Raw genomic sequence first — 57,538 nt, 5'->3', positions numbered from 1 at the left:
CGTCGGCGGCCGGCCCTTCGAGGGCGACGAGGCGGTGGTCGACGTCGTCGGCCGCTTCGACGGCCACACGGTGACCGTCGAACGCTCGGGTCCCGTCAGGATCCAGGTCGACCAGGTGTTCCTGCGGACCGGGAAGGACGCCGACCGGGCCCTGGCGGCCTTGCCGGACTGGACGATGGGCCACGCGAGGACGGTCGTCCAGCGCACCTGGGCGGACCGCCGGTCCTGAACGGGTCCGGTGCCGCTGTGGCGCCGACGGAGGTGGTCACGATCACCGCCGTCGGCGCCGAAGGCCTTCTCAGGCTTCGTCAATCCAGGCAGCCGGCAGCCGGTAGTCCAGGTCGGACTCGACGGTCGTCACGTCCATCTGGGCCTTCTGCAGGGTGCCGGAGAAGTCCCAGTTCACCGACTGCCACCGGGTGAACTGGTCGAGCACCCAGACACCGGACTGGCGACTGCCGTTCCCGGACTTGCCGTTGCCTCCGAACGGAAGGTGGGCCTCGGCACCGGAGGTGGAGTTGTTCACGCTGACCATCCCGGCGCCGATTCCCTGCCGGAAGCGGAACGCGGTGGCCGGGTCACGGGTCCAGACCGCGGCGGAGAGTCCGTAGCCCGGAGCGTTGGCGAGCTCGATCGCCTCGTCGAGCGTCCGGTAGGTCGTGACCCCGACGAGGGGACCGAACGTCTCCTCCAGGAAGATCTTGTCCGTGGGGCGGACACCGTCCACCAGTACCGGGTGGTAGTACAGGCCGTCCGACGGGTCACCGACGAACCCGGCCCTGGGCGACTCGGCCGTGATCCTGCCGACGGCGCTCGATCCGAGCACCGTGTGGTGGGCGTCGATCCAGCTCAGCGCGGTCTCGTAGGAGTGCGCGAACTTCTCGTCCAGCAGCGGGCCGTAGACGACGGCGGAGGATGCCGGGTCACCCACCGGTGCGTCCCGCACCGCCTCGGTGAACCGGCGCAGGAACTCGTCGTGCACCTCTTCGTGCGCGATGACGGTGCCCAGCGAGGTGCAGCGCTGTCCCGCCGTGCCGTACCCGGAGAACAGCGCGGCCTCCACGGCCAGGTCCAGATCCGCGTCGGGCGCGATGACCATCGGGTTCTTGCCGCCCAGTTCGAGGCACGGCGTCTGCAGGTGCCGGCCGCACAGCTCGCCGATCCGCCGGCCGACCAGGGTCGAGCCCGTGAACCCGACCTTGTCCACCAGGCCGTCCTCCAGCGCGGTGCCCAGCCCCTCGAACGTCGTCTCGCCGTCGGCGTAGACCAGGTTGAGGACTCCGGCCGGCACACCCGCCCGCCAGGCGAGTTCGGCCAGGGCGCGCGCGGTCGCCGCGGCGTACTCGGCGGGCTTCCACACCACCGCATTGCCGCACAGCAGGGCCGGGGCCAGGTACCACGCCGGAACCGCCACCGGGAAGTTCCCCGCGGTCACGATGACCGCGACCCCGACGGGCATCCGGTAGGTGAACAGCTGCTTGTCGGCCATCTCGGACGGAACCGTCTGCCCGTACAGGCGCCGGCCCTCGCCGAGGAAGAAGTCACAGGTGTCGATGATCTCCTGGACCTCGCCCAGGGCCTCGGCGTACGGCTTGCCCACCTCGCGGGTGACCAGTCGGGCGAGGCTCTCCTTGTTCGCCTCCACGAGTCGGCCGAACGCCCCCACCACCTGTCCGCGCACCGGGGCCGGTACCCGCGCCCACTCGCGCTGTGCCCGCCGCGCCGCCGCACAGGCGTCCCGCAGCTGTCCCGCGTCGGCCAGCCCGACCTCGGCGACCACGTCGCTCAGGCGCGCCGGGTTGCGGGAGGCGTAGGTGACACCGCTTCCGGGGACCTCCTTGCCGTCGATCACCGAGTTCAGCGCAGTCGGACCCGTCACCTGGACTTCCTCTCACCATGTCGAATGCGGCCGTGAGTATAGCCGTGGAGGTGCGGGCGGCCGGTGTGCCGTGGGGCCGGGCGCGGGCCGGGCGAAGGAGGGCCGACCGCGGTCGCGTGGCCGGCCGGAGGGGGCGGTGGGCTGCCGCCGTGTGATCACTCCGGGGGCGGTCCCCGTTCAGTGCGGGCCGGGGAACCGCAGATACGCCGGGGGTACGGCCTCGGTGAGCCACACACCGTTCGCGCTGACCCGGAAGACATGGCCGTCGCGGTGCATGGCGCCGGCGTCCACGCCGAGCACGACCGGCCGCCCGCGGCGGGCGCCGACCCGGGTGGCGGTCTCCCGGTCCGGCGACAGGTGGACGTCGTGCCGGTTCATGGGCCGCAGGCCCTCGGCGCGGATCGCGTCCAGGTTGCGCGCCACGGTCCCGTGGTAGAGGTGCGACGGCGGGGTCGCGGCGGGCAGCCCCAGGTCGACCTCGACGGAGTGGCCCTGGCTGGCGCGGATGCGGGTGCCCTCCACGGCGAAGCGCCGTTTGTCGTTCGTGGCCACCACGTGGTCGAGCTCCGCGCGGCTGAACCGGAATCCGTGCGACGCGGCCGCCGTGATCAGCGTGTCGATCTCGACCCAGCCTCCCTCGCCGAGCGTGAGCCCGATCCGCTCGGGCTGATGCCGCAGATGCTTCGAGAGGTATTTCGACACCTTCACGGTGCGTCTTTCATCCATTCCTACCTTCATCTCTTCGTTCATCCGACCAGGGTGCCTGGCGAGACACTGATCACGCATTTGATTTTGGTTCGGAGGTTTGATCCACAGCCAAGTGTGGTTATCCACAGGGGAATTGACGAATCTGTGGACAACTGGACGCCACTTTAGGGGGTTTCGTCAATCATGGTACTTGCGGCATGGTTTGTGGCGAGTCGATCCAACGTCCTTGCCTGAAGCTCCCGTTCGGCCGCCGCCGCGACGAAGGCCGCGACCTGTTCCGTACCAACCAGGCGCTCCACGGCCCGCGTTGTGGTGACCGGCAACTCCACGGGACACGTCTCCTCCCGCTGCTCCGGGGGCTGCTCCGGGCCGAAGTGCTCACGCAGCTGTCGGGTGGCGAACAAGCGCATGGCCCGCGCCAGTTCGGCGTCCACGGTCTGCTGCGCGAGCGGCCGCAGCCGACGTACGAGCGAGGCCGCCTCGGCCGCCTCGGCATCGGTCGGCGGATGCTCGCCGAGATAGCGCGCGAAGACGTGCTCGGTCGTGAACTCCAGGAAACGTGAAGCGATGTGCTCGACCTTGACCCTCAACTCCCGCAGATGACCGGAGATCGCGGACAGCGGAACTCCCGCCGCATACAACTCGACCGCCACGGACAGCTCTTGGGGACTCGGGACGAGGAACGAGTCCTCGCTGCCGGGCATCCGCTCCAGTACACCCAGCTCCACGGCGTCCGCCACCGCCGCGTCGTCCGGCCGCCCCCCGAAGCGCTCGTCCAGCTCGGCCCGGGAGATCCGCACCGCCCGCTCGTCGGTCCACGGTCCGTCGACCTCCGCGACCAGCCCGAGGATCCCGCCCAGACCCCGGCCGGTGTCCCACGCCTCCAGGAGCTCCTTGATGGACGCCAGGGTGTAGCCGCGGTCCAGGAGGTCGGCGATCTGCCGCAGCCGGGCCAGATGCGCGTCCGCGTACACGTTGGCGCGGCCCCGCCGCTCGGGGCGGGGGAGCAGCCCGCGGTCCTGGTAGGCACGGATCGTCCGGACCGTGGCGCCGCTGTGGTGCGCCAGGTCCTCGATGCGGTACACGGCACCGGCCGGCTCGTCGCTCACCGCTCCCTGCCTTCCCGGCCCCCGGGCCGTCACGAGACGGCCGCGCGCCCGATCGCCCCCGCCGCCGCCCGCGCCGCGGGCGATTGCGCCAGATACTCGACGGCCCTGCGCAGCGAGCCCTCCTGCGAGGGATGGTACGACCGCCGCAGATAGCGCGGTACGGCCGCGCCGAGCTCCTTCCAGGTGGGCAACAGACCCTTGCGCACCGCCCTGTTGTGGGCCGCGAGCGAATACCGCGCCCGCCCCGCGAGCTGCGGGTCGTGACGTACGAGATAGGCGGCGCCCCATGCCCAGAGGTAGAGCATCATCGGCGCCGTGACCGCCATGCCCGCGATCCGGCGGGCATACCGGGGCAGGCCCTCGCCGCCGCAGTGCTGGTACATGTCGAAGGCGACCGCGCGGTGCTCCACCTCCTCCGCGCCGTGCCACCGCAGCAGGTCGAGCATGACCTCGTCGGACCCGGCACGGTCCAGGCCCTCGGCGGCCAGCACCCAGTCGCCGAGCACCGCCGTGAACTGTTCGATCGCGGCGACCACCGACAGCCGGAAGCGCAGCCACTCCCGGTCGGGCAGCGGCACGGCCAGGGGCGGGCGCTCACCGAGCACCTTCTCGAAGAGGAAGTCGACGTGCCGGGTGAAGTCCCCCGTGTCGAGATGCTGGGCCGCCAGGTGGTCGAGGACGTACGCGTGCTGCACGCTGTGCGTCGCCTCCTGCCCCATGAACCCCTTGACGTCCCGCAGGAGTTCGGGGTCCCCGATCAGCGGCAGCCCCTCCTTGAGGACCTTCACGAACCACCGCTCCCCGGCCGGCAGCAGCAGGTGCAGCACATTGACGACGTGGGTGGCGGTCGGCTCGTCCGGTATCCAGTGCAGCGGGGTCCGCTCCCAGTCGAAGGAGACCCGGCGCGGGGTGATCGTGTGCCGCTCGCTCACAGCGGCGGCTCCATTCGCGCGACCGCGCGCAGCGCCCTCGGAGTGAAGCGCGCCATCAGGCGGGCGCCGCGCGCCTCCGGGGTGACGGGAACGACCGCCTGGTTGCGGACCACCGCGCGCAGGATCGCGTCGGCCACCTTCTCCGGCGGGTAGTTGCGCAGTCCGTAGAGCCGCGCCGCCCTCTTCTGCCGGCGCTTCTCCTCGGTGGCGTCGACCCCCGCGAAGTGCGCCGTCGAGGTGATGTTCGTGTTGACGAAGCCGGGGCAGATCGCGGAGACCCCGATGCCCTGGCCGGCCAGCTCCGCGCGCAGGCACTCGCTGAGCATCAGGACGGCCGCCTTGGAGGTGCTGTAGGCGGGCAGCGCCTTCGAGGGCTGGTACGCCGCCGCCGACGCGGTGTTGACGATGTGACCGCCCTGGCCGCGGTCGGCCATCTGCTTCCCGAAGAGCCGGCAGCCGTGGATGACGCCCCACAGGTTGGCGTCGAGGACCTTCTTCCAGTCCTCCGGGGTCGTGTCGAAGAAGGACCCCGACAGTCCGATCCCCGCGTTGTTCACCAGCACGTCCACCACGCCGTACTCGCCGGCGACCTTCTCGGCGAGCTTCTCCATGGCCTGCTCGTCCGAGACGTCGACCGTCTCGGCCCAGGCGTCCGGGGAGCCGATCAGCCGGGACATCTCGGCCGTGCGCGCGGCGCCCTCGGCGTCCCGGTCGACGGCCACCACGCGCGCGCCGGCCTCGGCGAACGCGAACGCGGTGGCCCGGCCGATGCCGCTGCCCGCACCGGTGACCAGCACCAGCTGCCCGCCGAAGCGCTCCGCGTACCTGCCGGTGGCCACGGTGTCCCGCACGGGCACCCCGTCCTCGTTGGTGTGCACGAACTCGGTGATCCAGGCGGCCACCTGATCGGGCCGGGTGCGCGGAATCCAGTGCTTGGCCGGGAGCGTGCGGCGCACCAGCTCCGGGGCCCACCGCTCCAGCTCGTCGTAGAGCCGCTCGGAGAGGAACGCGTCCCCCAGCGGCGTGATGAGCTGGACCGGCACATGCGCGTAGGCGTCCGGGCGTGGCCGGCTCAGCCGGGCCCGGACGTTGTCGCGGTACAGCCAGGCGCCGTGCGCCGCGTCCGCGGGCAGCGACGGGGTCGGGTAGTCGCCCGGGGGAACCCGCTCGATCCGCCGCAGGATCCCCGGCCACCGCCTGCCGAGGGGACCGCGCCAGGCGAGCTCGGGCAGCACAGGGGTGTGCAACAGGTACACGTACCAGGACTTCGCGCCCTGGCCGAGGAGCTGGCCCACCCTGCGCGGAGTGGGGCGCCTGACCCGCTGCTTGATCCAGTGCCCGAAGTGGTCCAGGGACGGCCCCGACATCGAGGTGAAGGAGGCGATCCGGCCCTCCGTGCGCGCGACCGTGACGAACTCCCAGGACTGCACCGAACCCCAGTCGTGCCCCACCAGGTGCACCGGCCGGTCCGGGCTGACCGCGTCCACGACGGCCAGGAAGTCGTCCGTCAGCTTCTCCAGCGTGAACCCGCCCCGCAGCGGCCGCGGGGCCGTCGAAGCGCCGTGTCCGCGGACGTCGTACAGCACGACGTGAAAGCGCTCGGCGAGGCGCGACGCGACCTCGGACCACACCTCCTTGGAGTCCGGATAGCCGTGCACGAGCACCACCGTCGGCTGTGCCGGGTCGCCCAGCTCGGCGACGCACAGCTCGATTCCGCCCGTCCGCACCCGGCGCTCGCGCGCTCCGTCGAGACTCACTTCTCCTCCGCCCAGCGCCGCACGTGCGGCAGATCGTCGTCCAGCCAGAAGGCGCTCTGTTCCGGATCCCTGGAGTCGGTGACGACCAGGATCTCCTCGAACTTCGCACCCGTGCCCCGGAATCCGAGGTGCGGTTCGACCGCCCACAGCCCCAGTCGGGGCGGGTGGTCGGAGAACCGGTACGGCGACCACAGCGGCGACCAGCCGTCGCGGTGTCCGTGGAGCGCGTCGGCCGCGAGCCCCTTCAGGGACTGCGTGCCGAATCCGAACAGCCGGGGCGACCAGGAGCGCTCCTTCACCCGGTCGACCTTGTGCGCGATCACCCCGAACGGGTACGCGCGGTGCCGGTTCGCGTATCCCTGGCGGACCATGAGCCGGTCCACGTCCTGGTAGATCTCGCGCAGCGGTCTGCGCTCGCGGACCTCGCGCAGGATCAGCTCGCGGTGCGCCTCCAGGTCGGCGAGCAGCCTGTCCTGCAGGGGGTTGAGACCCAACGAGCCCGAGTATCCGACGTCCGCCGTGAAACCCCCGTGGACCGGGGCCAGATCGAGGATGAACGGCATCCCCGGCTCCAGACGCCGGCCGGTGGGGAAGAACTGCGGCGGGACGCGGAAGCCCACGAACGCCGTGCGGTCCCCGAACCAGGCGAAGGGCAGGTGGAACCAGTCACGCACCCCGCGCTCGCGCAGCCAGTCGCGCTGCATGCGCGCCGCCTCGCGCTCGGTCACGCCCGGCCTCAGCTGCGCGGCGACCGCTTCCGCGCAGTCGTAAGCGAGACGCTGGACCTCCCGGAACCCCCGCAGCTCCGCCGAGAGTCCGCCCGCCACTGCCGTCGTCATGCCACCGTCCCACCTTGTCCCCATCGACTGCGGTACGTGCCCGTAACTTGACACTGGTGAATGTGACAGTTGTTAGAGGCTGGGTCAATAGGACCGTCTGACGCCTGTGGACGACCGGCCCGATGGGGATGACACCCCCACCGGTTGTTCGACCTCAGGGGGACCCCTACGGGCTCGTACGACCCCAGAGGGACGCCGATACAGCTCCACGGGTTGACGACCCCTGTGGTGTGCGCCACTACCTTCGACAACGTGACTGTGATCGCGACCGAAAGCCTGAGCAAGCGGTACCCACGGGTGACCGCTCTTGACCGGCTCTCCGTGGACGTCGGACCCGGTGTGACCGGACTCGTCGGAGCCAACGGAGCCGGCAAGTCCACACTGATCAAGATCCTCCTGGGTCTCTCCCCCGCCACCGAGGGCCGCGCCCGGGTGCTCGGCCTCGACGTCGCCACCGAGGGCGGCGCCATCCGTGAGCGGGTCGGGTACATGCCGGAGCACGACTGCCTGCCCCCCGACGTCTCGGCCACCGAGTTCGTCGTGCACATGGCGCGCATGTCCGGGCTCCCGCCCGCTGCCGCCCGCGAACGCACCGCGGACACCCTGCGCCATGTCGGCCTCTACGAGGAGCGCTACCGCCCCATCGGTGGCTACTCGACGGGCATGAAGCAGCGCGTCAAGCTCGCGCAGGCCCTCGTCCACGACCCCCAGCTGGTCTTCCTCGACGAGCCGACCAACGGCCTCGACCCGGTCGGCCGCGACGAGATGCTCGGTCTGATCCGCCGTATCCACACCGACTTCGGGATCTCGGTCCTGGTCACCTCCCACCTGCTGGGCGAACTGGAGCGGACCTGCGACCACGTCGTGGTCGTCGACGGCGGCAAGCTGCTGCGGTCCAGCTCCACCACGGACTTCACCCAGAACACGACGACCCTCGCCATCGAGGTCACCGACACCGACGAGCACCCGGACGGCACCCGCGCGGTGCGCGACGTGCTCCGGGCGCGCGGGGTGGAGACGCACGACGGCAGCGGGCTGCCCGGCGCGGGACACGTCCTGCTGCTGACCGCCGAGGGGGAGGACACCTACGACCTCGTCCGCGACGTCGTCGCCGACCTCGGCCTCGGCCTGGTCCGCATGGAGCAGCGCAGGCACCACATCGCCGAGGTCTTCAAGGACAACGGCGCGGAAAGCGACGAGCAGCGGAAGGAGGCGGTCGGCCATGGCGGTTGAGCAGCCCCTCGCCCAGAACGGCGAGCAGACCCGGATCCACAACATCGGCTACCGCCACTACGACGGCCCCCGCCTGGGCCGCGCGTACGCCCGCCGCTCCCTGTACTCGCAGTCGCTGCGCGGCTCCTACGGACTCGGTCGCTCGGTCAAGTCCAAGGTGCTGCCGATGCTGCTCTTCGTGGTGATGTGCGTGCCCGCGCTCATCATGGTGGCGGTCGCGGTCGCCACCAAGGCGAAGGACCTGCCCGTCGACTACACCCGCTACGCGATCATCATGCAGGCCGTCATCGGCCTGTACGTCGCCTCCCAGGGACCGCAGTCCGTCTCGCGCGACCTGCGCTTCAAGACCGTACCGCTGTACTTCTCGCGTCCCATCGAGACCGTCGACTACGTACGCGCCAAGTACGCGGCGCTCGCCTCGGCGCTGTTCGTGCTCACCGCCGCGCCGCTGATCGTGCTCTACGTAGGGGCGCTGCTGGCGAAGCTCGACTTCGCCGACCAGTCCAAGGGCTTCGGACAGGGACTCGTCTCGGTCGCACTGCTCTCGGTGCTCTTCGCCGGCATCGGCCTGGTCATCTCGGCGATCACCCCGCGCCGCGGCTTCGGCATCGCGGCCGTCATCGCCGCCCTGACCATCTCCTACGGGGCGGTCTCCACCGTCCAGGCGATCGCCTTCAACCAGTCCAGCACGGGAGCGGTCCCGTGGCTCGGTCTCTTCTCGCCGATCACCCTCATCGACGGTGTGCAGACGGCCTTCCTAGGCGCCACCTCCGCCTTCCCCGGCGGGGAGGGCCCCTCGGCCGGCCAGGGTGTCGTCTACCTCGTCGTCGTCCTGGGCCTCATCGCCGGCTGCTACGGCCTCCTGATGCGCCGCTACCGAAAGGTCGGGCTGTGACCACGCTCAACATCGACCACGTCTCCCGCTGGTTCGGCAACGTGGTGGCGGTCAACGACATCACGATGACGATCGGCCCCGGCGTCACCGGCCTGCTCGGCCCGAACGGCGCCGGGAAGTCCACCCTCATCAACATGATGGGCGGCTTCCTCGCCCCCTCCACGGGCACCGTCACCCTCGACGGCCGACAGGTCTGGCGCAACGAGGAGATCTACAAGCACATCGGCATCGTCCCCGAGCGCGAGGCGATGTACGACTTCCTCACCGGCCGCGAGTTCGTCGTCGCCAACGCCGAACTCCACGGACTCGGCGCGAAGGCCGCCCAACGGGCCCTCGCGACCGTCGAGATGGAGTACGCGCAGGACCGCAAGATCTCGACGTACTCCAAGGGCATGCGGCAGCGCGTGAAGATGGCCTCCGCCCTCGTCCACGAACCGTCCCTGCTGCTGCTCGACGAGCCCTTCAACGGCATGGACCCGCGCCAGCGCATGCAGCTCATGGACCTGCTGCGCCGCATGGGAGACGAGGGCCGCACGGTGCTGTTCTCGTCCCACATCCTCGAAGAGGTCGAGCAGCTCGCCGCCCACATCGAGGTGATCGTCGCCGGCCGGCACGCGGCGAGCGGCGACTTCCGGCGCATCCGCCGGCTGATGACCGACCGCCCGCACCGCTACCTCGTCCGCTCCAGCGACGACCGGACGCTGGCCGCCGCGCTGATCGCCGACCCGTCGACATCGGGCATCGAGGTGGACCTCGCCGAGGGCGCGCTGCGCGTCCAGGCGGTCGACTTCGGCCGGTTCACCACCCTGCTGCCGCGCGTCGCACGCGAACACGGCATCCGACTGCTCACGGTCTCGCCGTCCGACGAGTCCCTCGAGTCCGTCTTCTCGTATCTCGTCGCGGCGTAGGAGGCCCCACATGTACGACCCCACAGTCGCCCGACTCACCTACCGGGGCCTGCTCGGCCGCCGTCGGGCCCTCATCCTCTGCGTGCTGCCCGCCCTGCTCATCGTGATCTCGGCGGCCGTACGCAGCTTCTCCGGAGCCGACGACCAGGTGGCCTCGGACCTGCTGGGCGGGTTCGGGCTGGCCACCATGGTCCCGATCATCGGGGTCATCGCGGGAACGGGCGCGATCGGGCCCGAGATCGACGACGGCTCGGTGGTGTACCTGCTGGCCAAGCCCCTCAAGCGGTCGACGATCATCTTCACCAAGCTGATCGTCGCGGTCGCCGTCACCATGGCGTTCTCGGCGGTGCCCACCTTCATCGCCGGCATGATCCTGAACGGCAACGGCCAGCAGATCGCCGTCGCCTACACCGTGGCCGCGCTGGTCGCCTCGATCGCGTACGCGGCGCTGTTCCTGCTGCTGGGAACGGTGACGCGGCACGCGGTCGTCTTCGGCCTCGTCTACGCGCTGGTCTGGGAGGCCCTCTTCGGGTCGCTGGTGTCCGGCGCGCGCACGCTCAGCGTCCAGCAGTGGGCGCTCGCTGTGGCCCACAAGGTCACCGGCGGGGACCTCGTCACCTCGGACGTCGGACTGACCACGGCGACGGTGCTGCTGGCCGCCGTCACCGTCCTCGCCACCTGGTACGCCGGACAGCGGCTGCGGTCGCTGACGCTGGCCGGCGAGGAGTGAGCCGGGGCTCCACGCGCGCGTGGAGCCCCGTTTTCTTGACATCCGCTTCACATCTGTCCGGGCACACTGGGCACAAGGGAACGCGCGGCCAGGAGGAACGGGGATGGCGGAACCGCAGGGTGAGGGAGAGCGGGGCGAAGGACAGCGGGGTGAGGGACCGCGGGGGTCCGGGGACCTCTGGGACGACGTCGTACTCGACGAGGACTTCATACGGTCCGCGGAGACGGCCGAGCCGTCGGCCCGCTCCCGTATGCTCGCCGCCCGCTGGCGCGAGGGGGGACCGGATCCACAGCCCTGGCGCTCGGACGAGCCGCCCGCGGGGTGGTTCTTCAGCAAGGCCCGCCGTCGCAGGTGGCGCCGCAAGTAGCCACGGCTTCCGGCCGAGGCCTTCGACCGTTGCCACCCTCGGCCGCCGCACGGTCTTAATCAGTGGCGCCCAAAGCGGCGTACGGGCACAGTAGTTGTGTCCACGCCGCCGCACCCGGCCGGCGCCGCATTCTGGGAGAGGAGCGCGACGATGTTCATCAGGAGCAGTTCGTCGAGCTCCCGACAGGGCAGCCCGCGGCGGGTTCCGGAGTAGCCACCTCTCCGTCGAACCCGCTCCGCACGGGGGGCTGCCCGGGGCGGCCGCTTCGAGCGCGCATCTCGCGCGGGCCGCCCACCCGGAGGATTGGCCGAGTGGAAAGGCACCGGCTTGCTAAGCCGTGGTCGGGGCTGGAAACCCCGCGCGCGTTCGATCCGCGCATCCTCCGCGAGACACCGTGACCGGGCTTGTGAACTGCGGGCCCTGCGGGCCGGGTCCGACGATCCCGGCCCGGACGACCTAGGGCGTGTTGCGAAAGTCCCGCCTGCCTCGCGACACGCCCTAACCCAGCAACCGTTCCAGCACCACCGCGATGCCGTCCTCGTCGTTCGAGGACGTCACCTCGTCGGCGACCGCCTTGAGTTCCTCGTGGGCGCCCGCCATCGCCACCCCGCGCGCCGCCCAGGCGAACATCGGGATGTCGTTGGGCATGTCACCGAAGGCGATGGTGTCCGCGGCCCGCACGCCCAGGCGCCGGGCGGCGAGGGACAGCCCCGTGGCCTTGGAGAGGCCGAGGGGGAGAAGTTCCACGATGCCCGCGCCCGCCATCGTGACGCCGACCAGGCCACCGGCGACCTGCGTGGCCACCGCGGCGAGCGCGTCGTCGGAGAGCGTCGGGTGCTGGACGTACACCTTGTTCAGCGGAGCCGACCAGAGGTCCGCCGCGTCCTTGATCGGCACGACCGGGAGCGGGCCGTCCTGCGTCCGGTAGCCGGGGCCGACCAGCACCTCGCCGTCGAGCCCGTCACGACTCGCCGCGAGCAGCAGGGGGCCGACCTCCGCCTCGATCTTGGCGAGCGCCAGACCGGCCAGCTGCCGGTCCAGCGTCACCGAGGTCAGCAGCCGGTGCTCCCCCGCGTGGTAGACCTGCGCCCCCTGACCGCACACCGCGAGCCCCTCGTAGCCGAGGTCGTCGAGGATGTGCCGGGTCCAGGGCACCGCGCGCCCGGTGACGACGATGTGGGCCGCGCCCGCCGCGGTGGCCGCGGCGAGCGCCTCACGCGTCCGCGCCGAGACCGTCCCGTCGGAGCGCAGCAGCGTCCCGTCGAGGTCGGTCGCGACGAGCTGGTAGGGGAACGCCCCGGCGGACCCGGTCGCTCCAGTGGTGCCGGTCACTTGGAGATCGGCTCCAGGACCTCACGGCCGCCCAGGTAGGGGCGCAGCACCTCGGGCACCCGCACGGAGCCGTCGGACAGCTGGTGGTTCTCCAGGATCGCCACGATCGTGCGCGGTACGGCGCACAGGGTGCCGTTCAGCGTGGAGAGCGGCTGCACCTTCTTGCCGTCGCGCATGCGGACGGACAGCCGGCGGGCCTGGAAGCCGTCGCAGTTCGAGGCCGAGGTCAGCTCGCGGTACTTGCCCTGGGTCGGGATCCACGCCTCGCAGTCGAACTTGCGGGAGGCGGAGGAGCCGAGGTCGCCCGAGGCGACGTCGATCACCTGGAAGGGCAGTTCGAGGCCGGTCAGCCACTGCTTCTCCCACTCCAGGAGCCGCTGGTGCTCGTTCTCCGCGTCCTCGGGGGCCACGTAGGAGAACATCTCTACCTTGTCGAACTGGTGCACGCGGAAGATGCCGCGGGTGTCCTTGCCGTAGGTGCCGGCCTCGCGGCGGAAGCACGGCGAGAAGCCGGCGTAGCGCATGGGCAGTTGGTCGGCGTCGAGGATCTCGTCCATGTGGTACGCCGCGAGCGGGACCTCGGAGGTGCCGACCAGGTAGTAGTCGTCCTTCTCCAGGTGGTACACGTTCTCCGCGGCCTGGCCGAGGAAGCCGGTGCCCTCCATGGCGCGCGGGCGGACCAGCGCCGGGGTCAGCATCGGGACGAAGCCGGCCTCGGTGGCCTGCGCGATCGCCGCGTTGACGAGAGCGAGCTCCAGGAGGGCGCCGACGCCCGTCAGGTAGTAGAAGCGGGAGCCGGACACCTTGGCGCCCCGCTCCACGTCGATGGCGCCGAGCGCCTCGCCGAGCTCCAGGTGGTCCTTGGGCTCGAAGCCCTCGGCGCCGAAGTCGCGGATCGTGCCGTGCGTCTCGAGGACGACGAAGTCCTCCTCGCCGCCGACCGGGACGTCCGGGTGGACCAGGTTGCCGAGCTGGAGGAGGAGCCGTTTGGTCTCCTCGTCCGTCTCGTGCTGCTCGGCGTCGGCGGCCTTGACCGCGGCGGCGAGTTCGCCGGCCTTCTTCAGCAGCTCGGCCTTCTCGTCGCCGGAGGCCTTGGGGATCAGCTTGCCGAGCGCCTTCTGCTCGGAACGGAGTTCGTCGAAGCGGACGCCGGACGACCTGCGCCGCTCGTCGGCGGAGAGGAGGGAGTCGACGAGTGCGACGTCCTCTCCACGGGCGCGCTGCGACGCACGCACACGGTCGGGGTCCTCACGGAGCAGGCGAAGGTCAATCACCCCACAAGGCTACCGGTGCGCGCTTCCGGCCATCGACTCGATATTCCACTCCGTTACGTGTGTCACGTTATGAGTGAAATGCCGGACCGAATCCCTTGATCATCCATTGTCGTCAATAAAAGGGACCCTACTCCCTGAAACGGGGCAGACGGCAGCGCGCCGGTTGACCGGACTCCCCTGCGGGGGCTGGGATTTGAGAAGGGGTTGTCCACAGGCGACCCTCCTTCGCAAAGTTATCCACAGGCTGTGTGGAAGATCTGTGGACTGCGGAGTTGATCGTTCCGAAAGCCGCATGCCGGGCAGAGAATTCCCGGGTCAAACCACCTCTACACCCACGTTCGAGTGGAAATGCTTCGCTCCAAAGGATTGATCAAGGGAAAAGAGTGGACGAGGGGTGACGTGAGGGTCTGTGGACGAAGTGGGGGCCTGTAGGCCGATTTGTCGACGATGTAGTGCTTCGTTGTCGACTTGTCCCCAGGTCGAGAAGCACGCCTGTGGATAACATCTGTGGATGACGAAAATCTGCAGGTAGGACTGGCCGGGAAGGGTGGTGCCGATGGCCCGGCGAGCGGCTTAGAACCGGCCGTCCTGGCAACGCGCCAGCCAGTCCGACGCGGCGGAGAACTCGCCGTCCGACGTGCCCGCCCGGGGCGCGCGCACATCCTTGGGGTCGACTTCCGCACGCGGGTACGAACCGAGGAAACGGACCTCCGGGCAGACCCGCTTGAGCCCCATGAGCGCCTCGCCCACCCGGCGGTCCGAGATGTGCCCCTCGGCGTCGATGGCGAAGCAGTAATTGCCGATGCCCTCCCCGGTCGGCCGGGACTGCAGCAGCATCAGGTTGACCCCGCGCACCGCGAACTCCTGGAGCAGTTCGAGGAGCGCACCCGGATGGTCGTCGCGCTGCCAGATGACCACCGACGTCTTGTCCGCTCCGGTCGGCGCCGCGGGCCGGGCCGGCCGGCCCACCAGCACGAAGCGCGTCTGCGCGTTCTCCGCGTCGTGGATCTCGGTCTCCAGCGCCTCGAGGCCGTATTTGGCCGCCGCGAACTCACCCGCGAAGGCGGCGTCGTAACGGCCCTCCTGCACGAGACGCGCGCCGTCCGCGTTCGAGGCCGCGGACTCCCAGAGGACCTCCGGCAGGTTGTTCCTCAGCCAGTTGCGCACCTGCGGCTGCGCGGCGGGGTGCGCGGTCACCGTCTTGATCTCCGACAGCTTGGTGCCGGGCCTGACCAGCAGGGCGAAGGTGATCGACAGCAGCACCTCGCGGTAGATCATCAGCGGCCTGCCCGCGACCAGTTCGTCGAGGGTCGTGGTGATGCCGCCCTCCACCGAGTTCTCGATCGGGACGAAGGCGGCCTCCGCCTCGCCGTTGCGCACCGCGTCCAGCGCGGCGGGGACCGACACCATCGGGACGAGCTCGCGGGTGGCGGTCTCCGGGAGAGTGCGCAGGGCGACTTCGGTGAAGGTGCCTTCAGGACCGAGATACGCATAGCTGGCTGGCATGACCTCACCCTAATGGGCCTGGTGCGACCCGGCTCGCGGCTGCGGAAACAGCACCCGAAGGAGGCCCCTCAGTCCTCCAGCAGCCGCTGCCCCACGTACTCCCCGGGTGCCGCCCCGCCCGGCACCGCGAACAGTCCGCTCGCCTCGTGGCGGATGAACGCGGACAGGGCGTCGCCCCGGTCGAGCTTGCGCTGCACCGGGACGAAGCCACGCAGCGGATCGGCCTGCCAGCAGACGAACAGCAGGCCCGCGTCGGGCACACCGTCCGGGTCGAAGCCGTCGTGGAAGGAGAACGGGCGGCGCAGCAGCGCGGCGCCACCGTTCTGGTCGGGCCGGGTGATGCGGGCGTGCGCGTTGATCGGGACGACCAGGTCACCGGCGGCGTCGGTCTTGTCGAGGTCCATCGCGGTGGTCTCGGAGCCCCCGGACAGCGGCGCGCCGGTCGCCTTCTTCCGTCCGATGACGTTCTCCTGGGCCACGACGGAGAGCTTCTCCCAGTCGTCGAGGAGCATGCGGATCCGGCGTACGACGGCGTACGAGCCGTCGGCCATCCATGCCGGGTCGCCGGAGGCGGGCACGAAGACGCGCCGGCCGAAGTCGGGCTCGGACGGTTTCGGATTGCGCGTGCCGTCGATCTGGCCCATCAGATTGCGGGCCGTCATGGGCCGGGAAGTGGCTCCGGGTGAGCGGTTGAAGCCGTTCATCTGCCAGCGCACCCGGGCCGCGCCGCCCGCGTCCTTCTGGACCGCGCGCAGGGCGTGGAAGGCGACCAGGGCGTCGTCCGAACCGATCTGCACCCACAGGTCGCCGTTGCTGCGGGTCCTGTCGAGATGGTCGGAGGAGAAGTCGGGCAGCGGGTCGAGGGCGACCGGACGCTGCTTCTCCAGACCCGTGCGCGCGAAGAAGCTGTGGCCGAAGCCGAAGGTGACCGTCAGCGACGACGGCCCGGCGTCACGGGCGACATCCGTGTCGTCGTGCGCCGCCGCCTCGCCCGCCATCAGCCGCCGGGCCGTCGTCGACCAGCGGCGCAACAGCGCGGCGGCCTCCTTGCGGCCCGCGCCGGGGGCCAGGTCGAAGGCGACGAGATGGCCACGGGCCTGTAGCGGCGTGGTGATGCCGGGCTGATGTTTCCCGTGAAACATCACCGTGTCCGCGCCCAGCGAGGTCAGGGGCGCGGACCGGTCGGCCGCGGGCGCCACCGCGTATCCGGCGGCACCGCCGGCCGCGCCCAGCGCGAGACCGCCGGCACCGGCGGTGCCGAGCAGCCGGCGCCGGGAGAAGGCCCCCTTTCCCCCTTGGAGAGAGGACTGAGGGGATGGGGATTCCTCAGCGATGTCCCGCCGAGCGGGGGTGCCCTCCTTGGCAGAGGCCTTGGACTGGTCAGCCATGGTGTGGTTCAGCCGATCTTCGCGTTCTTGTTCACGGTCGCCTGGTCGATGTCCGAGGTGCGCACGGTCACCGCGATCTTCCAGTCGCCCGCCATGGGAATCTGCACACCGATCGCCGACCAGTGGCCGGTGGCGATGCGATCGGGGGTCACGGGCAGCGGGCCGATCTTCTTCGCCTCCAGGGTGAAGGCGACCTTGACCTCGGGGACGTCGAAGGCCTTGCCGTTAGGCCGGACGACGAAGACGTGCATCTCGTTGCCGCCGACACGGGCCGGGTCGAGGGTGACCTCCACGGTGCCCTTGCCGTCCTCGCCGCCGGTGTCGAACGGGAGCTTCAGGGAAAGTGACCCGGACCGCTGGGAGGCGGCCGCGGTGGCCCCCTTGGCCTCCTCCTCCGTACGCCCCGGCTCGGTGGACGTCAGCACGGTCGTCACCGCCAGCAGGACGATCGCGACGCCCGCCTCGGCGAGCACCGAGCGGCGCAGACCCGTACGGACCGGGTCGGCGTCGCGGACGCGCTTCTCCCGCGTGGTGGCCACTGCGGCCCGCTGCCGGGCCAGTTGCGCGGCGCGGCGCGCGTCCCCGGAGCCGGCGGCCACCGTGGCGGGCTCCTTCTCCGCGGTGCGCTGCTCCACCAGCCGGGCCACCACGGTCGGCGCCTCGGACAGCTGGGCCGTCCAGCGGCGTGAGATCCAGGCGATGCCGACGAGTACCGCCACCAGGGCGACCTTGACGAGCAGCAGCTGTCCGTACGAGGTGCCGGTGAGCGCCGACCAGGATCCGACCTGGCGCCACGACTGGTAGATGCCGGTCGCGGCCAGCACGGTCACGCCGCCGAACGCGACGCGGGAGAAGCGGCGTACGGCCGCCGCCTCGATCTGTTCCCCGGCGGGCGCCCGGAACAGGGCCACGAGCAGCGTCGACAGCCCGCCCAGCCAGACGGCGACCGCCAGCAGGTGCAGGACGTCGACGGGCATCGCGAGTCCCGCCTGGATGCCGGTCGAGGCGTGCTCGGCCATCGCCCAGCTCGCGGCCAGGCCCGCCGCGACGACGGTGCCGCCGATCGCGAGCCCGAAGGTGAGGTCCCTCTTTTCGGCCCCCGCGGCACCCTCGGTGCGGCCGGCACCCACGGAACGGCCGGCTCCGTCGGCACGATCGCCGGTGTCGGCGCCGCTGTCGGTGCCTGCGCCGTCGTCCGCGCTGCCGCCGCCCGATACTCCGGCCCCGTCGACCGTGGCGTCCTGGGCCGTGTCTTCGTCGATGCCTGCGTCGATGCCTTCGGCCTCGTCGTCCCGCCCCGCGTACGCGCCGAAGAGCACCGCGATGAACAGCGCCGCCGCGGCGAGCAGCAGCAGTCGCGAGACCAGTGCCGCGCCCGACTTCGTCTGCAGCACTTCGGCGAGCAGCGACAGGTCGAAGATGTCGCCGATCCTGCCGGAGCCGACGTAGGAGCCGCGCAGGAGCAGCAGCGCGAGCGTGGCACCGGTCAGCGCGAGCCACCCGGAGACCACGAGCCGCTGGACCGCGCGGACGCCGGCGCCCCGCTGCCAGCAGGCGAGCACGAAGGCCGCGCCGCCGACCAGAAGGATGAAACCGGCGTACGAGACATAGCGTCCGATGCCGTAGAGCGTCCCGACGACTCCGCCGCCGACCGCCGTGTCGGACAGGGCCACGGAGGTCCGCGAAGGCGCGCCGATGGAGAAGGTGAACGCGCCCGACACGGGGTGGCTGTCGGCCGAGACCACCTGGTAGGTGACGGTGAACGTCCCGTCGGGCAGTCCCGCGTGCAGCTTCACGCCGTACGTGGTGCCGCCCGTCTCGAACGCCTTGCCGGTGTCGACGCGCTTGCCCTTGGGGTCGAGCACGCGCACGGCGCCGTCGGACATCGCCACCTTCTCGGAGAAGGTGAGCGAGACCTGGTCGGGTGCCTGCGTGACCACCGCTCCCTGCTGCGGGTTGCTCCCGGTCAGCGCGGCGTGCGCGGAGACGGGGGCGGCGCCGGCGAGGACCGCGCCGGTGACGGCGAGGAACAGCAGCAGCAGTGTCCGTATGCGGAAAGCGGCGGTGATGGCGCCGCGGGCCGAGCCACGGACGGCGGTGCGGCGGGGAACGGTGGTCTGCGTCACGGTGATCCCTCCCTCAGTGCCCGGTCGTCGGGTTGTATGTCGCGGACTTCACCGGCATGGAGACCTGCACCGTGCCGGTCCTGGCGAAGTGGAGCGTCAGCGACACCTTCTCGCCCTCCCGGGGTCTGTGGGTGAGCTTTTCGAACATGATGTGGTTGCCGCCGCTCGCGAAGGCGAGTGTGCCGTCCGCGGGTATGGCGAACGACGTCTCCTCCTCCATCGCGCCGCCCTTGGTGGAGTGCAGCGTGACGTCGTCGGAGAGGTCACTGGTGACCGAGGTGAGCGTGTCGGTGCCGCCGGAGTTGGTGACGGTGAAGAACCCGGCCGCCATGGTGTCCGTCACGGGGGCGGGCATGTAGACCCCGCTGACCTTCAGTTCGGGCTTGGAGGACGCGGAGGACGCGGAGTCGTCCGAGCCGCAGCCCGCCAGTGTCAGCGCCAGTGCCGCGGCCGTGACCGCCGCGGCTCCGACGGAGCGCCTCACGGGTTCTCCCCCTTGATCAGCTTGGGAAGGTCCTTGGTGTAGTCGTCGACGGTGGCGGCCTCGCTGTACAGCACATAGCCCGCGTCGGTCTTCGGTGAGAACGCGATGACCTGGGTGCCGTGCACGGAGACGAGCTTGCCGTTCTTGTCCTTCGTGGTCGGCTCGATGGTGATGTGGAGGATCCGGGCACCGGCCTGGACGGTGGCGAAGTCGCCGGTCAGGCCGATGAAGGCGGGGTCGATTCCCTTGAGCCACTTGCCGAGCGCGGCGGGGGTGTCGCGTCCCGGGTCGGTGGTGACGAACACGACGCGGAGCTTGTCCCGCTCGGCCTCCGGCAGCTGCTTCTTGGCGACGGCGAGGTTGCTCATCGTCGTGGGGCAGACGTCGGGGCAGTGGGTGTAGCCGAAGTAGACCAGCGTCGGGCGACCCTTGGTCTCCGCGAGGAAGTCGTACTTCTTGCCGTGGGTGTCGGTGAGGACGAGATCCGGCTTCTCGAACGGCTGGTCGAGGACCGTCGCGGCCCGTTCCGATCCGGCCTCGGCGGACACGTCGGCGATCGGCTTGTTGCCGTCGTCACCGCTGCCGCAGGCGGAAAGGGTCAGTGCGGCGGCGGCGAACAGGGCGGCAGTGGCATACGTCTTCTTGCGCATAGAAAAATGTCCCAGATGTGAGGGCTCCGGTGTGCACCGGGGTCGTACGACGCCGTTGACGGGGGCGTACGACCTGCCGGTGCACGACGGAGGGGTGCTGTGGGCCTCAGGCGTCGACGCGCCGGCGGCCGGCCATGACGCCGTACGCCACGCCCGCCGCACCGACGACGATGCCCACGATGCCCAGGACGCGGGCCGTGGTGTCCGTGTCGGAGGGTGAGGCGGCGGAGGTGGTGTCCTTGGCGGCCGGGGTGGAGGTGTCGGAGGCGTCCTGGGCGGCGGAACCGTGGTGGCCGTCCGCGGACGCGGCGGAGAGCGCGAGGACCGGAGCCGGGTTCTCGGGCTCCTCCGCACCCTCCTTCTGCGGTTCGATCCAGCGCACGACCTCCTTGTTGTCGTACGTCTGGATCGCCTTGAAGACCAACTCGTCGGCGTCCTCGGGCAGCTGGCCGATGGAGAGCGGGAACTTCTGGAAGAAGCCCGGCTCGATGCCCTTGCCGGTGGCGGTCCAGGTCACCTTGGAGACGGCCTCGGAGATCTGCTCGCCGTGCAGGGTGAGCGGCTTGGCCAGCTTGCTCTTGGTGACCTTCACGGACCAGCCGTCGAGCGGCTGCGGCATGACGGACGCGAGCGGGTGGTCGGTGGGGAGGTTCACCTCGACCTTGGTGGTCGCCGAGTCGTCACGTTCGTTGGGGACCTTGAAGTCGACGACGGCGTACTCGCCCTTGGCGGCCGCGCCTTCCGGCTGGACGCTGACGTGCGCGAAGGCGGGGACGGACAGGGCGAGAACGGCCGAGGCGGCGACGCCACCGGCGGCGGCGATACGGGAAGCCTTCATAGAAGAGGACACTCCACTTTCAGTCCGATGAGGAAGGGGGTGTGCGTGCCGACAGCCGCGGAGCGGCACCCCGTGCGAGGCGTCGTCGGGCACGCGCGCGTGCCGCACGGCGCGGCCCCTTCGTGATCGTGAAGCGGTGCGCCGTGTCAGGCAGCGAGGACGAGAGCGGGGGAGCGTGGCGGTCCGCGCCGGACGACGGAGTGCTGAAGGGCGATGGTGCGTGGCTTGCGCGCGGCGCGCGGCGCGCGGCGCGGAGTGCGCGGTGCCGCGCCGGAAGTCCCCGGGAGTCCCGCCCGCAGGGCGCGTACGAGCGCGAGCGCGGCGCGCAACGACCGTACGAGCGCGCCTTCCGCGACCCCGTGCGCGGACAGCCGCATGAGCCGGAGCAGCGCCATGTCACCGTGGCGCAGCACCCATCCGGCGGCGACGGCCGCGAGGACATGGCCGAGCAGCATGGGCAGGGAGGGCAGCAACCCCATCGAGGAGCCCGCGGCGGACGACACGGCGTCCGCGGGGTGATGCCCGGACATCGACGGCATCGACGGCATCGACGGCATCGACGACATGGGCATGGACTGCGTCGTGCCCGTGTCGAGCCCCGCGTCGGCCAGGATCTTCTGGGCCTGTGCGGGGCTGATCGCCGCCGCGGCCGTGCCGCACACGATGTGGGCGGCACGCTGGACGAGCGACGCGTCGGTCATCGTCATGGAGCCGGAGCCCGTTGCCATGGATCCGGACACGCCGAGCCCGAAGAGCGTGTGCAGCGCTGTCTGTCCCACGGCGAGCACCGCCGCGATGCCCGGCAGCGCCCGCTCGCGTCCCGCCAGGGGGGCGGCGACGGCGAAGACGCCGAGGAAGCCCGCGCCCAGAGTCCACAGCGGGACGGTCGTACAGGAGGCGATTCCATGACCGGCCGCGGCCAGCACGACGCAGACCGCGGCGAACACCGCGGCCCGCAGAATCCGGAGCTCTTGTCCGGAGCGCGCCCTGCGTGAGTGGGGGGCAGTCATGGCGGCCCCATCATCGCACTGGCCACCCCCGCGCCCCACGGCAGGTCCGCAAGGTGACGTGGCGCGAGGTGTCGCATGGAATGTGGCCATATGGCCGAAAGCGTCCGCACATACACCCTCCCTGACGCGCACGCATCCGCCGTATGGGCGGCATCACGTCATCCGGGCGATTGCACACGGGTACTCGCGGTAATACGTAACGGTATGTCGAGCCGCGGCCTGGAGGCTGGAGCATGAGCATTTGGTGGTCACTCCATCTGCGGCGCGAGGCTGCGAGCGTTCCGCTCGCCAGACGGCTGTTGCTCGGCACGATGGAGACGGCGGGCGTCGACCCCGACATCTCGTACGACCTCTCCGTCGCGCTCACGGAGGCCTGCGCCAACGCCGTCGAGCACGGCGGCGACACCGCGCACGGCGCGGCCACCGAGGCCTACCGGGTCACCGCCTACCTCGACGGCGAGAAGTGCCGCATCGAAGTCGCCGACTCCGGCCCGGGGTTCCCCGCCGGACGCGCCCGCCCGCCGCTCCGCCCGGCCCGCGCCGACGCCGAGCACGGGCGGGGGCTGTGCCTGATCCAGGAGCTCGCCGACCACGTCCGGTTCGACAACGAGCCGGGGCGGGGCGGCGCGGTGGTCAGCTTCGACAAGGTTCTCAAGTGGCGGGAAGACGCGCCTTTGATGGCTGTCTGACCGGGCGGTTCTCCGCGACGACGGCTGTCCCGGAATCCCCGCCCCGCGCACAGCCGCGTCCCGTGTTCCCGTCCGCCGTACGCGCGGCGGCCCACCGCGCCGCCGGCCCCGTCCCGTACGACGCGCCCAGCATCAGGACCCCGAGCAGCAGCCATCCCGGCGTTCCCCAGCCCACCAGCAGGGCCGTCAGGACCAGCGGGCCCATGGTGCGGGCCACCGTGACGCCGGTGCCGAAGAATCCCTGGTACTCGCCCACGCGGTCGGCCGGGGCGAGGCCGAGCCCCAGTTGCCAGGAGCCCGCCGACTGCTGCATCTCGGCGACGACCTGGAGCACCGCGCCCGCCACGAGGATCCCGGCCGCGACCCACGGCGGGGTGCCGGACGACAGGGCGAACACCGCGCAGGACGCGAGCATGACGAACCCCGAGCGGCGGATCGCGCGCGTGGCCGAGGCGAGACCCGTGACACCGCGGGCCATCCGCACCTGGAAGACCATCACCACGGCGGTGTTGAGGACGAACAGCGCGGAGACCAGCCAGGCGGGCGCCGAGGTCCGCTCCGTGATCCACAGCGGGACGCCCAGACTGAGCAGCGGCATCCGCAGCAGCAGCACGGTGTTCAACAGGGTGACGAGGACGTAGGGGCGGTCGCGCAGGACACCGGTCCCGTGCCGTCGGGTCACACCGGCCGCCGGCGGGGACGGCAGCCGCAGCAGCAGCGCCGCACAGAGCAGGAAGCTCACCGCGTCCAGCGCGAACACCCCCAGATACGCGGCCCGTGTCCCGGCGTGCAGGGCGAGTCCGCCGAGGCCCGCGCCCACGGCCAGACCGGCGTTGAGCGTCGACTGGAGGTGCGCGAGCAGCCCGGTCCGCTCCCCGGCGGGGACCAGGCCGGCGAGCAGCGCCTGCCGCGCCGCCGCCAGCCCCGACTGCGCGGCGGCGTACGCGCAGGCCGCCGCGACGAAGGGGACGAAACCGCGTACGACGAGGAACGAGGCCACCGCGAGCCCGGTGGCGAGCGCCAGCAGCACGGCCGTGCCGCGCGGCCCGCGCCGGTCCGCGAGGCGTCCCAGCGGCACTCCCACCAAGGAGCCGACCGCCCAGGCGAGGGTCAGCCCGAGCCCCACGCGCGCGGGGGCGAGGCCGACGACGTGCGTGAAGTAGAGCGCCGAGGTCACGTAATAGGCGCCGTCACCTACGGAGTTGGCCAACTGCGCCAGGGCGAGGACGCGCCGGGGACCCGCGGGCGGGACGAGGGGGTTCGTCATGACAACGACCCTAGAAGCGCGGTGGACCCCTGGGCAGGCCCAATCACAGCGCCGATCCATGACCCAATCGGTCACCCGCGAGGCCCTCGCGGGACGGGGGTCGACCTCTGTGCCGCGAAGCCGGGTGCTCCGAGGGACGGAGCCGCGGCCTCTCCGGGAGGGCGCCGCGTCCTCTCCGGGGCGGAGCCCCGCCTGCGCGGGGACAGCCTCGTCCGCCGCCCCCGCCCGCCGCTCACGTCCCGTCCAGCACCCGCCCCAACACCTCCAGCGCTTCCGGGAACACCTGCTCCCGTGGCGTCCCGTACCCCACGACCAGCCCCTGCGGCCGACCCGCCCCGGGCGTGTGCCAGTGGTCACCGAGCCGCCCCACCGCGAGCCCCAGCGCCCGCGCCCGCGCCACCGTCTCCGCCTCGTCGGTGACCTCCACCAGCGCGTGCAGCCCGGCCGCGATCCCGCGCACGCTCCGGGATGCTCCGAGCCGGTCCACGAGCTGGTCCCTGCGCCGCCGATAGCGGAGTCGACAGGCGCGCACATGGCGGTCGTACGCGTGGCCGGTGATCATCTCGGCCAGCGCCAACTGGCCGATGACCTCGGTGTGATGGTCACTGTGCAGCTTCGCGTCCGTCACCACGTCGACCAGGTGCGGCGGCAGGACCATCCAGCCGAGCCGCAGCGCGGGCCCGAGCGTCTTGGAGGCCGTGCCGAGATACGCGACCTGGCCCGGTGCCATCCCCTGGAGGGCGCCGACGGGCTGCCGGTCGTAGCGGAACTCCCCGTCGTAGTCGTCCTCGACGATCAGCGCGCCGTGTGCGCGGGCCCAGTCGGTGAGCGCCCGTCGGCGCCGCGGATGCAACGTGACCCCGGTCGGGTACTGGTGCGCGGGCGTGACGACGGCCGCACCGGCTCCGCCGGCCCCCAACTCCTCCGGGCGGGCGCCCCGTTCGTCGACCGGCAACGGAACCACCGTTCCGCCGCCCCGCCGCACCACGTCCCGGTGGAAGGGCAGCCCCGGGTCCTCCATCGCGACCACTCCGCCGCCCAGCGCGCTGGTGAGGAGCGCGAGTCCCTGCACGTACCCCGAAGTGATCACGATCCGCTCGGGCGGCGCGATCACCCCCCGGGCCCGTCCCAGATAGCCGGACAGCGCCGTGCGCAGTTCGATCCGGCCGCGCGGATCCCCGTAGCCGTACGCGGAGGAGGGCGCCGTCGCGATCGCGCGGCGCAGCGCCCGCAGCCAGGCGGCGGCCGGGAACGAGCCGACGTCCGGGCTGCCCGGCCGCAGATCGAGACGAGGGGCACGCGCGCGTGCCGCTCCCTCGGACGCCTCCGGAGTGGTGGCCGGCAACAGCGCCACCTCGGTGCCCGATCCCTGCCGCGCCGTCAGATATCCCTCGGCGACCAGCTGGTCGTACGCACCCTTCGCGGTGCCGCGTGAGATGCCCAGCTCGGCCGCCAGCCGCCGCGTCGCGGGCAACCGGGTGCCCGGCGCGAGCCGTCCCTCGCGCACCGCGTCCCGCAGCGCGCGTTCGAGCCCCGCCCGCCGGCCCGCCGCCACGTCCGGCTCCAGATGCAGATCCACACCGACGCCGGACCAGAAGTCGTCCATGCAACCGGGCCCTCCCTCCGAGTACCGCGCCCCCTGCCAGGCAGGACAGGCCCGGGTCACCCCCGCGAACCGAAAACGGCCGGGCACCCGTGGGGGTACCCGGCCGTACTGTCGCGGATCAGCCCTTCAGCGCGGCCATCCACGCCTCGACCTCGTCGGAGCGCCGCGGCAGTCCTTCCGACAGGTTCCGGTTGCCGTCCCGCGTGACCAGGATGTCGTCCTCGATGCGGACGCCGATGCCGCGGTACTCCTCGGGGACGGTCTGGTCGTCGGCCTGGAAGTACAGACCCGGCTCGACGGTCAGGCACATGCCCGGCTCCAGCGTGCCCTCCACGTACGTCTCGGTCCGCGCGGCCGCGCAGTCGTGGACGTCCATGCCGAGCATGTGGCCGGTGCCGTGCAGGGTCCAGCGACGCTGCAGACCGAGTTCGAGGACGCGCTCGACCGGGCCCTCGACCAGACCCCACTCGACGACCTTCTCGGCCAGCACCCGCTGCGCCGCGTCGTGGAAGTCGCGGTACTTGGCGCCCGGCTGCACGGCCGCGATACCGGCCTCCTGGGCCTCGTACACGGCGTCGTAGATCTTCTTCTGGATCTCGGTGTACGTGCCGTCGATGGGCAGCGTGCGCGTGACGTCGGCGGTGTAGAGGGTGTGCGTCTCGACGCCCGCGTCCAGCAGGAGCAGGTCGCCGGAGCGGACCGGTCCGTCGTTGCGCACCCAGTGCAGCGTGCAGGCGTGCGGTCCGGCGGCGCAGATGGAGCCGTAGCCGATGTCGTTGCCCTCGACGCGGGCGCGCAGGAAGAAGGTGCCCTCGATGTAGCGCTCGCTGGTCGCCTCGGCCTTGTCCAGGATCTTCACGACGTCCTCGAAGCCGCGGACCGTCGAGTCGACGGCCTTCTGCAGCTCGCCGGCCTCGAACTCGTCCTTGACCAGCCGCGCCTCGGAGAGGAAGACCCGCAGCTCCTCGTCGCGCTCGGCGGTGACCTTGTCGGTCAGGGCCGCCTCGACGCCGGCGTCAAAGCCGCGCACGACACGGACGGGACCGGTGGCCTCCTTCAGCGCCGCGGCCAGTTCACGGACGTCCGACGCCGGGATGCCGTACAGCTGCTCGGCCTCGGTGAGGGAGTGGCGGCGGCCGACCCACAGTTCGCCCTGGCCGGACAGCCAGAACTCGCCGTTCTCCCGGTCGGAGCGCGGCAGCAGGTAGATCGTCGCCTTGTGCCCGTCCGACGTCGGCTCCATGACCAGGACGCCGTCCTCGGTCAGGTTGCCCGTCAGGTACGCGTACTCGACCGAGGCACGGAAGGGGTACTCCGTGTCGTTCGACCGGGTCTTCAGGTTGCCCGCGGGGACCACCAGCCGGTCGCCCGGGAAACGCGCGGAGAGTGCGGCGCGGCGGGCTGCGGTGTACTCGGCCTGCGCGATCGGCTCCAGGCCGCGCAGCTCGGTGTCGGCCCAGCCGGACTTCATGCTCTCGGCGAGTTCATCGGACACGCCCGGGTACAGGCCGTTCTTGCGCTGCTTGATCGGCTCTTCTTCGACCGCTTCGTCAGCGGCATCGTCGAGCACGGCTTCCGGGGTCTCCGGGTTGAGCGCCTCCGACACGGTCTGCCTCCTTGATACGACTCTGGACCGCTTCCATCGTACGGTCGTACGGGAGCGGGCCCGGGGCCGGAACGGCTTTACGCCGAGAGCTCACCGCGTGTGCGAGGGGGCTCACCGCGCGTGCGGGACGACGCACCGCGCGCACGCCGGAGCGCACCGTGCGTGCGCCGCGGTTCACGGGGAGTGCTCGGAGGGGGGGCTCGCCGTGAGCAGCGGGGGAGGATTCAGCGGGGGCGGCGAGGAGGGCTCACCGCGGAGCGGACGGGGAAGGCTCACCGCGGAGGAGTCGGAGTGCGCGCCCCGGGAACACCCGAGCCCGTCGCCGTCACGAGGGGGCCCGGTGCCCCTCGTGAGGAGTCCGCCGCGGTCACCCGCAGTGGTCGCTCGTGACGTTTCCGCGCGGCAGTCCCGCACAGCAGTCCCCCAGTAGTCCCGCCCAGCAGTCCCGCGCCACGGTCACTCGAAGCGTGCCGCCAGCAGCACCACGTCCTCGTCGCTGTCGCCCCCCGGCCCGGGTCTCTTCGGGCCGACAGGCATGCCGGACCCGGCGGTCCCGGACCCGCACTCGTCCGGGAGGACGGTCCGCAGGACGTGGTCGGCGATGGCGCCGGGGTCCTCGCGCAGCGACCTCGGCACGCTCGCCGCCGCCGCGTGCAGCCGGGCGAAGGCACGGTCCATGGGGTCGCCGGTGCGGTGCAGCAGGCCGTCGGTGTAGAGCAGCACGGTCTCACCGGCCTCGGCGGTCAGCTCGACACTCGGCGCCTCCCAGCAGGCGAGCATCCCCAGCGGCGCGGACAGCGAGGTCTCCACGAACTCCGTGCGCCGTGCGCCGATGAGCAGCGGCGGGCTGTGACCGGCTCCGGCGAGGGTGATCCTGCGCAGCGCGGGCTCGCAATAGGCGAAGAGGGCGGTCGCCGAGCGGGCGGGCTCGGTCAGCCGCAGCAGCAGTTCGAGGTCGGACAGGACGGCGACCGGGTCCTCGCCCTCCATCACGGCGTACGCCCGCAGGGACGCCCGCAGCCGGCCCATCGCGGCGATCGCGCTGGGTCCGGACCCCGTGACGGATCCGACGGAGAGGCCGAGCGCGGCGTCGGGCAGGGGCAGCGCGTCGTACCAGTCGCCGCCACCGCGCGGACCCGTGCGATGACGGGCGGCCAGCTGGATACCGGGGACCCGGGGAAGCCGTGGGGGAAGCAGCTCCTCGGAGACGGTCGCCACGCACGCGCGTGTGCGCTCCAGTTCCACCAGCCGTGCCAGGTGCTCGCTCGCGTACCGGGCGTAGAGGCCGACGAGGTGGCGCTGGCGCTCCACCGGTTCGGCGGGTTCGTCGTAGAGCCATACGGCGGCGCCCAGCCGGCCCGTCGCCCTGGTGGACAGCGGCAGCGTGTAGCTCGCGGCGTAGCCGAGCCGGGCGGCCACCTCGCGGTGGCGGGGGTCGAGGCCGTCCTCGGAGAGCAGATCGGGCTGCGCGATCTCGGCGTCGCCGCCGGGCAGGCCGTCCAGGATCCGTCCGTACGACATGGAGCTGCGCGGAACGGTCTCGATGTGGCCGAGATCGGCGCGCCCCAGACCCAGGCCGACGGTGGTGTCCGGGCCGAGTCCGTCGCCCGGCTCCAGGACGACGAGACCGCGCCGCGCGCCCACGAGGAAGGCTCCGGCGCGCAGGAGTTCCTGCAGTGCCTCGCTCAGCGCCGCGGTGCGCGCCAGGCGTTCGGTGAGTTCGTGGAGCGTCGTGAGATCGGAGACCCAGCCGGCGAGCCGGTCCTGGAGGACGAGTCCGGGGCCGGTGGCCGGAGCGGCCGGAGTGGCCGAAGCGGCGCCCGGGGCGGAGGATGTAGGCGCGACAGTGTGTGCGGGTGCGGGAACCGTTGAATCGATTCCGGCCACTTTCGGAAGGTGAGGGGCGTTCATGGCGTCCGGCTTTCCGACCTGTGCGTATTGCTCAATAGCATCGCAAACCCCCATGTCGTTCTGCGCCGCTGGCAGTGTCTCCACATGTACACGCACTCGTGAGGGGATGTCCAGCATTGTCCTGCCGGGATTCCTGGTGTCCACGAGACCCTCGGTAACCCTTGCGGGAAAGCAAAGTTGGCTTAAAACTGACTCGGGTAACACGTTATTGAGGTCGACTGGCCTCGTTCGACGGAGCGTCACAGCGGTCGTGGTGGGTACGTACTCGGTGAAGGCCAGGGGCGGTTGGGAACCGCCCGGAACCTGGAATCGGACCCGGGCGTCTTAACTACCGATGACCGTGCCCCATCCTCCCGTGGCGGAGGCGGCAAGCAATACGCGGGACAGCAAAACGCCAGGCGCCGCCACCCCACGCCATGCCCGTGCTTCAGACAGACGCAGTATGGACGCGGACGCAGCCAATGCTCGGCCCAGATGGGTTCCCCCTGCCGTGCGCGGGGGTGTGATGCGCCAGCAGGTACGCACAGTGAAGTGATCGACACATGACGTGATGTGATCCACGGTGTTGCCAGGCGTGCAACGGAAAGGAACGAGCGCTCATGCGCGAGATCCTCGGAAGGCGACGCAGGCTCCTGTCCAGGCGGAACAACGGGAGCCCTGAGATGCTCAGCGCGGCCCTGACCTTCGCGGCCGATTGGCGCTGGCCCGTACTCCCGGGTGTGGCACCGGATCCGCAGGGGCGTGCCCGCTGCGGCTGCCCGGACCCGGAGTGCACGGTGCCCGGCGCCCACCCCTTCGACCCCGGCCTCCTCGCGGCCACCGCCGACCAGCGCATGGTGCGCTGGTGGTGGACCAACCGGCCGTCGGCACCCATCGTGCTGGCCACCGGAGGCAGGGCGCCCTGCGCGGTGAGCCTGCCCGCCCCCGCGGCGGCCCGCGCGCTCGACGCGCTCGACCGCAAGGGCATGCGCCTCGGCCCGGTCGTCGCGGCCCCCACACGGTGGGCGATCCTCGTCGCGCCGTACTCCATGGAGCAACTCGGCGAGCTGCTCTACGCCAAGGACTTCGTACCGGGTTCCCTGCGCTTCCACGGCGAGGGCGGTTACATCGCGCTGCCCCCGTCCGAGACCGGCCAGGGACGGATCCGCTGGGAGCGGGCCCCGCTGCCCGGTTCGGCCGCGCCCTGGGTGCCCGGGGTGGAGGCCGTGGTGGACGCCGTGGTGGAGGCGCTCACTCGTACGGGTGTGAGCGCGCCCGAGTTGTAGGGCGCTCCGGCGCGCGGCGAGCCGCGCGCCCACCCCGGCTCGTTATCTTCCGTGGTATGCAGCGTCATCTTGGCCGACACAGAGACTCCTTGCCGCTGCGCGGCGGGCCGGGCCCCCGAAGCGTTCGTCTGGGGGCGTTGACCGCCGCCGTGGCGTTCATCGTCGCTCTGCCGCTGACCGTGGCGTCCGCGGGGCCCGTCGGGGACGAGGGTCCCGCGGTCGTCCGTACCTCCGGGCGCGTCGACGAGAAGGGGCGTGCGCCCGGCTCCGGGGGCCTCTCCGCGTCCGCGTCCCGGCTGCTGGGGCTGGGCCTGGCCACCGTCGCCCGGTGCGGCCCCGAACTCTCCTCACCGGACGGCATCGAGGCGCAGACCTGTGTCCTGACCCGGGGGGCGGACACCTGGGCGCGCACGTACTACCGCAACGCGACCGGCGACGAGCTGAGTTCCGTACTGAGCCTCATGGGGCCCGCCGGCCACACCGTGCAGATGAGGTGCGTGGTGGACGCGGAGGACGATCCGGGAGCGTGCGAGACGCCCAGGGAGCGCACGGCGGGCGGGGCGGGGGCCTACACGGCGGTCGCGGAGTTCGCGCAGGGCGCCGGTGACGGGCCGCTGCTGCTGCGCTCCGGCAGCAGTACGGGTTCGTAGCAACTTGCCTCTGTGGCAAGGGCGTTGACGCCGTACGAGGTTCCGGACATGAAAAAGACCCGGTTGCTGGCGACGGGGGATGCACCAGCAACCGGGCTACTCGAACGGTAACAAGAGATCGGCGGTTCGCAAATTCGATCTCGGCTATTCGGACACGGATTCCGCTGTCACAACCGGGAGTTGTGACAGGAGTCACCTGTCCTCAAGGGCCTGGACCAGCTGACCGGTCGGTCAGTGCCGCGACCGGGGATCAGCTCAGCGTGACCTGTCGGTTGGTGAGTCCGCCGCGCGCCCGGCGTTCGTCCGCGGTGAGCGGCGCGTCCGAGGCCAGGGCGGTCGCCAGGCGTTCGGCGAATTCGGCCGCCGGCTTCTCGATGTCGTCGGCCGTGACAGCGCTCGGCAGGTCCCAGACCGGCACCGTGAGCCCGTGCGCGCGGAAGGAGCCGACCAGCCGGGTGCCCTCGCCGAGACTCGACCGGCCGGCCGCGTGCAGCCGCGCGAGCGCGTCCAGAAGCTGTTCCTCGGGGTGCGGCATGACCCAGCGCAGGTGGTTCTTGTCGGGGGTCTCGCACCAGTACGCGGCGTCGACGCCGGAGAGCTTCACGGTGGGGACGGCGGCGGCGTTGGCCCGCTCCAGGGAGGCGGCCACGTCCGGCGTCGAGTTCTCCGCGTCAGGGACCCAGAACTCGAAGCCCGTGTGCACAACTGGCTCGAAGGCGCCTTCGGGGTCGAGCAGTTCCTGCAGCCGCGGGCCGTCGGCCGGGGCGCGGCGGCCCGGGACCGGTGTGCCGGGCTCCGCCGTGAGGGCGCGCCGCAGGGTGTCGGCGAGGTCGCGGCTGATGTCGCCGGACGCCGTGTCGTTCTGCAGGCCGAGCAGGACCGAGCCGTCGTCGCGGCGCAGCGCGGGCCAGGCCATCGGCAGGACGGTGGCGAGCGTCACCGAGGGGACGTCCTCGGGGAGGCTCTCCTTGAGCTTCAGTTCGGCGGTCGCGGCGGGCACCAGCTCGCGCAGCGCGACCCAGTCGCCCTCGTTCGGCAGGCCCTCGAAGGGGCGCTGCACCAGTTCGGTCACCGCGTGCGCGGCCGCCCGGCCATGGCAGGCCTTGTAGCGGCGGCCGCTGCCGCAGGGGCAGGGTTCGCGAGCGCCGACAACCGGGATTTCCCCGTCTTGCAGCTGAGGCCGCTGGGCCTTCGTCTGGGGTCGCTTCTTGGCCATCGTGGGTGTCTCCCGATCACGGCTCGACTCGTACGGGCGCGAGCCTAGCCGTTCGTGCGACGGCCGAAGGGACCCTGTGGACAACGTCGACCACGCACCGGGTCCTTCCGGAGGAACGGGGGGTCTCAGTCCAGGTCGTCGAAGGCGTCCGCGAAGTCCAGCTCGGGTATCGCGGACACAGCCGGTGACGCGACGCGCGTAGCGAAATCGTCGCGCCGGTGCCCGGTGGTCGCGTCGGCGACGTCCTCCTGGACGACGACCCACACCGTGACCTCCCCGCGGGCGTCGTCGCGGACGCCCCAGTCCTTCGCCAGCGCCGTGATGATGTTCAGCCCGCGGCCGCCGTGTGCCGTGACCGAGGGGGTGGCCGGTACCGGGCGGGTGGGACCGCCGCCGTCCGTCACCTCGACGGTGAGCCTTCCGGACGCGTCGACGCGCCACGCGGCCCGCACGTCGCCGTCACCCGACAGGGCCTCGCCGAGCGGCCTGCCGTGCCGGCACGCGTTGCTCAGCAGTTCCGAAAGGATCAGTACGGCGTCGTCGACGATCGATTCCGCCATTCCGCCCGTGCGCAGCTGATCCCGCATCCGACGTCTTGCCTTCCCGACGCCCGCAGGGCCATGCGGAACGGCCATGCTCGACGACGTGGGCACTTCCCGTGCCACCACCAACGCCACCCCCGAGACCTCCTTTGCCCCACGCCACGGTGTGGATGCCCCACTGGACTGAACCGGAAACCGGCCAATCCACGTCTGCTGACGCACTCGTAACGATCGAATACGGAACGAACGCGCCGGTGCACTCCCTGTCACTGTGTGGCTGGATCTCGATGGCCGTTCCGGGGGTTCGATCAGTGCCTTCCGGAGTGGTGCGCGCGAGGTCAGCGGCCGAGCTGGCGCAGGACCGCGCGCGGTCGGTTGGTGATGATGGCGTCAATGCCCAGCTCAACGCAGAGGTCGACGTCCTCGGGCTCGTTCACCGTCCAGACGTGCACCTGGTGCCCGGCTCGTTTCAGCCGTTCGATGTAGCCGGGGTGGCTGCGTACGATCCGCATCGAAGGGCCTGCGATCCGGACACCCGCGGGCAGCCGTCCGTCCCGCAGCCGGGGCGAGACGAACTGCAGCAGATAGACCGTCGGCATGGTCGGGGACGCGGTCCGGACGCGGTGCAGGGAGCGGGCCGAGAAGCTCATGACGCGGACGGGTGAGGTCGTGGCGCTCGCCGGGGAGTCCAGCCCGAAACGCTTCAGGAGCAGCAGCAGCCGGTCCTCGACCTGTCCGGCCCAGCGTGTGGGGTGCTTGGTCTCGATGGCCAGCTCCACGCGGCGGCCCGCGTCCGCGACGAGTTCGAGCAGTCGCTCCAGGGTGAGGACGGACGTGTCCTCCGGGTCCCCGGGGCCGTACTCCCAGTCGGGGGACTCGTCGCGGTTCCTCCAGGCGCCGAAGTCCAGCGCGGCCAGTTCGGCGAGCTCCAGGGCGGAGACCGCCCCGCGGCCGTTGGACGTACGGTTGACGCGACGGTCGTGGACGCAGACGAGGTGTCCGTCCGCGGTCAGCCGTACATCGCACTCGAGGGCGTCGGCACCGTCCTCGATCGCCTTCTTGTAAGCGGCCAGGGTGTGCTCGGGGGCTTCTTCGGAAGCCCCGCGATGGGCGACGACCTGGATCGGGTGCTGTCGTGCGTGGGTCACCGCGTCATGGTGCCATCGCTGCGGGGTGGCCGCCGGGTCGGATACGCCACAAATGAAACCATTGCGCCAGAAAAGACCTATGTAAAGAATGGACCTGGACCCACAGCCACCGCTTATGGTGCTCTGACGTCCTGTGGGAAAAGCTGACGGCGTACAAAAAAGCACATGCACACCAGCACAGCTGAATCGCGCCGGACGCGTCGACAAGCATGAGCGAGCGTGACCGAGTGCGACCGAGAACAACAGCCGTGGATCGAGGAGAAGAGCTGTGAGCACCGAGAACGAGGGCACCGCAGTACCCCCGGCCCCGTCCGCACCTCCCGTGCCGGTGGAAACTCCCGCTGCTTCCGCGCAGAACGCTGCGCCCGAAGGGGGCGCGCCGACCGCTCAGATCCCGTCGGTGCCTCCGGGCGCCCCCGGCGCACCGGAGCAGTCACCGGCGTACGCGTCGATGGGTGCCGGGACGCCTGACCCGTACGGGCACGGCGCGGGGACTCCCGGTGCGCCGGGCTACGGTCCCGGGACCCCCGGGGCCGTCCCCGCGGCCGAGGCGGGCTGGCCGCCCCCGCCGCCCGCCACCCCCGCGTACGCGGACGGTGGCGGCTCCGGCGCCGGCGGGTGGGGTTCCACCTACGGGCAGCCCGCGCCGAAGCCGAAGAACGGACGTGGCGGCCTGGTCGCCGCCATCCTGGTGGCCGCGCTCGTCGCGGGCGGGGTCGGCGGCGGCATCGGCTACTCGCTGGCCAGGGGCAACGACAGCTCCACCGGCTCGACGACGGTCTCCGCCCCGAGCAACAGCGGCGACGTCAAGCGCGCCTCGGGCACGGTCGCGGGCGTGGCGGCCAAGGCGCTGCCGAGCACCGTCACCATCGAGGCCGAGAGCACCAACGGCGAGGGCGGCACCGGCACGGGCTTCGTCTTCGACAAGCAGGGCCACATCCTCACCAACAACCACGTCGTGGCGGATGCGGTCGACGGCGGCAAGCTCACCGCGACCTTCCCCGACGGCAAGAAGTACAACGCCGAGGTGGTCGGCCACGCCCAGGGTTACGACGTCGCGGTCATCAAGCTCAAGAACGCGCCGTCCGACCTACAGCCGCTCGCCCTCGGCAACTCCGACAAGGTGGCCGTCGGTGACTCGACGATCGCGATCGGCGCCCCCTTCGGCCTGTCCAACACGGTGACCACGGGCATCATCAGCGCCAAGAACCGCCCGGTGGCCTCCAGCGACGGCAGCTCCAGCAGCAAGGCCTCCTACATGAGCGCCCTGCAGACGGACGCCTCGATCAACCCGGGCAACTCCGGTGGCCCGCTCCTGGACGCCCAGGGTTCCGTCATCGGCATCAACTCCGCGATCCAGTCGACGAGCGGCGGCGGCCTGGGCGGCACCAGCCAGTCCGGTTCCATCGGTCTCGGCTTCGCGATCCCGATCAACCAGGCGAAGCACGTCGCCCAGCAGCTCATCAAGACCGGCAAGCCGGTCTACCCGGTGATCGGCGCGTCCGTCTCCCTCGAAGAGGGCACCAGCGGCGCGAAGATCACCGAGCAGGGCGCGAGCGGCTCCGCGGCGGTGACCTCCGGCGGCCCCGCCGCCAAGGCCGGCCTCAAGCCCGGCGACGTCATCACCAAGCTCGACGACCAGGTGATCGACAGCGGTCCGACCCTCATCGGCGAGATCTGGACCCACCAGCCCGGCGACACCGTCAAGCTCACGTACACGCGTGACGGCAAGGTCCGCACCACCGACGTCACCCTGGGCCAGCGCGACGGCGACAGCTGACCGATCGGTCCTGTCCCCGCGCCACCGACGATCGTGGGTGACGCGGGGCGGGTTGCCCGAGCGGCCCCCCGGGCCCGTCGTCACACCGGCTCGAGCGCGGTCAGACCGCGGCGTCCTGCGGGTACCAGCGGAGTTCCACGGTGTTGCCGTCCGGGTCCTGGACGTAGACCGACGTGGCGGTGCCGCGGGCGCCGAAGCGGTCGACGGGACCTTCCAGGACGGTGAAGGTTCCCGACGTGATGAACTCGTCCCAGTCCAGCGGTTCCACGGTGAGACAGATGTGGTCGACGTTGGATCCTGCCCGAGGGCGACCGACCAGGTCGATGATGGACTCAGGGGTAATTCTCACCGAGGGGAACGAGACCTTGCCGGCTCGCCACTCGGCAACGCGTACCGGTTCCAGGCCGAGGAGTCCGGTGTAGAAGTCCAGGGACCGCTCGACATCCCCGACGTTGAGAACCAGATGGTCGAACGCCCTCACGCGCAGAGAGGGCACCCCGGGTCGGTCGCCGAGGCCCGGTGAGGGATGGCTGCGCTCCCGCAGGGGCTCGCCGGTCCCGGCCGTGCGGGTGGTGATGTCCGAGGCGTTCATGGGGCTTCCTTAGATGGTGGAGTCCAAGTGGGCGCCATTGACGATCCGCCGACTCGGCTCCGTCATCAAGGCATGATGGGAACACGGCCGTTGAGCGTGATTCAACGAACGGGGGGACCATGCTGGAACGGGCGGAGATCGAGACCTTCCTGACGCTTGCCGAGGAACTGCACTTCGGTCGTACCGCCGAGCGCCTGTGCGTCACGACCGGGCGGGTCAGTCAGGTGATCAGGAAACTTGAACGACGGATCGGCGGCATGCTGTTCGAGCGGACGAGCAGAAGCGTTCGCGTCACAGCGATCGGGCGGCAGTTGGCCGATGACCTGGTGCCCCTGGTCGTCGGGATGGAGGAGGCGCTCCGAAGGGCCGCCGATGCCAGTCGCGGTGTCACGGGAGAACTGCGGGTCGCTTTTCTCGGGGAGTGGACGGCACCCGCGCTCCTGAGGGCGGTCCAGCTCTTCAGCGAGCGCCACTCCGACTGCAGGGTCGATGTGCGGGAGGTGCAGCTGTCCAACTCCCGGGCGAGCCTGCTGGACGGCTCGGTGGACGTCCTCATCGCCTCGTTCCCGTTCGACGGAATGGCCTGTGGGCCGGCGCTGCTGACGGAGAAACGGGTGCTCGCCGTCGCGGCCGGCCATCCGCTCGCGGGCGCGGAGTCGGTGTCGCTCGAAGTGCTCGCGGAGCACCCGGTGGTGCAGTACCCGGAGGTGACCTCGGCCGGGTTCAAACGGGATCGCACACCGGAGCACACCCCGCTGGGCAGGCCGGTTCCGAAAGGACCGGCCGGAGGATCGTTCTCCGAGATGCTCACGCTGGTCGCGATGGGCAGGGGCGTCCTGCCCGTCGGAGAACATTCCCGACGTTACTACCCTCGACCGGACGTCGCCTATGTGCCTCTCCATGACGCACGACCGATCGAGCGGGGACCGGTCTGGCTGGAAGGGAACACCACGGAGCGCGTACGCGAGTTCGTACGGGCCGCGGCGGACGTCGCCCAGCAGCTGCCGATTGCATGAGCGTGCCGCTTGCGGCGAGCGGGAGCAGCACCCGTGGATTTCGTGGACCATGCCGCCGGGGAACGCTCGGGGCCGGGTAGGCTGTAGCCGCCTCGCCCCAGGTGGGCCGGGGCGCGGGTGGGTTGCCCGAGCGGCCTAAGGGAACGGTCTTGAAAACCGTCGTGGCAGCGATGTCACCGTGGGTTCAAATCCCACACCCACCGCAGCTGAACGGCCCCTGACCAGGTGAGGTCGGGGGCCGTTCTCATGTGCGCCGGGCGTCAGTCACCGTGGTCCGCCGTCAGGTACCGGCCGATCGGGCACGGCGGGGGCACAGGCGCGTTCTGGTCCGCGGCGTCAGACGGTGCAGCCGGGACCGTTGAGGGGGCGGACGCAGACGTTCAGGCCGGGTCCGCCGTTGTTGGTGTTGGTGCCGGGGCCGCCGTCGAGGACGTCGGGGCCGTTGCCTCCGAAGAGGGCGTCGTTGCCGTTGCCGCCGGTGAGGACGTCGGCACCGTCTTCGCCCTCGACGCGGTCGTTCCCGTCGCCGCCGCCGATGCGGTCGTTGCCGGTTCCGCCGCACAGGATGTCGTTGCCGCCACGGCCGTCGATGACGTCGCTGCCGCCGAGGCCGAAGATGACGTCGTTGCCGGGCGTGCCGATGAGGAGGTCGGCGCGGTTGGTCCCGACGATGGTGGGTGTGGCGTTGGCACAGGTGAGAGGAGCCATCGTGTACGAGAAGACCAGAGTCGGCCGGGCGGTTGCGGTGGTGGCGGTGGCATTGGCCGCGCTGACCTGGGTGGGCGAGGCGTAGGACGATCCCGCACCCCCTCCACCGCCCCCTCCATGGCCCCCGCCCCACCAGCCGCCTCATAGCTCCGCCGCCGGTGGAGGTGTCTCCGTTGCCGCCCTGTCCGAGGCTTCCCGAGGTGCCGTTGCCGACGTTGACGGCCGTTCCCGGGCTGTTGCCGCCGCCTCCGCCGCCGGGAGCGGCGCTGCCGAATGCTCCGCCGCCTCCGCCGCCCGCCGAGTAGGGAGCGGCGGAGCCGCCGTTGCCACCGCCGAAGATGCTGCCCCCAGCCCCTCCGCCACTGGTGGTGCCGTTACCGCCCGGACTGTTGCCGCCCCTCCACCGCCGCCGATGCCGAAGGCGCCGCTGCCGCCTTGTGTCGTTCCCGGAACTCCGCCGGGACCGTTGCCGCTTCCGCCGCCGCCTTGATTGCCGGCCCCCGCCTCCGGCACCGCCCGAAGCGACGAGCAGGCGGGGATCGGTGGAGGGGTGCCGGTGAGGTGCAGCTGCCCGCAGCACAGGTCTGGACACTGGTCGCGCCGCCGCCTCCACCCCCGCCTCCGTTGCCGGGACCGGCGACTCCGCCGCCGTTGTAACCGCCGCCGCCCCCGGAGCCGCGACCGGCGACCTCCAGCCGGAGCGTCTGAGCCGGGGTGATGGTGAGTGAGCTCGCGGTCACCTGGCCGCCGGCCCCGCCCGGGCCGCTCGTACCGTTCGCGCCGGAACCGCCCACTGCGGTGATCCCGGTCAACTGGGTGACCCCGGCCGGTGCGGTGAACACGAACTCGCCGCCGCTGTCGCCGGTGATCGTGTAGGTGCAGGTGACCACATTGCCGCTGGTCTGGATGTTGATCCCGGTCGTGCCACCGCCGGAAGCCGTACCGCATTCGGTCTGTGCCTGCGCCGGTGTGGCCGCCAGCAGCGGACCGGCGAGACCGGCCATGGCCACCGCGACCGACGATGCCAGCATCCGAAAGGACGCGCGTCGTACTCGACCTGTGGACGGGCGTTCAGAGAGGGTTCTGACGTGTGCCGACATGGGGGTGTCTGTCTCCTCGAGACCAAAGAGGTGCTCCCGCCCGCACCGATGAGTGTTCGCGGCGGGCGGAGCACAGCCGGTGAGAGGGCCGCGCAGAGGTGTCACTCAGGTTCCTGCGACCCCGGGCAGCTGAACAGATAACCCCAGGACCAGGAGGCCAACACACCGCGACGACAGGGAAAGTCCAGGCGGCAGGAGTACATCCCCGACGGCGGCGAGGGCGGGGCTGGTGGAGCAGGCCGTAGGTTCGACGGGCGTGCTCACGACCGGGGGGCACGTGGCGGGCACGACCACGATGACGACGGTTCGGCGGGCGTGCCTGTCCCGTCTCGGCCGCGGCGGAGACCTTGGCGGCCGTGATCGCCGAAAGATCCTGAGTCCCGCCCTCGACCCGCGCGTGCGGCCGGCCCGCGGCCAGGATTCACGGGCCCTCGGTCAACCGGAACGCGCACAGGCCTGTTGACGATTCCTCCGCCGAACAGCCCCTGCCGGAGGGCAAGATGGGCGGCCCGCTGCTGTGATGTGACTGTGACGCACGGGGCTGTCCCTCGATGCCATGCTGCGGGTATGCCTGACGAATCGCTCGACGAAGGGGCCGTTGCGCAGCCCGCCCCCTTGCCGGCACCGTCCGAGCCCGCACGGGGGCATCGGTTCCGGGGCGTGTTGGTGGCGACGGCGGTTGCCGGCCTTGTGGTCGGTTCCGGTGCCGTCGCGCTGGCGTGGAACCTGTCCGGGCGCGGAGGCGACCACGCGTTCACGTTGGTGGGGCAGGTACGAATCACGGGCAACCTCGGAGCCTCGGGGACCTGCAGTGGCAGTCACGAGTTCAGCGACATCGACAAGGGCGCGCTTCTGACCGTCCGTGATTCGGCGGGCCGGGTCGTCGCAACCGGGTCTCTCGGAAGCGGTGCCTACAACAGTTACTCGGCCTGTGTGTTCCCGATCGTCGTGCGGGGGGTGCCGGACGGATCGGCGTCGTACTCGGTGCAGGTCGGCTGGCACAGTGAGAAGACGATCGAGAACGGTCAGGCGCGGACCGGCAACCTGGTCATGAATCTCGGCGGCACCTGATCCGAACGCCAGGCCCCGCCACCTCCCCCGTCCCGCCGTCGGCCGAGCGGAACCTAAGTCCGGTCATCTCGACCGTACGGCCGGAGGAGAGCGTGGTGCGGGCCGGCGCCGTGAAAGGACCCCAGCGGCCGCGCCCCAGGGACGGCACCCCAGGGACGCGTGATCCCTGGCGCGCGCCTCAGTTCCGTGGGAGCCCGGGATGCCGGAACGACATCCGGGACGCCGACGCGATCGTCGAGCGGGCCTCGTGTGCGGTGAGGCCGGTGCGGACGGCGGCCTCCACGAGGGCGGGGGTCAGGTCGGGACCGATGCCGTTCTCGTAGGCCCGGCAAGCCGCCCAGAACAGGCGGGTGTTGCGCTGGCCCGCGTGGGCGGCGAGGACGAACTGGATCAGTCCCTCGCCCTGATGGCCGGTTGTGGGAGGCGTGCGGTGGCGTGTACGGGGTGGGGGCGTGAGCAGGCGCAGAAGTTCACCCGGGCAGGGCGCGGGCGCGAGGTGGGCGGTGCCCGGCGCCGTGCCGTACACGCCGTGTTCGGTGCGTGAGCCGGGGCCGACCAGGTAGCCGCCGGCGCCGCGGATGTCGATGCCGGGAGCCAGCCGGCTCGCCGAGTTGGGGACGACGACGTCCGGTGGCCCGGTCAGCCAGAGGTGGCGGCCGCCGCTCGGGGTCACGACGACGACGGTGTCGGGGATGGTGAACAGGTGGCGCAGGGCCAGTTCACGCAGGGCGGTGGAGGAGTCCGTGCCGGCCTTGGTGTCGAGGTCGATGCCGATGAGGTGGTGCGGGTCGAGGCCGCAGGCGATGCCGTAGCCGGTGGACCAGGGGGCGGCGGCGAAGAGCGCGCGGATGCGTCGGGGGTCGGTGGAGGCGTCGTACACGCCGTGCCCGAAGCGGCCGCATTCGCCGTGGCAGGGCGGGGTCGTCGGGTCGGGGTCGGCGCGGTGGGGTGAGCGCAGGGCCGGGAGTTTCGTACGGGACAGCGGGATCACCGCGAGGCCGCGCTCGGCGGCGGACAGGGCATGGGCCAGGGCCACGGTCGTGGCCTGCCGGTCGATGGTGGCCATGACTCCATGTTCGTACGAGTGTTCGAAAAAGGGAAGAGTGCGCCGGCCGGGGAGCGCGGAGTGGGGGCTCTGGGTGGCCTGGGGCGGAAATATGGCGAAACGCTTCAGCCCTTGCGGCGTCCGGTTTCGAGTCGTCCGATCCACGTTGAGCTGCGGCTTTGATGTCACGAAGAGGGTTTATCGACTTGTCCTCACGCTTGAGGGGGAATCGTGGCTTCCGGGCTGGTTCGCCGGGGATTCGGTGGGCAACTCTGGATTCGCGACGTCGTGAACAGTGACGGGGCGGTCGGCCGGCCACCTCGGAGCAAGCCGTATCCCACGTACCACCCGGCTCACCGCCGGTCCGTACATCCGGTTCATGGAGGAACTCACATGGCAAGCATCCGTACCGCCCGCGTTCTCGCCGCCGTCTCGGCCCTGCCCCTCGCCGCCGCCCTGTTCACGGGTGTCGCGGCGGCGGACAACGGCGCGATCTCGGACAGCGGATCGAACGCGGGCGTGGCAACCGTCAGCGGCAGCGGGGTCGGACGCGACAACAGTGGAAACTCCTCGACCACGCAGCAGCAGGCGGTGGGCTCCGGCGCCTCGAACCAGAGCAATACCGCGCAGGTGAACGGCTCCGCGTTCACAGCCATCAATCAGTCGCCCACCGTCGTCCACTTCACCAAGCTCTGGTGAGCGCCGGCCGATGAGCCCCCGTCGGGCTCATCGGTCCGGCCTCCCTCGCGGGGGCGTGCTTCCTGGGGTCGTAACACGTCTGCGCGACGGTGCTTCGGTACCGTCGCGCAGGCGTTTCGGCGTTCCCGCGCACGTCCACCACCTCCGTCCCGTCACCTCGCGGCACGTCCCGCGCGGGCGCCGCGCACCGACTGCGCGCGTCCGGCGGACGGCTCCCGCCGGCCGGGCGCCCGCCCCTTCCGCCGACCTTGACAGCACACGGCATCTGACGGACAGTCAGAAACCCCTGTCCGTACGAGGTCCGGGAGGGCCGCCGCCGTGCACCTCGCCCCCACCGAGCGCCAGCGACGGCTGCGCGCCGAGCTGCGCGCGTACTTCCGGGACCTGATGCCCGAAGGGCCCCCGCCCGCCCGCGAGCCCGACCGCCGGCGCGCGCTGCTGCGCCGCATCGGTGCCGACGGACTGCTCGGCATCGGCTGGCCGACCGCGTACGGGGGACAAGGGCGCGGCGCCGACGAGCAGTTCGTGTTCTTCGACGAGGCGTACCGGGCCGGCGCACCGGTGTCGATGGTCACGCTGAACACGGTCGGTCCGACGCTCATCAAGTACGGCGACGAGGAGCAGAAGAGGTACTTCCTGCCGCGCATCCTGAGCGGCGACCTCGTCTTCGCGATCGGCTACTCGGAGCCCTCGGCCGGAACGGACCTGGCCGCGCTGCGCACCTGCGCGCAGCGGGACGGCACGGACTTCCTGGTCCACGGGCAGAAGATCTTCACCTCCAACGCCCAGCACGCCGACTGGATCTGGCTCGCCTGCCGCACCGACCCCGACGCGCCCCGGCACCGGGGCATCTCCATCCTCCTCGTCCCCACGGACGATCCCGGGTTCTCCTGGACACCGATCGAGACGGTCGGCGGCCTGACCACCACGGCCACGTACTACGACGGCATCCGCGTCCCCGCCTCCCGGCTGGTCGGCGAGGAGAACCGCGGCTGGCAGCTGATCACCGACCAGCTCAACCACGAGCGCGTCGCCCTCGCCGCCATCGGCATGCAGGCCGAGGACTTCTACACGGCCGCGCTGGAAGCGGCGCGCACACCCGATCCAGTGACGGGGCGGCGCCGGGTTGACGAGCCCTGGGTGCGTTCGCGGCTGGCCGAGGCGCACGCGCGGCTGGCGGCATCACGCCTGCTCAACTGGCGTCTGGTGGCGGATGTGGGGGCCGGTCGCCTGGCGCCGGGCGACGCCGGCGGCGTGAAGGTCGCGGGAACGGAATCGGCCGTCGAGACGTATCGCATATGTCAGCACATCGTGGGTTCCGACGCGCTGGTGCGTTCCGGTTCACCGGGGGTGTTCGGGGACGGCGAGCTGGAGCGGATGAACAGGGCGGCGCAGATCAACACGTTCGGGGGCGGGGTGAGCGAGGTGCAGCGGGAGATCGTGGCGACCATGCGGCTGGGGATGACGAGGGGGCGGCGGTGAGCGGCGCACCGGCCGGGCCGACGGCGCGGCTCAAGGAGTACGAGGGCCGGGTGGCCACCGTCGCGGGCACCGGCAGGGACCCGGTCAACCGGCCGATGATCCGGCACTGGTGCGAGGCGATGGACGACACCAATCCGGCGTACGAGGGACCTGACGCCATCGCGCCGCCCACGATGCTCCAGGCGTGGACGATGGGGGGCCTCTCCGGACAGGTGAGGCGCGCGGGCCCGTTCGACGATCTGCTCGGACTGCTCGACGACGCCGGGTGCACCTCGGTGGTCGCCACCGACTGCGAGCAGGAGTACCTGCGGCCGCTGCGGCCAGGGGACGAGATCACCTACGACACCGTCATCGAATCGGTCTCCGAGCGTAAGAAGACCCGGCTCGGCACGGGGTATTTCGTCACGACCCGGATGGAGGTGCGGTCGGCCGGCGAGCTCGTGGGCACGCACCGCTTCCGGATCCTCAAGTACGCCCCGGCGCAGGGCAGGCCGAGGAGCGCCCGACCACGGCCGGTCGTCAACCGGGACAACGCCGGGTTCTGGGAGGGCGTGAGCCGGCACGAGCTGCTGATCCAGCGGTGCGCCGCCTGCGGGACGCTGCGCCTTCCCTGGCTGCCGGGGTGCGGTGCCTGCGGCTGTCCGGAGTGGGACACCGTCGGGGCGAGCGGTGAGGGGACCGTCTACTCGTACGTCGTCATGCACCACCCGCCCTTCCCGGCCTTCGATCCTCCTTACGCGGTCGGTCTGATCGAGCTGTCCGAGGGCGTGCGGATCGTGAGCAACGTGACGGGGGTGCCGTACGACAAGGTGCGGATCGGGATGCCGGTGCGGCTCGAGTTCGAGTGGTACGACGAGGAAGTGGTCCTGCCGGTCTTCCGGGCCGCGGACGGCACCGAGGGGGGTGAGCGCTGACATGGACTTCACGCCCACGGAGGAGCAGGCGGCGGCTCGCGACCTGGCCGCCCGGATCTTCGGGGACCTCGCCACGCACGAGCGGCTGTCCGCCGCCGGGACCGGCGGCGACGCCGAGTTGTGGAAGGCGCTGTGCGCGGCTGGGTTGATGGGAGCCGTGGCGGAGACCGGGCTCCTCGGTCTGGTGCTCCTTCTGGAGGAGCAGGGGCGGACCACGGCCCAGGTGCCGTTCGCGGCGAGCGGTGTGTACGGACTGCTGGCGGTGGCGGCGCACGGTTCGCCGGAGCAGCGGGAGCGGCTGCTGCCCGGGATCGGGGACGGGACGGTGGTGGTGTGCGGCGCGGTCTCCCCGCCGTCACCGGTCCGCGCGACGGATTCGGGGCGGCTGAGCGGCGCCGTCCCGGTGGTGCCGTGGTTGCGGGACGCCACCCATGTGCTCGTCGCCGACGACCGGCGTCGGCTGTGGCTGGTGCGGACCGTCGACGCGCGGTGCGAGCCGGTCGAGCTGACGGCGCCCTGGTCGGCGGGACGGCTCACCCTCGACGGCACTCCGGGCGAACGGCTGGGCGAGCGGCTGGGCGCGGGGACGGTACGGGAGCGGGACGGGCACACCGAGGGCGTCCACGCGGACGTGCTCGCCACCGCCCGGACCGCCTTCGCCGGGCTGCAGGCCGGAGTGTGCGCGGGGTCGCTGGCGCGCGCGGTGGAGCACACCAACACGCGCGAGCAGTTCGGGCGCCCGCTCGCCACCAAACAGGCGGTGCAACTCAGGGCGGCCGACGCGTACTTGGACACCGAGGCGATCCGGGTGACGGCGTACGAGGCGGCCTGGCGGCGTGACGAGGGGCTGCCCTACGTGACGCACGCCCTGACGGCCGCCTGGTGGGCCTCCGAGGCGGGGCGACGGGTCGTGCACACGGGCCAGCATCTGCACGGCGGCACCGGAGCCGATCTGGAGCACCCCGTGCACCGGCACTTCCTGTGGGGCCGGCAGCTGGACGCCTATCTGGGATGCGGGGACGAAGTGCTTCAGGAGCTGGGGGAGTTGCTTGTGCGCGGCGAAGGAGGGGCATGACGGCCGACGAGGACGCGCCGAGGACGGAGCGCGCCGACGATCCACCGAGGACGAAGCCCGGTGACGAACTGCCGCCGCTGGAGATCGAGGTCACGCGCACGCTGATCGTGGCCGGCGCCATCGCCTCGCGGGACTACCAGGACGTGCACCACGACCCGGAGCTGGCGCGGCGGAAGGGATCCCCCGACATCTTCATGAACATCCTGACCACCAACGGCCTGGTCGGCAGGTACATCACGGACCACTTCGGACCGGACGCCGTCCTGCGCAAGGTCGCCATCCGGCTCGGAGCCCCCAACTACCCGGGCGACACGATGGTGTTGACCGGCACGGTCGAGGAGGTCTCGGGCGACACGGCGACGGTCCGGGTCGTCGGGGCGAACGGCATCGGCAGACATGTGACCGCGACGGTGACGGTCACCCTCCCGGCCGGGGGCGCGGCATGAGCGTACGGACGCGGGACCGCCTCGGCGGGCGGGCGGCGATCGTCGGGATCGGGGCCACCGAGTTCTCCAAGGACTCCGGGCGCAGCGAGCTGCGGCTCGCCGTGGAGGCGGTGCGGGCGGCGCTCGACGACGCGGGCCTGACACCCGCGGACGTGGACGGGATGGTGACGTTCACGATGGACACCAGCCCGGAGATCACCGTCGCCCAGGCGGCCGGGATCGGCGAGCTGTCCTTCTTCTCGCGCATCCACTACGGGGGCGGCGCGGCCTGTGCGACCGTCCAGCAGGCGGCGCTCGCGGTGGCGGCGGGCGTGGCCGAGGTGGTGGTCTGCTACCGGGCGTTCAACGAACGGTCGGGACGGAGATTCGGCGCCGGGGTGCGGGAGCGGGAGCCGTCGGCCGAGGGGGTGGCGCTCGGCTGGGCCCTCCCGTTCGGGCTGCTCACCCCCGCCTCCTGGGTGGCGATGGCGGCCCAGCGGTATCTGCACAGGTACGGGCTGACACCCGAGGCCTTCGGCCCGGTCGCGGTGGTGGACCGGAAGTACGCGGCGACGAACCCGGCGGCGTACTTCCACGGCAGGCCGATCACCCTCGCCGAGCACGCCGCCTCGCGGTGGATCGTGGAGCCGCTGAGACTGCTGGACTGCTGCCAGGAGACGGACGGCGGCCAGGCGCTGGTGGTCACCTCGGTGGAGCGGGCCCGGGATCTGCCGCGCCCGCCCGCGGTGATCACGGCGGCCGCCCAGGGTGCCGGCCGGGCACAGGAGCAGATGACGAGCTTCTACCGGGACGATTTGAGCGGGCTTCCGGAGATGGGAGTGGTGGCCCGGCAGCTGTGGCGGACCTCGGGGCTGACCCCCGCGGACATCGACGTGGCGATCCTCTACGACCACTTCACACCGTTCGTGCTGATGCAGCTGGAGGAGTTCGGGTTCTGCGGGCCGGGGGAGGCCGCGGACTTCGTCGCCGCGGAGTGCCTGCCGCTGAACACCCACGGAGGGCAGCTCGGGGAGGCGTATCTGCACGGGATGAACGGGGTGGCGGAAGCGGTGCGGCAGCTGCGGGGCACGTCCGTGAACCAGATACGGGGTGCCCGCCGCACCCTGGTCACCGCGGGTACCGGAGTTCCCACCTCGGGGCTGATCCTGGGGGCGGACGGGGAGGAACGGGCGCCCGGGGTCTCGTGAGGACACTCCGGGGGCCGGTGCGGCGGCCGCCATGCCACCGCCGTACGGGTCTCTCAGGGGTGAACCCTCAGGGTGTGGGTGCCGCTCGTCCACCCTCAGGAGGTGGAGCCGGCCCCCCTCCTACAACCTGAGGGGGACATCGCTTCGGGACCTCCGGCCGATCCGAAGGAGTAGGGGTCACTCCTAGCGTGGAGTCATGACCACACCCGTCTGCACCAGCGGTGCGAACGTCGCGACGCGGACCTTCCCGTACCCGTCGTACCCGTCCTACCCGTCGTTCGCGTCGTACATGAAGGCTCGTCAGCCGGTGCTGCTGCGTACCGCCCGGTCACTGACCCCCAACCCGAGCGACGCGGAGGATCTGCTGCAGACCGCGCTGACCAAGACGTATGTCGCGTGGGAGCGGATCGAGGACCACCGGGCGCTCGACGGTTACGTGCGGCGGGCGCTGCTGAACACGCGTACGTCGCAGTGGCGCAAGCGCAAGGTCGACGAGTTCGTGTGCGCCGAGCTGCCGGAGCCCGATGGCGTGCCGGCCGGGGACCCCGCCGAGCAGCAGGCGCTGCGTGACGCGATGTGGCGCGCGATCATGAAGCTGCCGGCGCGGCAGCGGGCCATGGTCGTCCTGCGGTACTACGAGGACCTGAGCGAGGCACAGACGGCGGTGGTGCTCGGCGTCTCCATCGGGACGGTGAAGTCGGCCGTGTCGCGGGCGCTGGGCAAGCTGCGTGAGGATCCCGAACTGGAGCCCGTGCGCTGACCCCGGACCGGAGCTCCGTGGTCCCCTCCGTCACCGCCTCCTACGGTCCCCTCCGTGGCCGTCTCCACGGCCGTCCGACCCCTGTGACTTGATCGATCACCCGGACCTAGTGACATACCGCGCGGTATGTGCGCAGAATCAGCGCAACCCTTACCACCGCGTAGGCAATGTCGCCCCGGGAGGACGCCGTGCTGAGCACGATGCAGGATGTACCACTGCTGATCTCGAGGATCCTGACCCACGGGTCGGCCATCCACGGCACATCACAGGTGATCACCTGGACGGGTGAGGGAGAGCCGCAGCGCCGTTCCTACGCCGAGATCGGTGCCCGCGCGGCCCAGCTGGCGCACGCGCTGCGCGAGGACCTCGCGGTCGCGGACGACGACCGTGTCGCGACCCTCATGTGGAACAACGCCGAACATGTCGAGGCGTACTTCGCGATCCCCTCCATGGGCGCGGTCCTGCACACCCTCAACCTCCGCCTCCCCGCGGAGCAGTTGGTGTTCATCGTCCAGCACGCCGCCGACCGCGTGATCATCGCCAACGGTTCCCTGCTGCCCCTGCTCGCACCACTGCTCCCCCAGCTGCCGACGGTGGAGCACGTCGTCGTGTCGGGTCCCGGCGACCGTTCCCTGCTCGCCGGAGCGAGCGTGCGGGTGCACGAGTACGAGGAGCTCATCGCGGGGAAGCCGACCGCCTACGACTGGCCCGAGCTGGACGAACGCGCCGCCGCGGCCATGTGCTACACCTCCGGCACGACCGGCGACCCCAAGGGCGTCGTCTACTCCCACCGCTCGATCTACCTGCACTCCATGCAGGTCAACATGACGCAGTCGATGGGCCTCACGGACGAGGACACCTCGCTCGTCGTGGTCCCGCAGTTCCACGTCAACGCGTGGGGGCTGCCGCACGCCACGTTCATGACCGGCGTGAACCTCCTCATGCCGGACCGCTTCCTGCAGCCCGCGCCGCTCGCCGAGATGATCGAGGCCGAGCGGCCGACGCACGCCGCGGCCGTCCCCACCATCTGGCAGGGACTGCTCGGCGAACTGCACGCCAAGCCCCGGGACGTCTCCTCCCTCACTCAGGTCACGATCGGCGGCTCGGCCTGTCCGCCGTCGCTCATGGAGGCCTTCGACACGCTGGGGATGCGGGTCTGCCACGCCTGGGGCATGACGGAGACGTCCCCGCTGGGCACCGTCGCCCGGCCGCCGGCCAGTGTCGTGGGCACCGCGGAGGAGTTCGCCTACCGCCTCACCCAGGGCCGATTCCCGGCCGGTGTCGAGGCCCGTCTCACCGGCCCCGGCGGTGAACGGCTGCCCTGGGACGGCGAGTCCGCGGGTGAGCTGGAGGTGCGCGGTCCGTGGATCGCCGGCGCCTACTACGGCGGCCAGGGCACCGAGCCTCTCCGGCCCGCCGACAAGTTCAGCGAGGATGGCTGGCTCAAGACCGGTGACGTCGGCACCATCAGCCACGACGGCTTCCTGACCCTCACCGACCGGGCCAAGGACGTCATCAAGTCGGGCGGCGAGTGGATCTCGTCGGTCGACCTGGAGAACGCGCTGATGTCCCACCCGGACGTCGCCGAGGCCGCCGTCGTCGCCGTCCCCGACGACAGGTGGGGCGAGCGCCCCCTCGCCACCGTCGTCCTCAGGGAGGGCTCCACCGCCGACTTCGCGACGCTGCGCGCCTTCCTCGCCGCCGAGGGCAGGATCGCCAAGTGGCAGCTCCCCGAGCGCTGGACGATCATCGGGGCGGTCCCCAAGACGAGCGTCGGCAAGTTCGACAAGAAGGTGCTGCGCAGGCAGTACGCCGAGGGCGAGCTGGACGTGACCAGGCTCTGACCCCCCGTGCGCCGGGCGGGCGCCTCCGCGGCTCCCCGCCCGGCAGACGCACTGGTCGTCACCGTCGCACGCCGCGCTTCGTACGCACGCCGCGCCCCGTACGCACGCCGCGGCTCCGTACGGATGCGGTGGCCCCCCGCGCGCCGGAGCCCGGCGCGCGGGGTCAGTTGGTGCCGATCCGTGCCAGCAGGTCGACGATCCGGTCCTGGACCTCGGCGCTGGTCGAACGCTCGGCGAGGAACAGCACCGTCTCCCCCGCGGCGAGCCGCGGCAGTTCGGCCTGGTCGACGGCGGCGGTGTAGACGACGAGCGGGGTGCGGTTCAACTGCCCGTTCGCCCGCAGCCAGTCGACGATTCCGGCACGCCGGCGCCGTACCTGCATCAGATCCATCACGACCAGGTTCGGCCGCAGCTGCGAGGCCAGCGTCACCGCGTCCTCGTCCGTGGACGCCCGCGCGACCTGCATGCCGCGCCGCTCCAGGGTCGAGGTCAGCGCGAGCGCGATCTCCGCGTGCTCCTCGATGAGCAGCACACGCGGCGGGTGCTGCTCGGAGTCCCGGGGCGCCAGGGCCTTCAGGAGTACGGCGGGATCGGCGCCGTACGCCGCCTCCCGCGTCGCCTGCCCGAGTCCGGCCGTCACCAGCACCGGCACCTCGGCGGCGACGGCGGCCTGGCGCAGCGACTGGAGTGCCGTGCGGGTGATCGGACCGGTCAGCGGGTCGACGAAGAGCGCGGCCGGGAACGCGGCGATCTGCGCGTCGACCTCCTCGCGCGAGTGCACGATGACGGGCCGGTACCCGCGGTCGCTGAGCGCCTGCTGGGTCGTCACGTCCGGCGCGGGCCACACGAGCAGCCGGCGTGGGTTGTCCAGCGGCTCGGGCGGCAGCTCGTCGTCCACGGGCCGTGGGTGCGGCTGGTCGGCGACCTCGACGGCGCCGCCGGGACCGTCCAGCGGTTCGGGACCCTCGTCGGCGTTCTTGTCCGGCGCTCCTATGGCGTACGAACGTCCGGCACCGTCGGTGGCGCCGGGCAGCCGGCCCCCGGGAGCCTGACCGGCCGTCGGGTGCGCACGGGCCGCGGTCTCCGGGCGCTCGACGACGGGCTCCGGGGGCGTGCCGAGCTTGCGGCGGCGGCCGGAGCCGTTCGTCTGGTGCGGGGGAGGCGTGGCCGACTGCGCCTGCGCCGGCGCCTGCGATCCGTTCGCGGCGGCCTGGCGGGCGAACGGGACACCCTGCCCCAGCGTGCGCACGCTGATCGCCCGGCCCTGCGTGGAGTTGGGGTCGACGGGCGCGGCGGCCTCGGCGGGCAGCGGCTGGGCGATCCGTGCCTGCGCCTGCGGCTGAGGCCGCAGCGGAGGCTGGGCCTGGGGGCTGCGCGGGCAGTTCGGGCGGGAGGGGCGTGCCCGGTGCGGGGCTCTCCGGTCGGGGCTGCGGCCGGGGGGCGGCCACGGCGGGAGGTACCGGGGCCGCGGGGGCGCCCGGCCGTACGGCGGCGGGGGTCCCGGCACCGGAGGTGTCCTCGGTGTTCGGGGTAAGCCAGGCCAGGGCCGCGGGCGCGGCGGCAGCGGCGGGCCGGGCCTGCGCGGGGAACCCCGGCACGGGGGGCGACTGCGCCGGGACGCCGCCTTGCGCGGGTGCGCCCATCGGGCCGGGCGGGAGGGCACCGCGCTGGACCGGCGCCGACTGGACCTGGGGCGACGGGATCGCACCCGGCGGGATCGTGCCCGGCTGGGCCGGTGCCTGCTGTGCGTGGCGCTACCCGACGGTCCGGAAGCGGGATGCGGCTGGGGCGGAGTGTGCTCGTCGGCCGAGCTTAAGCGGACATCACGTCGTGACGGCCTACGTCGCCGTGGTCGTACCCGGCGCCCGCGTCACCGCCCTGCTCCAGGAGCCGCTGCTGGGCGAGTTGGGCCTGCTGTGCCTGCTGGGCCTGGATGTACTCGGGTGAGCGGTCCGCGTCCGCGGGGGGCAGCGCGAACACGGGACGGGCACCGGTCTCCTGCGCGGCCGCGGCGCGTTCGGCAGCGGCGGCCAGCGCGCGCCGGCGCCGCCCACCGGCCTGCGTACCGGAACCCTCGGCGGACCCGCCGGCCTCGCGAAGCCCCTGGTCGCCCGATGCGCTCGTCGCGACCTGCGCGCCCGGAGTGTTCGGGGCGCCGGCGGCCACGGGGAGCGCGGCCGGCAGCGCGTGCTGTTCGCCGTCGCGCCGGGCACGCCGCCCGGACGACCCGGATCCGGACGACCCGGACGGCACGGGCACTCCCTGCGGAGGCACCGTCCCGCCCAGCCCCGTACCCACGGCCGCGGTCCCCGCCCCGTGCTCGCCCGCCATGACGACCGCGCCCTCCGAGACGGCCTCGGTCCCGCCGTCACCCGCGTCCTCGACGGCACTCGGCCGTCCGCGCCGGCGGCCGGTACCACCGGAGCCGTCGTCACCGGAGAGCTCGGCGCCGGACCCCTGCGCGGGCACGGACGCCTCGCCGGTGTCCTGCTCACCGGCCGTGCGCCGGCGGCGCCGTCCGGTGGGTGCGACCGCGCCGCTCTCGGGCGCCACCGGCTCCGCGGCCGCGACCTCGCTCTCCAGGAAGGCGTCCACGGAGGACCGCCGGGCCCGCCGCCTGCCACCACCCTGGTGCGAGGCCTGCTCGGGCAGCGCGATCTCGGCGCCGGTGGAGGCCGGTGCCTCGATCTGCGGCATCGCCGTGACGGGGGGCGCGACCGACCCGGCGCCGGTGCCGATGGGCACTTCCAGTACGAACGCGCTGCCGCTCATGCCGGGCACCTCGTGCGTCTGCAGCACACCGCCGTGCGCGCGCACGATCCCGCGCACGATCGGCTCGTGCACCGGGTCTCCCCCGGCGTACGGCCCGCGCACCTCGATCCGTACGACCTCGCCGCGCTGCGCCGCCGCGACCACGACGGTGTTGTCCATGTAGCCGCCCGCGGACACCGGTGTGTTGCCGGTCGCGTCGACGCCCGCGACGTCCGCGACGAGGTGCGCGAGGGCCCTCGCCAGCAGCCCGGCGTCGACCTGGGCCTCGATGGGCGGCGCGTGCACGGCGAACTGCACGCGTCCGGGCCCGATCAGTTCGACGGCGCCGTCGACACCTGCCGCGACGACCGCGTCGAGCATGACGTTGGTACGGACGATCTGCTCGGCGCCGGAGTCGAGCCGCTGGTAGCCGAGCACGTTGTCGACCAGCGTCGTGATCCGCGAGTAGCCGGCGGCGAGGTGGTGCAGGACCTGGTTGGCCTCGGGCCACAGTTGACCGGCGTCGTCGGCGGCGAGCTTCGACAGCTCGCCGCGCAGCTGGTCGAGCGGCCCGCGCAGGGACTGCCCGAGCACGGCGAGCAGCTGGTCGTGCCGGGCGGCCAGCGCCTCGTAGCGGTCCTTCTCGCGCTCCCCGAGCGCCGCGTACCGGTCGTCGCCCGCGGCGAGTTCCTCCTCGTGCCGCTCGCCCACCTCGGCCAGCTCGGCCGCGTGCCGTTCGCGCAGCGCGTCGAGTTCCTCGGCGTGCTCCTCAGCGATCCGTGCGAGTTCCTCGGCGTGCCGGGTGGCCTCGGTGTCCTTCTCCTCGACGAGGGTGTCGTACGGCCGGCGGTCGGTGAAGGTCATCACGGCGCCGACGAGCTGGTCCCCGTCCCGGACCGGAGCGGTCGTGAGGTCGACCGGAACCCTGTCCCCGGACTTGGACCACAGCACCTGCCCGCGCACCCGGTGCTTGCGTCCGGAGCGCAGGGTGTCGGCGAGCGGGGACTCCTCGTACGCGAAGGTCTCACCGTCGGCGCGCGAGTGCAGGATGAGGGAGTGCAGGTCCTGGCCGCCGAGGTCGCTGGCCCGGTATCCGAGTATCTGGGCGGCCGCCGGATTGACCAGGACGACCCGCCCGTCCGTGTCCGTCCCGACGACGCCCTCGGCCGCGGCCCGCAGGATCATCTCGGTCTGGCGTTGTGAGCGCGCGAGTTCGGCCTCGGTGTCGACGGTGCCCGACAGGTCGCGTACGACGAGCATGAGCAGTTCGTCGGCGGTGTAGCCGTGGCTGTCGTAGGCCTGCTGGCCGTCCTCCAGATTCGCGCTGGTGACCTCGACCGGGAACTCGCTCCCGTCGGTCCGCCGCGCGACCATCCGGGTCGGCTTGGTCCGCCCGCGCTCGTCGATGGTGTCGGGCCTGCGCATGGACCCGGGGATCAGCCGCGAGTCGAACTGCGGAAGCAGATCGAGCAGGCCCCGTCCCACCAGAGCGGTGCCCGGGGCCTCGAAGGCCTCCAGGGCGATGGTGTTGGCGTTGACGACGGTCCCATTGGCGTTGACCAGCACCAACGCGTCGGGCAGGGCGTCCAGTATGGCTGCGAGGCGAGCAGCGCCTCGGGATGGCCTGCTGCTCACGAGACGCTTCCTCCCTGTTACCGCACCTTGCCGACCGCGAGGGCCATCTTGCCAACCTGCCCGCAGCGTGTCACGCGAGGGAGTCTACGGGCAGAGGCTGCGCTCGCGATGCCGGATGAGAGGGAGGTCGCACGCAGAACCGACGCGGATGAGACGTAGAACCTGTGAGCGTGCATTTCGCCCTCCCCCGGCCATGATCCTGCTGTGCCCCCCGTCGGGGGGGCCGGTGCGGTCCGGCAGTGGCCACCGCGACGCGGCCCGCCGGTGTCCGGCAGCGGCACCGCGTCACTGCCCGCCGGTGTCAGGCAGCAGCGGCACCAGGGCGTCCCAGCGGGCGATCTGGCACCCGTCGGCGCGGTCGAACCGGGCGTCGACGGGCCGGCCGGCCCAGGTCCCGGTCACATGGGCGGTGGCCGGACCGCCGTAGAGCATCGTGCAGAGGGTGCCGGGCGCGACGGGGGCGAAGGGGTCCTTCCCCCAGGTCGTCCGCCGGTCGAGCGTCTCGCACGCCTGCTCGGGGGTGGGGTGACTGCCGCCGGCCGGATGACACCGCAGCTCGTACGTCCGGCCGTCGGTGTCTCCCAGGTGGCGGACGGTGACGGTCAGCCGGTCCCCGGAGTCCTCCGCGCGGACCGGCGGGGGCATCAGAACGGCGGGGGCGGCCCCCGTACGGGGTTCCTGCGGGCGCGTGGCCCCCGTGTGCGGGCCTTCTCCCGGCGCGGTGTCGGCGTGCGCGGCGGCGGGCACGGCGGACAGCACGGCGGAGACGGACACGGCGGCGGCGACCGCGAGCCGGGAGGTGAGGGGAGGCCGATGGACGGAAGAGGGCCGCGGGGAGACGGAAGAAGAGGAGCGAGGGCCGGGAGAGAACAGAGAGGCGAAGGAGGACAGGGGGGACAGGGGGGACAGGGAGGGCAGAGAGAACAAGGAGGAGGGGGAGAACAGGGAGGACGGAGAGACGGGGGAGGACCGAGGGGTGGGGGCGGAACGACGCGACATGACCTGACTAACGCCCCGCGCCCCACGCGGTTGCGCGACGCCCCGAGGCCTGGGGGACTTTGCTCTGCGGCCCGCCTGCCTAGTACCGTAGGAGCCGATTGGTGACAGCCCACCCGGCTGTGTCATCATCTGCAACGCACCACTCGCGCTCGCGCGGGCGGTAGTGCTGGAGGCGTCGCCTAGTCCGGTCTATGGCGCCGCACTGCTAATGCGGTTTGGGCCTTAAAGCCCATCGAGGGTTCAAATCCCTCCGCCTCCGCAGCAAGATCCGAAGCCCCGGTCCCTCTGGACCGGGGCTTCGGCGTTACCGGCCACGGAAGCGTGTTTGCCCAGGTCACAAGGGGTGCGGCCAATGGATTTCACATGGCGGCGGCAGTCATGTAATGTTCTTCCTGTCGCCGCGAGCGGGTCGAAAGCCCGGAAGCGAGACAGCGGTACAACAAGAGAACAAGCACTCGTAGCTTAACGGATAGAGCATCTGACTACGGATCAGAAGGTTGCAGGTTCGAATCCTGCCGAGTGCACACAGCTCAAAGGCCCCGCCGGTTCGCCCGGCGGGGCCTTTGACGTCTGCGGATGACATTTCGGCATCCCGGCATCCCGGCAGCGCAAGGTCGTAGCAGGCGACAAGAGGGGACCGGCAGCGTCTGGTCGGTTGATCGCGGGCGGTATGACGGTGTGTCTGTACGGCCGCGCAGGGTGGCTGTGGCTTGATCGTCGGGCGGTCCCGGCAGGGGCCTGAACACCAACCGACGACCGTGGCACGTGCTGAGTGCCGCGCTCTTTGTCGAGGAGTCCCCATCGTGAGACCGACCCTGCAACACGCCATTCTTCATCGACGTGGCACCGGAGCCGCGGGTGAGCGGAGGCGTCCGGCCAGGCGTGCTGCCGTGCTGCTCGCCACGGTGGCGCTGCCGGCGGCCCTGGTGGTGCCCTCGGCCACGCCCGCCGCGGCGGCGGTGCCCGTGACCGTCACCTTCAACGCGGGCGCCGACCAGCCCTTCACCGTCCCGTCCGGCGTCACCCAACTGACCGTCACCGCCACCGGCGCCGCAGGCCAGAACGGTCCCAGCGGCGGCACAGGAGGCAACGGCGCCACCGTCACCGGCACCGTCACCGTGCCGCCGAGCACCACCACCCTCTATGTCAACGTCGGCACGGGCGGGGGCGCCGGCGGCGGATCGGCGACTACGGGCGGTGCCGGCGGCGGTTCCAGTGATGTCCGCACCTGCAGCTCGGCCGGCCCCGGCTGCACCCTGACCGGCGTCCCCGGCACTGACCCCCGCCTCATCGTCGCGGGCGGCGGAGGCGGCGGAGGAAGCGGCGTCCCCACCAATTTCCTCAACCCGGAGGCCACCGGCGGAGACGCCGGAATCACCGGGGGTGCCGGCGGCAGCAGAACGAACAGCGGCCAGGGCGGAGGCGGCGGAACCCAGACAGCCGGCGGCGCAGGCGGAGCCGTATGCCCCGGTTCCGGTGGTACATCCGGCACTCCGGGCACGGGCGGTGCGGGCGGCAACGGCGGAGGCAACTTCGGGGCGGGCGGAGGCGGGGGCGGCTGGTTCGGCGGAGGCGGCGGCGGAGGCTGCAACCGTCTTTCTTTTCCTCCCGCTTTCGGTCCCGGTGGTGGCGGCGGTGCGTCGAACCGCGTCCCAACGGGTGGTACCTCCGCTCCCGCCGCGGGGCCGGCCCAGGTGACCATCACCTACGAGCCGGCGCCCCCCACCTGCGCGACCGCCACGCCCACCATCACCGGCACCAACGGCAACAACGTCCTGATCGGCACTCCCGGCAATGACGTGATCTTCGGTCTCGGCGGCAACGACGTGGTCGACGGCCGCGGTGGCAACGACATCATCTGCGGCGGCGACGGCAACGACTCCCTCACCGGCGGCGACGGCAACGACCGCATCGAGGGCGGCAACGGCACCGACACCCTGAACGGCGGGAACGGCAACGACGCCCTCTTCGGCGGTCCCGGCAACGACGCGCTCTTCGGCGGCCCCGGCACCAACACCAACGACGGCGGCCCCGGCACCAACGCCTGCTTCAACCCCTCCACCGGACCCGGCTGCTTCTGACCCACCCCACACGCCTCCGACCTGATCGACGAACATCAGAAACGGGCCCCGGCACATCCCTCGCCGCAGCGGCGACCCACGCACGAGGCCCGTTTCAACACTTTGTCCGACCGAGGAGAGCAAGCCTGCTCGAACGCGGAGCCGTCTCCCGGGACAGGATGCAGAGTGCAGCGTTTCGCCACGTTTTATGTTCATTTATCAGGTTTCATTACCTGCGCGACGCCGGCGTTTGTGTGCCGTCGCTCTGTCGCCCCCGGGCCGTTTTCTGACGTAGCGGGGAATTTCTTCAGCAGAGGATCGGCGTGTCGTGACCAATGACGTTCACAGATCTCAAAGGTGGGGCGACCGGGGCCTCTGGCGTGTCACTGGTCGTCGGGCGGCGCAAGTGTCGGCTTCAGCGGTATCGCTGGCCGGGCCCGGGCGGGGTTGGTGGCGCCCCACCAAAATCAAGCGTCACCAGTACGGCTGGCGCTGCGATCACCACGACC

The 57,538-nt window shown here is 71.6% G+C and carries 48 protein-coding genes, 4 tRNA genes and 1 pseudogene (1 of these 53 only partly in view); 25 read left to right on the top strand and 28 right to left on the bottom strand.

The features are described 5' to 3' along the window. Positions 1-229, top strand: partial view of a M20/M25/M40 family metallo-hydrolase gene (locus HEP85_RS20300; protein WP_369658125.1) — the 3' portion only. Its footprint begins 2,084 nt before the window's first position; the window shows 229 of its 2,313 coding nt (coding positions 2,085-2,313); its start codon lies beyond the left edge, outside the window; it ends in the stop codon at positions 227-229. Between the two features lie 69 nt (positions 230-298). Here HEP85_RS20300 and HEP85_RS20295 read toward each other — a convergent pair whose 3' ends face one another. The 6 genes from HEP85_RS20295 to HEP85_RS20270 all read right to left on the bottom strand — a co-directional run bounded on the left by HEP85_RS20295 (position 299) and on the right by HEP85_RS20270 (position 7,224). After that, complete coding sequence (locus HEP85_RS20295) at positions 299-1,879, bottom strand: aldehyde dehydrogenase family protein (protein WP_168528983.1); 1,581 nt, start codon at positions 1,877-1,879, stop codon at positions 299-301. A gap of 177 nt (positions 1,880-2,056) precedes the next feature. Then, positions 2,057-2,605, bottom strand: a complete 549-nt coding sequence (locus tag HEP85_RS20290; RefSeq protein ID WP_168533827.1) for an RNA 2'-phosphotransferase — start codon at positions 2,603-2,605, stop codon at positions 2,057-2,059. A 146-nt stretch (positions 2,606-2,751) separates the two neighbouring features. Next, on the bottom strand, positions 2,752-3,696 hold the full coding sequence (locus tag HEP85_RS20285) for a MerR family transcriptional regulator (protein ID WP_168528982.1): 945 nt from the start codon (positions 3,694-3,696) through the stop codon (positions 2,752-2,754). A gap of 29 nt (positions 3,697-3,725) precedes the next feature. Then, positions 3,726-4,628: a metal-dependent hydrolase gene (locus HEP85_RS20280; RefSeq protein WP_168528981.1), complete on the bottom strand. Its 903-nt coding sequence runs from the start codon at positions 4,626-4,628 to the stop codon at positions 3,726-3,728. Further along, positions 4,625-6,385: an SDR family oxidoreductase gene (locus HEP85_RS20275; RefSeq protein WP_168528980.1), complete on the bottom strand. Its 1,761-nt coding sequence runs from the start codon at positions 6,383-6,385 to the stop codon at positions 4,625-4,627. Before HEP85_RS20275 ends, HEP85_RS20280 begins: the two co-directional genes overlap by 4 nt. Further along, positions 6,382-7,224, bottom strand: a complete 843-nt coding sequence (locus HEP85_RS20270; protein ID WP_168528979.1) for a M24 family metallopeptidase — start codon at positions 7,222-7,224, stop codon at positions 6,382-6,384. Before HEP85_RS20270 ends, HEP85_RS20275 begins: the two co-directional genes overlap by 4 nt. Before the next feature lie 258 nt (positions 7,225-7,482). Here HEP85_RS20270 and HEP85_RS20265 point away from each other — a divergent pair, with 258 nt between their 5' ends. The 6 genes from HEP85_RS20265 (at position 7,483) to HEP85_RS20240 (ending at position 11,742) form a co-directional block, all read left to right on the top strand. Then, positions 7,483-8,457: an ABC transporter ATP-binding protein gene (locus HEP85_RS20265; RefSeq protein WP_168533825.1), complete on the top strand. Its 975-nt coding sequence runs from the start codon at positions 7,483-7,485 to the stop codon at positions 8,455-8,457. After that, positions 8,447-9,352 (top strand): ABC transporter permease, encoded by a 906-nt coding sequence (locus tag HEP85_RS20260; RefSeq protein WP_168528978.1) that lies wholly within the window; start codon positions 8,447-8,449, stop codon positions 9,350-9,352. Before HEP85_RS20265 ends, HEP85_RS20260 begins: the two co-directional genes overlap by 11 nt. Continuing rightward, positions 9,349-10,260: an ABC transporter ATP-binding protein gene (locus HEP85_RS20255; protein ID WP_168528977.1), complete on the top strand. Its 912-nt coding sequence runs from the start codon at positions 9,349-9,351 to the stop codon at positions 10,258-10,260. The genes HEP85_RS20260 and HEP85_RS20255 overlap by 4 nt, the downstream gene beginning before the upstream one ends. 10 nt (positions 10,261-10,270) lie before the next feature. Continuing rightward, positions 10,271-10,990, top strand: coding sequence for an ABC transporter permease (locus HEP85_RS20250; protein WP_329288952.1), 720 nt, complete (start codon positions 10,271-10,273; stop codon positions 10,988-10,990). Positions 10,991-11,093: 103 nt separating this feature from the next. After that, on the top strand, positions 11,094-11,357 hold the full coding sequence (locus HEP85_RS20245; RefSeq protein WP_168533823.1) for a hypothetical protein: 264 nt from the start codon (positions 11,094-11,096) through the stop codon (positions 11,355-11,357). 297 nt (positions 11,358-11,654) lie between these two features. Continuing rightward, a tRNA-Ser gene (locus HEP85_RS20240) sits at positions 11,655-11,742 on the top strand. Positions 11,743-11,855: 113 nt separating this feature from the next. On the opposite strand, the gene HEP85_RS20235 is transcribed toward HEP85_RS20240, so the two are convergent. The 9 genes from HEP85_RS20235 to HEP85_RS20195 form a co-directional block, all read right to left on the bottom strand. Further along, complete coding sequence (locus HEP85_RS20235; protein ID WP_168528976.1) at positions 11,856-12,689, bottom strand: HAD family hydrolase; 834 nt, start codon at positions 12,687-12,689, stop codon at positions 11,856-11,858. Further along, positions 12,686-13,963: a serine--tRNA ligase gene (gene serS / locus HEP85_RS20230; protein WP_168528975.1), complete on the bottom strand. Its 1,278-nt coding sequence runs from the start codon at positions 13,961-13,963 to the stop codon at positions 12,686-12,688. The genes HEP85_RS20235 and serS overlap by 4 nt, the downstream gene beginning before the upstream one ends. Positions 13,964-14,536: 573 nt before the next feature. Beyond that, the gene (gene pheA / locus HEP85_RS20225) at positions 14,537-15,469 is read right to left on the bottom strand and encodes a prephenate dehydratase (protein WP_329288949.1); all 933 of its coding nucleotides are present in this window, start codon (positions 15,467-15,469) and stop codon (positions 14,537-14,539) included. A 68-nt stretch (positions 15,470-15,537) separates the two neighbouring features. Then, on the bottom strand, positions 15,538-16,857 hold the full coding sequence (gene efeB, locus HEP85_RS20220) for an iron uptake transporter deferrochelatase/peroxidase subunit (RefSeq protein ID WP_168528974.1): 1,320 nt from the start codon (positions 16,855-16,857) through the stop codon (positions 15,538-15,540). An 8-nt stretch (positions 16,858-16,865) separates the two neighbouring features. Next, positions 16,866-18,908 (bottom strand): copper resistance protein CopC, encoded by a 2,043-nt coding sequence (locus tag HEP85_RS20215; RefSeq protein ID WP_356011517.1) that lies wholly within the window; start codon positions 18,906-18,908, stop codon positions 16,866-16,868. A gap of 88 nt (positions 18,909-18,996) precedes the next feature. Further along, complete coding sequence (locus HEP85_RS20210) at positions 18,997-19,467, bottom strand: copper chaperone PCu(A)C (RefSeq protein ID WP_168528973.1); 471 nt, start codon at positions 19,465-19,467, stop codon at positions 18,997-18,999. After that, positions 19,464-20,117: an SCO family protein gene (locus HEP85_RS20205; protein WP_168528972.1), complete on the bottom strand. Its 654-nt coding sequence runs from the start codon at positions 20,115-20,117 to the stop codon at positions 19,464-19,466. Before HEP85_RS20205 ends, HEP85_RS20210 begins: the two co-directional genes overlap by 4 nt. 106 nt (positions 20,118-20,223) lie before the next feature. Continuing rightward, positions 20,224-20,955, bottom strand: coding sequence for a YcnI family protein (locus HEP85_RS20200; RefSeq protein WP_329288944.1), 732 nt, complete (start codon positions 20,953-20,955; stop codon positions 20,224-20,226). Between the two features lie 146 nt (positions 20,956-21,101). After that, complete coding sequence (locus tag HEP85_RS20195; protein ID WP_168528970.1) at positions 21,102-21,965, bottom strand: hypothetical protein; 864 nt, start codon at positions 21,963-21,965, stop codon at positions 21,102-21,104. Positions 21,966-22,198: 233 nt separating this feature from the next. Here HEP85_RS20195 and HEP85_RS20190 point away from each other — a divergent pair, with 233 nt between their 5' ends. Next, positions 22,199-22,654, top strand: coding sequence for an ATP-binding protein (locus HEP85_RS20190; RefSeq protein ID WP_168528969.1), 456 nt, complete (start codon positions 22,199-22,201; stop codon positions 22,652-22,654). Here the strand turns inward: HEP85_RS20190 and HEP85_RS20185 are convergent. From HEP85_RS20185 to HEP85_RS20170, 4 genes are all read right to left on the bottom strand, one after another. After that, the gene (locus tag HEP85_RS20185) at positions 22,617-23,921 is read right to left on the bottom strand and encodes an MFS transporter (protein WP_369657778.1); all 1,305 of its coding nucleotides are present in this window, start codon (positions 23,919-23,921) and stop codon (positions 22,617-22,619) included. The genes HEP85_RS20190 and HEP85_RS20185 overlap by 38 nt on opposite strands. Before the next feature lie 232 nt (positions 23,922-24,153). Beyond that, a complete protein-coding gene (locus HEP85_RS20180; protein WP_369657777.1) occupies positions 24,154-25,527 on the bottom strand; it encodes a PLP-dependent aminotransferase family protein in 1,374 nt (457 codons plus the stop codon). Between the two features lie 118 nt (positions 25,528-25,645). Then, entirely contained in the window at positions 25,646-27,097 is a 1,452-nt protein-coding gene (locus HEP85_RS20175; protein ID WP_168533821.1) for an aminopeptidase P family protein, read from the bottom strand. Between the two features lie 492 nt (positions 27,098-27,589). Further along, positions 27,590-29,161 (bottom strand): PP2C family protein-serine/threonine phosphatase, encoded by a 1,572-nt coding sequence (locus HEP85_RS20170; protein ID WP_168533819.1) that lies wholly within the window; start codon positions 29,159-29,161, stop codon positions 27,590-27,592. 482 nt (positions 29,162-29,643) lie between these two features. Here HEP85_RS20170 and HEP85_RS20165 point away from each other — a divergent pair, with 482 nt between their 5' ends. Beyond that, entirely contained in the window at positions 29,644-30,309 is a 666-nt protein-coding gene (locus HEP85_RS20165) for a bifunctional DNA primase/polymerase (RefSeq protein ID WP_168528967.1), read from the top strand. Positions 30,310-30,365: 56 nt separating this feature from the next. Next, positions 30,366-30,959 carry a hypothetical protein gene (locus HEP85_RS20160; protein ID WP_248002012.1) on the top strand — a complete coding sequence of 198 codons (594 nt, stop codon included), beginning with the start codon at positions 30,366-30,368 and terminating at the stop codon, positions 30,957-30,959. A gap of 250 nt (positions 30,960-31,209) precedes the next feature. On the opposite strand, the gene HEP85_RS20155 is transcribed toward HEP85_RS20160, so the two are convergent. The 3 genes from HEP85_RS20155 to HEP85_RS20145 form a co-directional block, all read right to left on the bottom strand. Beyond that, entirely contained in the window at positions 31,210-32,175 is a 966-nt protein-coding gene (locus tag HEP85_RS20155; RefSeq protein ID WP_168528966.1) for a DUF5926 family protein, read from the bottom strand. 125 nt (positions 32,176-32,300) lie between these two features. Then, complete coding sequence (locus tag HEP85_RS20150) at positions 32,301-32,939, bottom strand: ATP-binding protein (protein ID WP_168528965.1); 639 nt, start codon at positions 32,937-32,939, stop codon at positions 32,301-32,303. Positions 32,940-33,055: 116 nt separating this feature from the next. Further along, positions 33,056-33,865 carry a glycerophosphodiester phosphodiesterase gene (locus HEP85_RS20145; protein WP_168528964.1) on the bottom strand — a complete coding sequence of 270 codons (810 nt, stop codon included), beginning with the start codon at positions 33,863-33,865 and terminating at the stop codon, positions 33,056-33,058. A 268-nt stretch (positions 33,866-34,133) separates the two neighbouring features. Between HEP85_RS20145 and HEP85_RS20140 the strand changes: the two genes are divergently transcribed. Beyond that, on the top strand, positions 34,134-35,645 hold the full coding sequence (locus HEP85_RS20140) for a trypsin-like peptidase domain-containing protein (RefSeq protein ID WP_329288933.1): 1,512 nt from the start codon (positions 34,134-34,136) through the stop codon (positions 35,643-35,645). A 100-nt stretch (positions 35,646-35,745) separates the two neighbouring features. Here the strand turns inward: HEP85_RS20140 and HEP85_RS20135 are convergent, their stop codons facing one another. Further along, positions 35,746-36,132: a VOC family protein gene (locus HEP85_RS20135; RefSeq protein WP_248002498.1), complete on the bottom strand. Its 387-nt coding sequence runs from the start codon at positions 36,130-36,132 to the stop codon at positions 35,746-35,748. Positions 36,133-36,356: 224 nt separating this feature from the next. Between HEP85_RS20135 and HEP85_RS20130 the strand changes: the two genes are divergently transcribed. Together HEP85_RS20130 and HEP85_RS20125 are read left to right on the top strand one after the other, a co-directional pair. Further along, the gene (locus HEP85_RS20130) at positions 36,357-37,253 is read left to right on the top strand and encodes a LysR family transcriptional regulator (RefSeq protein WP_168528962.1); all 897 of its coding nucleotides are present in this window, start codon (positions 36,357-36,359) and stop codon (positions 37,251-37,253) included. Positions 37,254-37,369: 116 nt separating this feature from the next. Next, positions 37,370-37,456, top strand: a tRNA-Ser gene (locus HEP85_RS20125). 133 nt (positions 37,457-37,589) lie between these two features. On the opposite strand, the gene HEP85_RS20120 is transcribed toward HEP85_RS20125, so the two are convergent. Together HEP85_RS20120 and HEP85_RS20115 are read right to left on the bottom strand one after the other, a co-directional pair. Continuing rightward, positions 37,590-37,961, bottom strand: coding sequence for a calcium-binding protein (locus HEP85_RS20120; protein ID WP_168528961.1), 372 nt, complete (start codon positions 37,959-37,961; stop codon positions 37,590-37,592). A 374-nt stretch (positions 37,962-38,335) separates the two neighbouring features. After that, positions 38,336-38,992 carry a hypothetical protein gene (locus HEP85_RS20115; protein WP_369657776.1) on the bottom strand — a complete coding sequence of 219 codons (657 nt, stop codon included), beginning with the start codon at positions 38,990-38,992 and terminating at the stop codon, positions 38,336-38,338. A gap of 636 nt (positions 38,993-39,628) precedes the next feature. Between HEP85_RS20115 and HEP85_RS20110 the strand changes: the two genes are divergently transcribed. Next, positions 39,629-40,132, top strand: a complete 504-nt coding sequence (locus HEP85_RS20110; RefSeq protein ID WP_168528960.1) for a hypothetical protein — start codon at positions 39,629-39,631, stop codon at positions 40,130-40,132. Positions 40,133-40,310: 178 nt separating this feature from the next. Here the strand turns inward: HEP85_RS20110 and HEP85_RS20105 are convergent, their stop codons facing one another. After that, positions 40,311-41,198: a bifunctional DNA primase/polymerase gene (locus tag HEP85_RS20105; protein ID WP_168528959.1), complete on the bottom strand. Its 888-nt coding sequence runs from the start codon at positions 41,196-41,198 to the stop codon at positions 40,311-40,313. 372 nt (positions 41,199-41,570) lie between these two features. Between HEP85_RS20105 and HEP85_RS20100 the strand changes: the two genes are divergently transcribed. The 8 genes from HEP85_RS20100 to HEP85_RS20065 all read left to right on the top strand — a co-directional run bounded on the left by HEP85_RS20100 (position 41,571) and on the right by HEP85_RS20065 (position 49,584). Then, complete coding sequence (locus HEP85_RS20100) at positions 41,571-41,876, top strand: hypothetical protein (protein WP_168528958.1); 306 nt, start codon at positions 41,571-41,573, stop codon at positions 41,874-41,876. Positions 41,877-42,194: 318 nt separating this feature from the next. Then, the gene (locus HEP85_RS20095) at positions 42,195-43,358 is read left to right on the top strand and encodes an acyl-CoA dehydrogenase family protein (protein ID WP_168528957.1); all 1,164 of its coding nucleotides are present in this window, start codon (positions 42,195-42,197) and stop codon (positions 43,356-43,358) included. Next, complete coding sequence (locus HEP85_RS20090) at positions 43,355-44,272, top strand: bifunctional MaoC family dehydratase N-terminal/OB-fold nucleic acid binding domain-containing protein (protein WP_168528956.1); 918 nt, start codon at positions 43,355-43,357, stop codon at positions 44,270-44,272. The genes HEP85_RS20095 and HEP85_RS20090 overlap by 4 nt, the downstream gene beginning before the upstream one ends. 1 nt (position 44,273) lies before the next feature. After that, positions 44,274-45,347 carry an acyl-CoA dehydrogenase family protein gene (locus HEP85_RS20085; protein ID WP_168528955.1) on the top strand — a complete coding sequence of 358 codons (1,074 nt, stop codon included), beginning with the start codon at positions 44,274-44,276 and terminating at the stop codon, positions 45,345-45,347. Continuing rightward, a complete protein-coding gene (locus HEP85_RS20080) occupies positions 45,344-45,793 on the top strand; it encodes a MaoC family dehydratase (protein ID WP_248002011.1) in 450 nt (149 codons plus the stop codon). The genes HEP85_RS20085 and HEP85_RS20080 overlap by 4 nt, the downstream gene beginning before the upstream one ends. Beyond that, entirely contained in the window at positions 45,790-46,980 is a 1,191-nt protein-coding gene (locus HEP85_RS20075) for a lipid-transfer protein (RefSeq protein WP_168528954.1), read from the top strand. The genes HEP85_RS20080 and HEP85_RS20075 overlap by 4 nt, the downstream gene beginning before the upstream one ends. Before the next feature lie 196 nt (positions 46,981-47,176). After that, complete coding sequence (locus HEP85_RS20070) at positions 47,177-47,740, top strand: SigE family RNA polymerase sigma factor (protein ID WP_168528953.1); 564 nt, start codon at positions 47,177-47,179, stop codon at positions 47,738-47,740. Positions 47,741-47,907: 167 nt separating this feature from the next. Then, on the top strand, positions 47,908-49,584 hold the full coding sequence (locus tag HEP85_RS20065) for a long-chain fatty acid--CoA ligase (RefSeq protein WP_168528952.1): 1,677 nt from the start codon (positions 47,908-47,910) through the stop codon (positions 49,582-49,584). Between the two features lie 163 nt (positions 49,585-49,747). On the opposite strand, the pseudogene HEP85_RS20060 reads toward HEP85_RS20065, so the two are convergent. After that, positions 49,748-53,970 (bottom strand): annotated as a pseudogene (locus HEP85_RS20060) (PAS domain-containing protein). 285 nt (positions 53,971-54,255) lie between these two features. Further along, on the bottom strand, positions 54,256-54,744 hold the full coding sequence (locus HEP85_RS20055) for an SSI family serine proteinase inhibitor (RefSeq protein ID WP_369657775.1): 489 nt from the start codon (positions 54,742-54,744) through the stop codon (positions 54,256-54,258). A 393-nt stretch (positions 54,745-55,137) separates the two neighbouring features. Between HEP85_RS20055 and HEP85_RS20050 the strand changes: the two genes are divergently transcribed. From HEP85_RS20050 to HEP85_RS20040, 3 genes are all read left to right on the top strand, one after another. Continuing rightward, a tRNA-Ser gene (locus HEP85_RS20050) sits at positions 55,138-55,228 on the top strand. A gap of 192 nt (positions 55,229-55,420) precedes the next feature. Further along, positions 55,421-55,493: transfer RNA gene (locus HEP85_RS20045), tRNA-Arg, on the top strand. A 366-nt stretch (positions 55,494-55,859) separates the two neighbouring features. Then, on the top strand, positions 55,860-57,050 hold the full coding sequence (locus HEP85_RS20040) for a calcium-binding protein (RefSeq protein WP_168528951.1): 1,191 nt from the start codon (positions 55,860-55,862) through the stop codon (positions 57,048-57,050). Positions 57,051-57,538: the final 488 nt, after the last annotated feature.

This window comes from Streptomyces sp. RPA4-2 (genome assembly GCF_012273515.2).
In the GTDB taxonomy this organism is placed as follows: Bacteria; Actinomycetota; Actinomycetes; order Streptomycetales; family Streptomycetaceae; genus Streptomyces; species Streptomyces kaempferi.
The sequence above is the reverse complement of the archived record's forward strand: the minus strand, read 5'-3'. Positions and strand labels throughout refer to the sequence as shown.

What these genes read in the sequence shown, in the direction of transcription:
- HEP85_RS20290 (WP_168533827.1), bottom strand. Translation starts at nt 2,605, where the DNA reads ATGGATGAAAGACGCACCGTGAAGGTGTCGAAATACCTCTCGAAGCAT.
- HEP85_RS20270 (WP_168528979.1), bottom strand. Translation starts at nt 7,224, where the DNA reads ATGACGACGGCAGTGGCGGGCGGACTCTCGGCGGAGCTGCGGGGGTTC.
- HEP85_RS20260 (WP_168528978.1), top strand. Translation starts at nt 8,447, where the DNA reads ATGGCGGTTGAGCAGCCCCTCGCCCAGAACGGCGAGCAGACCCGGATC.
- HEP85_RS20250 (WP_329288952.1), top strand. Translation starts at nt 10,271, where the DNA reads ATGTACGACCCCACAGTCGCCCGACTCACCTACCGGGGCCTGCTCGGC.
- HEP85_RS20245 (WP_168533823.1), top strand. Translation starts at nt 11,094, where the DNA reads ATGGCGGAACCGCAGGGTGAGGGAGAGCGGGGCGAAGGACAGCGGGGT.
- pheA (WP_329288949.1), bottom strand. Translation starts at nt 15,469, where the DNA reads ATGCCAGCCAGCTATGCGTATCTCGGTCCTGAAGGCACCTTCACCGAA.
- efeB (WP_168528974.1), bottom strand. Translation starts at nt 16,857, where the DNA reads ATGGCTGACCAGTCCAAGGCCTCTGCCAAGGAGGGCACCCCCGCTCGG.
- HEP85_RS20205 (WP_168528972.1), bottom strand. Translation starts at nt 20,117, where the DNA reads ATGCGCAAGAAGACGTATGCCACTGCCGCCCTGTTCGCCGCCGCCGCA.
- HEP85_RS20200 (WP_329288944.1), bottom strand. Translation starts at nt 20,955, where the DNA reads ATGAAGGCTTCCCGTATCGCCGCCGCCGGTGGCGTCGCCGCCTCGGCC.
- HEP85_RS20195 (WP_168528970.1), bottom strand. Translation starts at nt 21,965, where the DNA reads ATGACTGCCCCCCACTCACGCAGGGCGCGCTCCGGACAAGAGCTCCGG.
- HEP85_RS20190 (WP_168528969.1), top strand. Translation starts at nt 22,199, where the DNA reads ATGAGCATTTGGTGGTCACTCCATCTGCGGCGCGAGGCTGCGAGCGTT.
- HEP85_RS20185 (WP_369657778.1), bottom strand. Translation starts at nt 23,921, where the DNA reads ATGACGAACCCCCTCGTCCCGCCCGCGGGTCCCCGGCGCGTCCTCGCC.
- HEP85_RS20180 (WP_369657777.1), bottom strand. Translation starts at nt 25,527, where the DNA reads ATGGACGACTTCTGGTCCGGCGTCGGTGTGGATCTGCATCTGGAGCCG.
- HEP85_RS20170 (WP_168533819.1), bottom strand. Translation starts at nt 29,161, where the DNA reads ATGCTGGACATCCCCTCACGAGTGCGTGTACATGTGGAGACACTGCCA.
- HEP85_RS20165 (WP_168528967.1), top strand. Translation starts at nt 29,644, where the DNA reads ATGCGCGAGATCCTCGGAAGGCGACGCAGGCTCCTGTCCAGGCGGAAC.
- HEP85_RS20160 (WP_248002012.1), top strand. Translation starts at nt 30,366, where the DNA reads ATGCAGCGTCATCTTGGCCGACACAGAGACTCCTTGCCGCTGCGCGGC.
- HEP85_RS20155 (WP_168528966.1), bottom strand. Translation starts at nt 32,175, where the DNA reads ATGGCCAAGAAGCGACCCCAGACGAAGGCCCAGCGGCCTCAGCTGCAA.
- HEP85_RS20130 (WP_168528962.1), top strand. Translation starts at nt 36,357, where the DNA reads ATGCTGGAACGGGCGGAGATCGAGACCTTCCTGACGCTTGCCGAGGAA.
- HEP85_RS20120 (WP_168528961.1), bottom strand. Translation starts at nt 37,961, where the DNA reads ATGGCTCCTCTCACCTGTGCCAACGCCACACCCACCATCGTCGGGACC.
- HEP85_RS20115 (WP_369657776.1), bottom strand. Translation starts at nt 38,992, where the DNA reads ATGCTGGCATCGTCGGTCGCGGTGGCCATGGCCGGTCTCGCCGGTCCG.
- HEP85_RS20110 (WP_168528960.1), top strand. Translation starts at nt 39,629, where the DNA reads ATGCCTGACGAATCGCTCGACGAAGGGGCCGTTGCGCAGCCCGCCCCC.
- HEP85_RS20105 (WP_168528959.1), bottom strand. Translation starts at nt 41,198, where the DNA reads ATGGCCACCATCGACCGGCAGGCCACGACCGTGGCCCTGGCCCATGCC.
- HEP85_RS20100 (WP_168528958.1), top strand. Translation starts at nt 41,571, where the DNA reads ATGGCAAGCATCCGTACCGCCCGCGTTCTCGCCGCCGTCTCGGCCCTG.
- HEP85_RS20085 (WP_168528955.1), top strand. Translation starts at nt 44,274, where the DNA reads ATGGACTTCACGCCCACGGAGGAGCAGGCGGCGGCTCGCGACCTGGCC.
- HEP85_RS20080 (WP_248002011.1), top strand. Translation starts at nt 45,344, where the DNA reads ATGACGGCCGACGAGGACGCGCCGAGGACGGAGCGCGCCGACGATCCA.
- HEP85_RS20075 (WP_168528954.1), top strand. Translation starts at nt 45,790, where the DNA reads ATGAGCGTACGGACGCGGGACCGCCTCGGCGGGCGGGCGGCGATCGTC.
- HEP85_RS20070 (WP_168528953.1), top strand. Translation starts at nt 47,177, where the DNA reads ATGACCACACCCGTCTGCACCAGCGGTGCGAACGTCGCGACGCGGACC.
- HEP85_RS20065 (WP_168528952.1), top strand. Translation starts at nt 47,908, where the DNA reads ATGTCGCCCCGGGAGGACGCCGTGCTGAGCACGATGCAGGATGTACCA.